Source organism: Bradyrhizobium sp. SEMIA (assembly GCF_014844175.1).
Lineage (GTDB): Bacteria > Pseudomonadota > Alphaproteobacteria > Rhizobiales > Xanthobacteraceae > Bradyrhizobium > Bradyrhizobium arachidis.
In genome coordinates this window covers 8,534,404-8,591,478 of sequence record NZ_CP046601.1, presented here as the reverse complement: position 1 = coordinate 8,591,478, position 57,075 = coordinate 8,534,404, and the positions used below count along the sequence as shown (strand labels likewise).

Annotated in this window: 50 protein-coding genes, 1 tRNA gene and 2 pseudogenes (2 of these 53 cut by a window edge); 15 read left to right on the top strand and 38 right to left on the bottom strand. The window is 64.2% G+C overall.

Annotated features, from left to right (window positions below; translation table 11 throughout):
- From FOM02_RS41130 to FOM02_RS41120, 3 genes are all read right to left on the bottom strand, one after another.
- Positions 1 to 93, bottom strand: partial view of a cupin domain-containing protein gene (locus FOM02_RS41130; RefSeq protein WP_199820261.1) — the 5' end (the start) only. 306 nt of this gene lie to the left of the window's left edge; only the first 93 of its 399 coding nucleotides appear in the window; it begins with the start codon at positions 91 to 93; the stop codon falls past the left edge of the window.
- Positions 94 to 214: 121 nt separating this feature from the next.
- Positions 215 to 1,000: a carboxymuconolactone decarboxylase family protein gene (locus FOM02_RS41125; protein WP_027563864.1), complete on the bottom strand. Its 786-nt coding sequence runs from the start codon at positions 998 to 1,000 to the stop codon at positions 215 to 217.
- Positions 997 to 2,202 carry an arabinose transporter gene (locus FOM02_RS41120; protein ID WP_027563865.1) on the bottom strand — a complete coding sequence of 402 codons (1,206 nt, stop codon included), beginning with the start codon at positions 2,200 to 2,202 and terminating at the stop codon, positions 997 to 999. The genes FOM02_RS41125 and FOM02_RS41120 overlap by 4 nt, the downstream gene beginning before the upstream one ends.
- Before the next feature lie 100 nt (positions 2,203 to 2,302).
- Between FOM02_RS41120 and FOM02_RS41115 the strand changes: the two genes are divergently transcribed.
- From FOM02_RS41115 to FOM02_RS41105, 3 genes are all read left to right on the top strand, one after another.
- On the top strand, positions 2,303 to 3,202 hold the full coding sequence (locus tag FOM02_RS41115) for a LysR family transcriptional regulator (RefSeq protein ID WP_027563866.1): 900 nt from the start codon (positions 2,303 to 2,305) through the stop codon (positions 3,200 to 3,202).
- 196 nt (positions 3,203 to 3,398) lie between these two features.
- A complete protein-coding gene (locus FOM02_RS41110) occupies positions 3,399 to 4,076 on the top strand; it encodes a hypothetical protein (RefSeq protein WP_027563867.1) in 678 nt (225 codons plus the stop codon).
- 217 nt (positions 4,077 to 4,293) lie between these two features.
- Positions 4,294 to 4,995 (top strand): hypothetical protein, encoded by a 702-nt coding sequence (locus tag FOM02_RS41105; protein WP_027563868.1) that lies wholly within the window; start codon positions 4,294 to 4,296, stop codon positions 4,993 to 4,995.
- Between the two features lie 287 nt (positions 4,996 to 5,282).
- Here FOM02_RS41105 and FOM02_RS41100 read toward each other — a convergent pair.
- The 3 genes and pseudogenes from FOM02_RS41100 to FOM02_RS41090 form a co-directional block, all read right to left on the bottom strand.
- Positions 5,283 to 5,357, bottom strand: a tRNA-Val gene (locus FOM02_RS41100).
- A 157-nt stretch (positions 5,358 to 5,514) separates the two neighbouring features.
- Positions 5,515 to 6,813 (bottom strand): annotated as a pseudogene (locus FOM02_RS41095) (hypothetical protein).
- A gap of 198 nt (positions 6,814 to 7,011) precedes the next feature.
- Positions 7,012 to 7,617, bottom strand: coding sequence for a DUF1134 domain-containing protein (locus tag FOM02_RS41090; RefSeq protein ID WP_027563870.1), 606 nt, complete (start codon positions 7,615 to 7,617; stop codon positions 7,012 to 7,014).
- 139 nt (positions 7,618 to 7,756) lie between these two features.
- Between FOM02_RS41090 and FOM02_RS41085 the strand changes: the two genes are divergently transcribed.
- Complete coding sequence (locus FOM02_RS41085; RefSeq protein WP_027563871.1) at positions 7,757 to 8,242, top strand: YHS domain-containing (seleno)protein; 486 nt, start codon at positions 7,757 to 7,759, stop codon at positions 8,240 to 8,242.
- Positions 8,243 to 8,251: 9 nt separating this feature from the next.
- Here the strand turns inward: FOM02_RS41085 and FOM02_RS41080 are convergent, their stop codons facing one another.
- A complete protein-coding gene (locus FOM02_RS41080) occupies positions 8,252 to 9,079 on the bottom strand; it encodes a 3'(2'),5'-bisphosphate nucleotidase CysQ family protein (protein WP_265441027.1) in 828 nt (275 codons plus the stop codon).
- 189 nt (positions 9,080 to 9,268) lie between these two features.
- On the opposite strand from FOM02_RS41080, the gene chpT reads away from it, so the two are divergent.
- Complete coding sequence (gene chpT, locus FOM02_RS41075; RefSeq protein WP_027563873.1) at positions 9,269 to 9,922, top strand: histidine phosphotransferase ChpT; 654 nt, start codon at positions 9,269 to 9,271, stop codon at positions 9,920 to 9,922.
- A gap of 320 nt (positions 9,923 to 10,242) precedes the next feature.
- Here chpT and FOM02_RS41070 read toward each other — a convergent pair whose 3' ends face one another.
- Positions 10,243 to 11,865: an MDR family MFS transporter gene (locus FOM02_RS41070; protein WP_199820244.1), complete on the bottom strand. Its 1,623-nt coding sequence runs from the start codon at positions 11,863 to 11,865 to the stop codon at positions 10,243 to 10,245.
- Positions 11,807 to 13,069, bottom strand: a complete 1,263-nt coding sequence (locus tag FOM02_RS41065) for an HlyD family secretion protein (protein ID WP_035730453.1) — start codon at positions 13,067 to 13,069, stop codon at positions 11,807 to 11,809. The genes FOM02_RS41070 and FOM02_RS41065 overlap by 59 nt, the downstream gene beginning before the upstream one ends.
- A gap of 142 nt (positions 13,070 to 13,211) precedes the next feature.
- Here FOM02_RS41065 and FOM02_RS41060 point away from each other — a divergent pair, with 142 nt between their 5' ends.
- The 5 genes from FOM02_RS41060 to FOM02_RS41040 all read left to right on the top strand — a co-directional run bounded on the left by FOM02_RS41060 (position 13,212) and on the right by FOM02_RS41040 (position 18,370).
- Complete coding sequence (locus FOM02_RS41060) at positions 13,212 to 13,823, top strand: TetR/AcrR family transcriptional regulator (RefSeq protein ID WP_322596935.1); 612 nt, start codon at positions 13,212 to 13,214, stop codon at positions 13,821 to 13,823.
- Positions 13,824 to 13,871: 48 nt separating this feature from the next.
- Positions 13,872 to 14,327, top strand: a complete 456-nt coding sequence (locus tag FOM02_RS41055; RefSeq protein WP_027561500.1) for a MarR family winged helix-turn-helix transcriptional regulator — start codon at positions 13,872 to 13,874, stop codon at positions 14,325 to 14,327.
- Between the two features lie 4 nt (positions 14,328 to 14,331).
- Entirely contained in the window at positions 14,332 to 15,102 is a 771-nt protein-coding gene (locus tag FOM02_RS41050; protein WP_027561499.1) for an enoyl-CoA hydratase, read from the top strand.
- Positions 15,103 to 15,226: 124 nt separating this feature from the next.
- Complete coding sequence (locus FOM02_RS41045) at positions 15,227 to 17,308, top strand: methyl-accepting chemotaxis protein (RefSeq protein ID WP_027561498.1); 2,082 nt, start codon at positions 15,227 to 15,229, stop codon at positions 17,306 to 17,308.
- Between the two features lie 123 nt (positions 17,309 to 17,431).
- Entirely contained in the window at positions 17,432 to 18,370 is a 939-nt protein-coding gene (locus tag FOM02_RS41040; protein WP_027561497.1) for a dihydrodipicolinate synthase family protein, read from the top strand.
- 568 nt (positions 18,371 to 18,938) lie between these two features.
- On the opposite strand, the gene FOM02_RS41035 is transcribed toward FOM02_RS41040, so the two are convergent.
- The 10 genes and pseudogenes from FOM02_RS41035 to FOM02_RS40990 form a co-directional block, all read right to left on the bottom strand.
- Entirely contained in the window at positions 18,939 to 19,700 is a 762-nt protein-coding gene (locus FOM02_RS41035) for an SDR family NAD(P)-dependent oxidoreductase (RefSeq protein WP_027557121.1), read from the bottom strand.
- A 21-nt stretch (positions 19,701 to 19,721) separates the two neighbouring features.
- The gene (locus FOM02_RS41030; RefSeq protein ID WP_027557120.1) at positions 19,722 to 21,461 is read right to left on the bottom strand and encodes a nitrilase-related carbon-nitrogen hydrolase; all 1,740 of its coding nucleotides are present in this window, start codon (positions 21,459 to 21,461) and stop codon (positions 19,722 to 19,724) included.
- An 11-nt stretch (positions 21,462 to 21,472) separates the two neighbouring features.
- Positions 21,473 to 22,462: an acetamidase/formamidase family protein gene (locus tag FOM02_RS41025; protein ID WP_027557119.1), complete on the bottom strand. Its 990-nt coding sequence runs from the start codon at positions 22,460 to 22,462 to the stop codon at positions 21,473 to 21,475.
- Between the two features lie 31 nt (positions 22,463 to 22,493).
- Positions 22,494 to 23,221: pseudogene (locus tag FOM02_RS41020) on the bottom strand (ABC transporter ATP-binding protein).
- Positions 23,214 to 23,930: an ABC transporter ATP-binding protein gene (locus FOM02_RS41015; RefSeq protein ID WP_027557117.1), complete on the bottom strand. Its 717-nt coding sequence runs from the start codon at positions 23,928 to 23,930 to the stop codon at positions 23,214 to 23,216. Before FOM02_RS41015 ends, FOM02_RS41020 begins: the two are co-directional and overlap by 8 nt.
- Positions 23,930 to 24,994, bottom strand: a complete 1,065-nt coding sequence (locus FOM02_RS41010; protein WP_027557116.1) for a branched-chain amino acid ABC transporter permease — start codon at positions 24,992 to 24,994, stop codon at positions 23,930 to 23,932. The genes FOM02_RS41015 and FOM02_RS41010 overlap by 1 nt, the downstream gene beginning before the upstream one ends.
- A gap of 15 nt (positions 24,995 to 25,009) precedes the next feature.
- A complete protein-coding gene (locus tag FOM02_RS41005; RefSeq protein WP_027557115.1) occupies positions 25,010 to 25,882 on the bottom strand; it encodes an ABC transporter permease subunit in 873 nt (290 codons plus the stop codon).
- An 85-nt stretch (positions 25,883 to 25,967) separates the two neighbouring features.
- Positions 25,968 to 27,215 carry an urea ABC transporter substrate-binding protein gene (locus FOM02_RS41000; RefSeq protein WP_027557114.1) on the bottom strand — a complete coding sequence of 416 codons (1,248 nt, stop codon included), beginning with the start codon at positions 27,213 to 27,215 and terminating at the stop codon, positions 25,968 to 25,970.
- Positions 27,216 to 27,225: 10 nt separating this feature from the next.
- Positions 27,226 to 27,891, bottom strand: coding sequence for an ANTAR domain-containing response regulator (locus FOM02_RS40995; protein WP_027557113.1), 666 nt, complete (start codon positions 27,889 to 27,891; stop codon positions 27,226 to 27,228).
- Positions 27,888 to 29,048, bottom strand: coding sequence for a transporter substrate-binding domain-containing protein (locus FOM02_RS40990; RefSeq protein ID WP_027557112.1), 1,161 nt, complete (start codon positions 29,046 to 29,048; stop codon positions 27,888 to 27,890). The genes FOM02_RS40995 and FOM02_RS40990 overlap by 4 nt, the downstream gene beginning before the upstream one ends.
- A 491-nt stretch (positions 29,049 to 29,539) precedes the next feature.
- Between FOM02_RS40990 and FOM02_RS40985 the strand changes: the two genes are divergently transcribed.
- Positions 29,540 to 30,439 (top strand): LysR substrate-binding domain-containing protein, encoded by a 900-nt coding sequence (locus FOM02_RS40985; protein WP_027557111.1) that lies wholly within the window; start codon positions 29,540 to 29,542, stop codon positions 30,437 to 30,439.
- Between the two features lie 165 nt (positions 30,440 to 30,604).
- Here the strand turns inward: FOM02_RS40985 and FOM02_RS40980 are convergent, their stop codons facing one another.
- The 11 genes from FOM02_RS40980 to FOM02_RS40930 form a co-directional block, all read right to left on the bottom strand.
- The gene (locus FOM02_RS40980; protein WP_027557110.1) at positions 30,605 to 32,095 is read right to left on the bottom strand and encodes an amidase; all 1,491 of its coding nucleotides are present in this window, start codon (positions 32,093 to 32,095) and stop codon (positions 30,605 to 30,607) included.
- 16 nt (positions 32,096 to 32,111) lie between these two features.
- The gene (locus FOM02_RS40975; protein ID WP_027557109.1) at positions 32,112 to 32,909 is read right to left on the bottom strand and encodes an FAD binding domain-containing protein; all 798 of its coding nucleotides are present in this window, start codon (positions 32,907 to 32,909) and stop codon (positions 32,112 to 32,114) included.
- A gap of 13 nt (positions 32,910 to 32,922) precedes the next feature.
- The gene (locus FOM02_RS40970) at positions 32,923 to 35,310 is read right to left on the bottom strand and encodes a xanthine dehydrogenase family protein molybdopterin-binding subunit (protein WP_265441026.1); all 2,388 of its coding nucleotides are present in this window, start codon (positions 35,308 to 35,310) and stop codon (positions 32,923 to 32,925) included.
- 2 nt (positions 35,311 to 35,312) lie between these two features.
- Positions 35,313 to 35,804, bottom strand: coding sequence for a (2Fe-2S)-binding protein (locus tag FOM02_RS40965; protein ID WP_027557107.1), 492 nt, complete (start codon positions 35,802 to 35,804; stop codon positions 35,313 to 35,315).
- 19 nt (positions 35,805 to 35,823) lie between these two features.
- Positions 35,824 to 36,930, bottom strand: coding sequence for an ABC transporter ATP-binding protein (locus tag FOM02_RS40960; RefSeq protein WP_027557106.1), 1,107 nt, complete (start codon positions 36,928 to 36,930; stop codon positions 35,824 to 35,826).
- A gap of 18 nt (positions 36,931 to 36,948) precedes the next feature.
- Positions 36,949 to 37,854, bottom strand: coding sequence for an ABC transporter permease (locus FOM02_RS40955; protein ID WP_027557105.1), 906 nt, complete (start codon positions 37,852 to 37,854; stop codon positions 36,949 to 36,951).
- On the bottom strand, positions 37,851 to 38,729 hold the full coding sequence (locus FOM02_RS40950) for an ABC transporter permease (RefSeq protein ID WP_027557104.1): 879 nt from the start codon (positions 38,727 to 38,729) through the stop codon (positions 37,851 to 37,853). Before FOM02_RS40950 ends, FOM02_RS40955 begins: the two co-directional genes overlap by 4 nt.
- A gap of 83 nt (positions 38,730 to 38,812) precedes the next feature.
- A complete protein-coding gene (locus FOM02_RS40945) occupies positions 38,813 to 40,162 on the bottom strand; it encodes an ABC transporter substrate-binding protein (RefSeq protein WP_027557103.1) in 1,350 nt (449 codons plus the stop codon).
- Between the two features lie 523 nt (positions 40,163 to 40,685).
- The gene (locus FOM02_RS40940) at positions 40,686 to 41,069 is read right to left on the bottom strand and encodes a cupin domain-containing protein (RefSeq protein ID WP_051378480.1); all 384 of its coding nucleotides are present in this window, start codon (positions 41,067 to 41,069) and stop codon (positions 40,686 to 40,688) included.
- An 11-nt stretch (positions 41,070 to 41,080) separates the two neighbouring features.
- Entirely contained in the window at positions 41,081 to 41,785 is a 705-nt protein-coding gene (locus tag FOM02_RS40935) for an SDR family oxidoreductase (protein WP_051378482.1), read from the bottom strand.
- A gap of 37 nt (positions 41,786 to 41,822) precedes the next feature.
- Complete coding sequence (locus FOM02_RS40930; protein WP_027557100.1) at positions 41,823 to 43,622, bottom strand: thiamine pyrophosphate-binding protein; 1,800 nt, start codon at positions 43,620 to 43,622, stop codon at positions 41,823 to 41,825.
- Between the two features lie 226 nt (positions 43,623 to 43,848).
- Here FOM02_RS40930 and FOM02_RS40925 point away from each other — a divergent pair, with 226 nt between their 5' ends.
- The 4 genes from FOM02_RS40925 to FOM02_RS40910 all read left to right on the top strand — a co-directional run bounded on the left by FOM02_RS40925 (position 43,849) and on the right by FOM02_RS40910 (position 49,641).
- A complete protein-coding gene (locus FOM02_RS40925; protein WP_245161729.1) occupies positions 43,849 to 44,760 on the top strand; it encodes an IclR family transcriptional regulator in 912 nt (303 codons plus the stop codon).
- Positions 44,761 to 44,899: 139 nt separating this feature from the next.
- Positions 44,900 to 46,144: an ABC transporter substrate-binding protein gene (locus FOM02_RS40920; RefSeq protein ID WP_027557098.1), complete on the top strand. Its 1,245-nt coding sequence runs from the start codon at positions 44,900 to 44,902 to the stop codon at positions 46,142 to 46,144.
- An 84-nt stretch (positions 46,145 to 46,228) separates the two neighbouring features.
- Positions 46,229 to 47,104, top strand: a complete 876-nt coding sequence (locus FOM02_RS40915; protein ID WP_027557097.1) for a branched-chain amino acid ABC transporter permease — start codon at positions 46,229 to 46,231, stop codon at positions 47,102 to 47,104.
- Positions 47,101 to 49,641 (top strand): branched-chain amino acid ABC transporter ATP-binding protein/permease, encoded by a 2,541-nt coding sequence (locus FOM02_RS40910; protein WP_027557096.1) that lies wholly within the window; start codon positions 47,101 to 47,103, stop codon positions 49,639 to 49,641. The genes FOM02_RS40915 and FOM02_RS40910 overlap by 4 nt, the downstream gene beginning before the upstream one ends.
- Before the next feature lie 89 nt (positions 49,642 to 49,730).
- Here the strand turns inward: FOM02_RS40910 and FOM02_RS40905 are convergent, their stop codons facing one another.
- The 8 genes from FOM02_RS40905 to urtA form a co-directional block, all read right to left on the bottom strand.
- Positions 49,731 to 50,771: an aliphatic amidase gene (locus FOM02_RS40905; protein ID WP_027557095.1), complete on the bottom strand. Its 1,041-nt coding sequence runs from the start codon at positions 50,769 to 50,771 to the stop codon at positions 49,731 to 49,733.
- A 45-nt stretch (positions 50,772 to 50,816) separates the two neighbouring features.
- On the bottom strand, positions 50,817 to 51,167 hold the full coding sequence (locus tag FOM02_RS40900; RefSeq protein WP_027557094.1) for an FmdB family zinc ribbon protein: 351 nt from the start codon (positions 51,165 to 51,167) through the stop codon (positions 50,817 to 50,819).
- A gap of 64 nt (positions 51,168 to 51,231) precedes the next feature.
- Complete coding sequence (fmdA, locus tag FOM02_RS40895) at positions 51,232 to 52,461, bottom strand: formamidase (protein WP_027557093.1); 1,230 nt, start codon at positions 52,459 to 52,461, stop codon at positions 51,232 to 51,234.
- 25 nt (positions 52,462 to 52,486) lie between these two features.
- A complete protein-coding gene (urtE, locus tag FOM02_RS40890; protein WP_027557092.1) occupies positions 52,487 to 53,176 on the bottom strand; it encodes an urea ABC transporter ATP-binding subunit UrtE in 690 nt (229 codons plus the stop codon).
- 11 nt (positions 53,177 to 53,187) lie between these two features.
- Positions 53,188 to 53,943: an urea ABC transporter ATP-binding protein UrtD gene (gene urtD, locus FOM02_RS40885; protein WP_027557091.1), complete on the bottom strand. Its 756-nt coding sequence runs from the start codon at positions 53,941 to 53,943 to the stop codon at positions 53,188 to 53,190.
- A 10-nt stretch (positions 53,944 to 53,953) separates the two neighbouring features.
- Positions 53,954 to 55,093, bottom strand: coding sequence for an urea ABC transporter permease subunit UrtC (urtC, locus tag FOM02_RS40880; protein ID WP_027557090.1), 1,140 nt, complete (start codon positions 55,091 to 55,093; stop codon positions 53,954 to 53,956).
- Between the two features lie 23 nt (positions 55,094 to 55,116).
- Positions 55,117 to 56,043 (bottom strand): urea ABC transporter permease subunit UrtB, encoded by a 927-nt coding sequence (gene urtB / locus FOM02_RS40875; RefSeq protein WP_027557089.1) that lies wholly within the window; start codon positions 56,041 to 56,043, stop codon positions 55,117 to 55,119.
- Between the two features lie 151 nt (positions 56,044 to 56,194).
- A protein-coding gene (gene urtA / locus FOM02_RS40870) for an urea ABC transporter substrate-binding protein (protein WP_027557088.1) crosses the window boundary here: on the bottom strand, positions 56,195 to 57,075 show its 3' portion. 379 nt of this gene lie beyond the right edge of the window; only the last 881 of its 1,260 coding nucleotides appear in the window; its start codon lies beyond the right edge, outside the window — the gene reads right to left on this strand; the stop codon is at positions 56,195 to 56,197.

Here is a 57,075-nt window from a genome sequence, read left to right as displayed (position 1 = left end):
CGCCTGGAACAGCGGGTCGATCCGCACCGTTCCGGTGAACCAGTCCTGTGGGCCCTTTTGCGAAGGGCGCGATCCGTTGCGCTTGATGTCGATGTCCATATGAGCCTCCTTGTGTGCCTCCGACGCCCGCGCCTGCGTCCGGCGAAATCCGATCGTGGCGGCGGCGCTCCCGACAATGAGCACGTTCCGTCGTGTGATCACCTCACGTCTCCGCTCATCGCGGCCGCTTTTCGATGACGTCCTTGATAACAGGCGCTGCAGAGAACGCATTGGGCCAGCCGGCATAGAAGGCGAGATGACCGAGCACCTCGCCGGCTTCATCCCGGGTCAACCCGTTATCCATCGCGCGGTTCAGATGGTAGGTGATCTGCGCGACCTGACCGGTCGCGATGAGCGCGCTCACGGTGACGAGGCTGCGGTCGCGTGGCGCCAGCGCCGGCCTCAGCCAGAGATCGCGGAACAGCACGTCGGTCGTATACTGCACGAGGCTCGGCGTGATTGGCCCGAACTGCTCGCCGACGCGGCTCGCCCGCTGCTTCTCCGCGGCTTCGTCGAGCGGCAGTTGCGGCCCCGCGGCCGGCGGAAGCTGATCGGCTCCGATGTTGCGGCTCTTGAAGACCTCCTTTGCCGCCGGGATCGCATCCATCGCATTGGCCCAGCCGGTGTAGAAGGCGAGGTGCGTGATGATCTCCGATATCTCCGATGGCCTCACGCCGCTGTCGAGCGCAAGCGCCAGATAGTGCGGCAGCTCCACGGTCTGGTCGCGCGCGATCAGCGCCGCGACCGTGACGATGCTGCGGTCTCGCGGCGAAAGGCTTGGTCGCTTCCAGAGATCGCCGATGACGAATTTCTGCGCATAGCCTTCGAGCGCCGGCGCGACTGCGCGGATGTCTTCGGGTGTTGACATGGGACTTGCTCCTTTGACGGCTGTTGGGTCCGCTGCGGCCGGGCCGCCGGCGACCAGCCAGATCGACAACAAGGTGGGTGCGAGTGCTCTCATTGCGGATGTCCTTCGACAGTGAACGGGTGCGCGAGCAGCCACCAGGCGACCAGCGCGGCGCAGAGCACGGTGAGGGCGCTCGCGAGAAACAGGAGGTTCAGCCGCGCTCCCGTTGCGATCAATCCAAGCGCGGGACTGGCGATCCCTTGCGCGAGGTCGAGAAAGGCGGTGTAGGCGCCCATGGCGAGGCCGCGATTCTGCGCCGGCACGCGGCGCACCGCCTCGACGCCAAAGCCGGGATAGATCAGCGAGAAGCCGAAGCCGGTCAGTGCGGCGCCGGCCAGCGCCATCTCGGGTCGGGTCGCCAGCCAGATCAGGGCCTGCCCGGCGGCTTCGATCAAGGCACAGACAAGCGCAACCCTGGCGCCGCCGACCGCATCGGCCAGATGACTGAAGAAGACGCGCGCGAGGATGAAGGCGACGGCATAGGCCGTGTAGGCAAGCCAGCCATTGGCCCATCCGCGGCTGGCAAACAGCAAGGCGACGAACGTCGTCACCGCGCCGAAGCCGACGCTGCCGAGCGCGGATCCCAAGCCCGGCACCCATACGGCGCCGAGCACTTTTGCGAACGACACGCGCACCTGCTGCACCGGCGCCACCGTTGGAAGCTGGGCAACGAACAGCAGCGCCAGCAGCGGCGCCGCTGCCGTCGCGATCGCGATCGCCGCAAAGCCGTAGGCGGCGTAGAGCGCGGCGCCTGCGGGCGCACCGATGGCAAAGGCCGCGAACATCGCCGAGCCGACCCAGGCGATGACCTTGCCGGTGTTGCCGCTGTCGACGAGTGCCAGCCCCCAGCTGACTGCGGCGGTGATGATGAAGCTCTCGGCGCCGCCGAGCAGGCCGCGGCCGAGCAGCAGAATGGTCACCGAGGCCAGCGGAGCCTCGGTGAAGCCAAGCGAGAGCAGGTACAACAGCCCGGACGCCGCGGCCGCGACGAGGCCGGCGACGACGCCGCGCTTCGCCCCGCGTCGATCCGAGAAGTGACCGGCCCACGGCCGCGAGACCAGGGATGCCGCGAACTGGCTGCCGGCGACGAGGCCGACCACGAACGTGCCGAACCCCAATCCGTCGTGGACGTGGAGCGGCAGCACCGGCATCGCCACGCCGATGACGAGGAAGGCGAGGAAGACCACCGCCATGATCGGCAGCAACGTCGCGGTGACGCGAAGCGGTGCAGCGGGCTGCATGGTCGTGACCGGCATGCTGGTTTCGGAGCTCCTGATGGCTGCTCCGAACCTAGGGCCTTCGCCGATCCCCGATTAGATGATAGATTTCGAATGCGCTTATTAGGAGTGCTAATCAATGCATCGGGACGACGCGAGCGACCTTGTTGCGTTCCTCGCCGTGGCGCGGGAGCGCAACTTCACGCGCGCCGCTGCGAAGCTCGGCATGACGCAGTCTGCGCTGAGCCAGATTATCCGCAATCTGGAAGAGCGGCTGGGTGTCCGGCTGCTCAATCGCACGACGCGAAGCGTCACGCCGACCCAGGCCGGCGAGCGGCTGTTCCAGAGCATCGGCCCCAAGTTCACCGAGATGGACAGCGACCTTGCTGCACTCAGCGAGTTTCGCGAAAAGCCTGCAGGAACTATCCGGCTGACGGCGACGGAATATGCCGCCAGCGAAATCCTGCTGCCGGCGCTGGGAAGGCTCCTGCCGAAATACCCCGACATCCATGTCGAGATCATCGTCGATTACGGCCTCACTAATATCGTCGCACAGCAGGTCGATGCCGGCATCCGTCCGGGCGAGCTCGTCGCCAAGGACATGATCGCCGTGCGTGTCAGCCCCGATCTCAGGATGGCGGTGGTCGGATCGCCTTCCTACTTCGCCGAGCGCAAGCGGCCGAAGACGCCGCAGGATCTGACCCAGCACAATTGCCTCAATCTGTGCCTGCCGACGCATGGCGGCAGCCTCTATGCGTGGGAGTTTGAAAAGAACGGGCGGGAGCTCAACGTGCGGGTCGAGGGCCAGCTGGTGTTCAACAGCGCAGGGCTTTTGTTGGAGGGGGCGCTGAAGGGATTGGGCCTCGCCTATCTCACCGAGGGACACGTGCAGCCTTATTTGTCCCAGGGTCGTCTCGCCCGCGTGCTCTCGGATTGGTGTCCGCCGTTCTCGGGATACCATCTCTACTATGCCAGCCGGCGCCAGCCTTCTCCGGCGTTCTCATTGCTGGTGGAGGCGCTGCGATACCGCGGCAAGTAGAACCGCGCGGCCGGCTCGTCCGCGTCTTGCGTCTCTCCGATGCTGCGTTCCACCGGTTGCTTTGAGGATTGCGCGGCAAAGCGCGCTATCGACAGGGGCGACCGCATTCGCCTAAAGCATGGGGCATGCGTTTCCGCTGTCTTGTCCTGATATCGATGGTTTCCACTATGTCCGCGCAACAAAGCCCGATGGTTGGATGAGACGGTTTCTGTCGGGAGCGTTGCCGTTCTATGCGCTGGCTGGATTGGCCATGTGCATGTACCTTGTCCTGTACAAGACTGAGCTCTTCGACTTGAACGCCGTCGTCCAGGGCGCGACCGGTTCATGGTGGTTTCCGGTCTTCATGTTCGGCTGCGTGCTGCTGGAGTCGGTCTTCCCGTATTTCGGCTATTTTCCCGGCACCGCCCTGATCCTGATGTCCGCGGCGCTCAATCCCAAGCCTGCCGATGTCTCCGTTTTCATCATGGCGTGGCTGGCCATCATCGTGGGCGCAGTCTTGAGTTACGGACAGGCGCGCTTTTTCAGACCGTTTCTGCAGCGGGTCGCCTCGAAAGCGGCCCTGAGCCGATGCGAGTCCCTGTTCGACGCCTACGGTCCCTACGCGCGCGTCGCCTTGTTCGTTCATCCCAACGCTTCTGCAATGTATTTCACCGCACTCGGCCTGCTCGGCCGCAACCTGACGCGAGAGCTCGCCTATCTCTGCGCGGGCGCAGCGGCCGCCGTGGGCATTCTGTTCGTCATCGTGACGAGGTTAGTGTCGTCCGTCGGCGCGACAGACGACGGGCAATTGCAGGTGCTGCTGGCGGCAGGCCTGGTCGCCATCGGTACGCTCGTCGGGCTGTACACGGCCTGGAGGCCGGAGCGGGTGGGTTGAGGCTTGGGGGCGTGCGTGCCAATCGGCGCGGTCTCTCCCCTCGCTCCGTCATTGCGAGCGTAGCGAAGCAATCCAGAGCCTTTCCGCAGAAGGATTCCCAGCGCCCGCATGACACGCTTTTCAACCTTCAGCCTATGCTTGCGTAATAGTCAATCTCAAGTGAGATTCGTCTTCTTCTCCGACGGTGCATTGCCCGAAATTAATCTGGAGAGAAGTCATGACTGTCACGTCGAGCATTGAGGAGCTGGTCGTCCCGCTCAGGAACGCGTTGCTCTATCCGATACTGTTCTTCGTCGTCCTTTTCGTCGTGTTTCACGTCTATGTCTATGTCGCCAGGCCGGGCGCGCGGTTTTTGAAAAAGGTCGATTACGCGTGGCTTGCGCTTGCTGCTCTCTCCATCGTTAGCGCAGCTTCGGACCAGCGTCGTATGCTCGCTCAAAGTGCCGCGCTGACGGGCGCGAACTGGTTCACCTCGGAAGCAGTCGTGCCGGTGCAGAACGTGCACTTCATGAGGAAACTGATCTGCGAGACGCCCTGGAACGTCGACGACAAAGGACGTGCCGAGATTGCGTCCGAATGCAGCTGGTACTCGAATTTGGAAAAGAGCTGGTCGGAGCTCGATCAGATATTGCAAGACAAGAATCTGCCGGCGGTCGAGCGTGCGACCAAGGCTGCGCACCAAATCCAAAAAATAAACGTGACTCCCGACGTGCAGGCAAGATGGGCCTCCGACGCTGCCGACCTGACCAGTCGCGTTGCGAACGCAAAGCAATCGGCTACTCAATATCTGACGATCGTGGGATCAATCGAAAGAAGCACGGGCGAACTGATCCTGATTTATTTCCTGCCGTATCTCGTCGGTGCTGCCGTTGCCTTGCGATTTGCCAAGACGACGGGCGAATTACGCTTGAACCCCTAGAGAACCTCTCGCATGTGAAGCGCGCGCTCGCGGAGCAATCCGATCGTCAGCCCATGGCATGGCGCTAGACCTTGCCTGCGATCGTCCGACGGACGTCTTCGGATCATGCCATCATGCCCCTGTTTTGCCCGACGGGTCAATCAGAATTCGGAAAATACGTAGCTAATTGATCCGGCTGACGCCGGCTACTGTGCATGGGGTTGTTTTCGAGATTTTTGACGAGGCGGCCCAAAAGACCACCATGCGCCGATGGTCGTCCGCAACAGATAGGGGTTCAGGAGGATGGATGGTGGGCGCACAAGGGATCGAACCTTGGACCTCTCCCGTGTGAAGGGAACGCTCTCCCGCTGAGCTATGCGCCCGGGACCATCATGCAGGCGGCCGGACTTTCGGCCGGCCGGTGCATTGGAGCCCGCGATTTAGAAGTGCGGGCCGAAGGTGTCAAGTTTCGAGGTGCCTTGCGGGGCGAAAACCTTGGCCGATCGCGTAATCCGGCCGCAAGGCCCGGTTTCGGCCCGCTTACGCGCCCTGCTGGCGGGCGCGGGAGGCGTGGGCCTGCAGCGCCCGGATGCGTTCAGCGAGTGTTCCACCGCCCTCGGGCAGGCTCGGCGTGCCGTTGGTCGCGGCGTCGTTGGTCGTTGGCCGGGCGCGGCGCCGGCTTCGGCGGCTGGCCGGCTTCGGCCGCGAGCAGGGCCTCGATCGGCGAGTTCGGGCCTTCGAGCTGCATCGCGAGCTTGGCCACCTCGGCGGCGATGTCGTTGATGCGCTCGCGCAAGAGCGCGTTCTCCATCCGCTCGGTCGCCCAGGAGCTTTCCGCCTGCTGCTGGATCGCGTTGATGTCGCGCTGGAGTTTGCCGCGCTCGTCGCGCGCGGTGCGGAGCTGCTCCTCCAGCGTGGTCTTTTCCGCGCGCAGCGATTCGAATGCGGCCGACGACTTGCCGCCGCTCAAGGCCGCGATCTCGACGCGCAGCTCCTTGACGGTGCGCTCGGAGGTCTCATTGGCCTGACGGAGCTGGTTGTTCTCGTAGTCGCGCTCGGCCAGCAGCTTGCCTTGCGTGGCGAGGCGTCCTTCGAGGTCGGCGACGCGGCCCGATAGCATCTCGGCTTCCTTGACCTGCACGAGGAGCTGGCGGTCGAGCTCGTTGACGCGCTGGCTCAGATTCTCGACCCGGCCGCGGGCATCGCCGAGCTCGCGCGAGGCGGTCTCGGACTCGTTGCGCTCCTGCGCGAGGCGCGCTTGCGTGGCGGCGAATTCCTTCTCGGCATCGCCGACGCGGTTCTTGAGCTCTTCGATCTGGGCGCGCACCGCGACCAGCTCGACCTGACGGCTCTCCGCCATCATGACCGGTCGGACAGCTCGGAATTGATTTTGGCGAGCTCGCCCTGCTTGTCGGTCAGCGCCTGCTCGGCGGAACGCAGGGATTCGGTCTTGGCGTTGAATTCCTCTTCGGTCGCCCGAAGCTGCTCCTTCACCGCCTTCTCGCGCGCCTCGAGCGCGAAGATCGTGGCGTTCTTTTCGCCGAGCTCGATCTTCATGCGGTTGATGGCGTCGCTCTTCTTGCCGAGCTCGGCGAGCTGGCTCGTGGTCTTGTTCTTGAGCTGCTCGACGCTCATCTCGAGCCTGCGCGCCGACATGGCGAACTCGGCGCGGAGCTGGTCCTTGTCGGCCTGGATCTCGGCCATCGACAGCGGGGTGGCCGCCTCGAGCCGGCGCGTGGTCAGGCGCACCGCGCGGTTATGCACCAGCGGCACGATGGCCAGCCCGCACAGCATCGAAAGCAGGAAACCGATCGCCAGGTACATGATCGGTTCGACCATGGGCCAGAACTCCGAGCGCTAAGGAAAAATTTACCAACGACAATGCATGGCGGGCCGGCAAAAAGCCAGCCCCGCCCTGTCGTTAACGTGAATCCGGAACTTGTCTGGGGAGGGGGACCGGGAGCATGATCCGGAAAAGTGCGTAGCGGTTTTCCGGAAAGATCATGCTCAAACAAGAATCTAAAGCGCGGTCGCGCTTTAGAACGGGTTCCAGGTCGCGCGCGGCGTGTACTTCAAATAGCCGATATTGGCGCCCAGCCGCAGGCCGAGGCCGGAGCGGATCGGCACCAGCACGATGTTGTTGGAAGTAAGCGCCGTCATGCCGAAGCCGCCGATGATATAGGCCGAGCCGTCGATGCCGGCGAAGCGCTGGTAGATCGCGTTGGTGGCGGGCAGGTTGTAGACCAGCGTCATGGTGCGCGCGCCGTCGCCGCCCCAGTCGAAGCCGAGCGAGGGACCCTGCCAGTAGACGCGGAGGTCGCCGGCGTTCTTGGTGTAGAGCGTGCCTTCGCCGTAGCGCAGGCCCGCGACGAAGGCGCCGGAGCCTTCCTCGCCCAGGATATAGCCGTTGGGCAGGCCCCATTGGCTGACCGCCTTCTCGATGATCGAGGCGAGCCCGCGCGAGACGTTGCCGAAGAAGCGATGGCCGGCGGTCACCAGCTCGTCCGGCCCATAGGTGTTGGGCGTCGGGCTCCGCTGCGGCGGCGGCAGGTTGGGCGGCGGCGCCTGCTGGGCGGAAGCCGGCACGATCCAGCCCACCATCGCGGCAAGCGCGAGTGCAGCAAGGCGTGATGCGAAAGTCATAAAAGAACCCCTGCTATCGAATCCGATCGCTTCCTTAACCTGACGCCAACAGGCACGGCTCTAGGTTGCGCCGGATGTCCCCTCGACTCGGATGTTATCCGCAGCAACTATGACGGCACAACGGCAGGAAGATAGCCCTTTGCGCCCCGGAATTGCCTTGATCGGGCTCGCGATCTGGCTTCTGGCGGGCATTTGGCTCGCCTGCCTGGAGTTGCCGGCCCAGGCGGCCACCACCGAGCGGATCGTGGTCAACCGCTTCTCGGGCGTCGCCATCGAGGGTTTCGACCCCGTCGGTTATTTCGTCGACGGCACCGCCCAGCAGGGGACGGCGGAGTTCGAGGCGAACCTGTGGGGGGCGGTCTGGCGTTTCCGCAACGAGGGCAACCGGGCCTCCTTCCTGGCTCATCCCGAGATCTATGGTCCGCAATTCGGCGGCTATGACCCCGCCGACATCGCCCGCGGCGTCACCGTCCCCGGCAATCCCCGCTTCTTCGTGATCGCGGCGCAGCGGCTCTATCTGTTCAGCCTGGAAGCCAATCGCGACGCCTTCGCCGCCGATCCGGAACGCTTCCTCTATGAGGTCGGCAAGCGCTGGCCGGCGCTCCAGGACAAACTTAGCCAGTAACAAGCTCAGTCAGTAGCAGCCTACCGCCTGCGGGTCGCCCCAGGCGATGAAGTCCGGGATGATGAAGCCGGTATCGCCGCGCTGGCCGAAAAGGAGCGCGCCGCCCTTGCCGTCGGTGACCTTGCCACCGGCGGCGGTCACGACCGCGCAGCCGGCCCCGACGTCCCATTCGCAGGTCGGCCCGAAGCGGGGATAGATGTCGGCGCTGCCCTCCGCGATCCGGCCGAACTTCACCGCCGAGCCACAGGTCTTTCTCACGGCGTTGGGCCGGCTAGCGATGAACGTCTCGCTCTGGGGATCGCCATGCGAGCGGCTCACCGCGGCAACCCACGGCTCGCCCGGCTTCGGCAGCTTACGGGTTCGGATCGGCTCGGCAGCCTTGATGGTCGCGCCGTCAAACCTCACGCGCTCGGCGCCACGGCCGACGATGCCGCGCCAGAGCAGCCCCAGCGCGGGCGCGCTGACGATGCCGAGCAGGGGCACGCCGTGAGTGACCAGGGCGAGGTTGACCGTGAATTCGTCGCGGCCGGCGACGAACTCCTTGGTGCCGTCGAGCGGATCGATCAGGAAGAAACTGCCCTGAAACGGCGGCGAGGCGAGCTGGGTCCGCTCCTCCGAGAGCGTGGGAACGTCGCGCGCGAGCTGCGCCAGTCCGTCGGCGATGATGTGGTCGGCGGCAAGGTCCGCTTCGGTCACCGGCGAGCCGTCCTGCTTGCCGTCGACCCGCATTGCCCCACGGTTGACGGCCAGGATCGCCTCGCCCGCCTTCACCACCAGCGCGGTGAGCGGCTCCATCAATCGGGCTGCGGCCTCGGCGTCGATGATGCTCACCTGCATGCCTCATTCATCGGCAAATCTCACCCCTCTTCACCTGATTCGCCCGCAGCCCTTTATGGCCGCTTCGAACCTATCGCAAGCTAGCTGCCACAGGCTGGCGAATGTTAGAACCCGCAGCATCCGTCAAGCATGCGTGATTCGCGGCGTCCAGCGCCGTGCAATTCCAGGAACCCGCCAGGACCCCTTTATATGTCTGACGCCTCGTCGCCCGCGACCGCTACTGCTCCCGATATGCTCGAACTCGCAGCTCTCCTGTGCTCGCGGGTCTGCCACGATCTCATCAGCCCCGTCGGCGCCATCGTCAACGGGCTCGAAGTGCTCGACGACGATCCCAGGCCGGAAGACCGCGAATTCGCGCTCGACCTGATTCGCAAAAGCGCCAAGACTGCCTCCGCCCGGCTCCAGTTCTGCCGCCTCGCCTTCGGCGCGGCCGGCTCGTCCGGCGCGCAGATCGACCTCGGCGACGCCCAGACCATGGCGCGCGGCCATATCGAGGACGGCAAGTGCGCGATCACGTGGAATCTGCCGCGGCTTTTGCTGCCGAAGAATCGCGTCAAGCTGCTGCTCAACATGCTGGTCGTCGCCCAGCACACGATCCCGCGCGGCGGCATGCTGACGGTCGATCCGATCGGCGAGGGCGAAACGATGAGCTTCCGCATCACCGCGACCGGACATAATGCGCGCCTGCCGCAGAACATCTCCGAGCTGCTCAGCGGCGAACGGGGACCTGCCGCGGATGCGCACGCGATCCAGCCTTATTATACACGCCTGCTCGCAGAGGCCTGTGGGCTCACCGTGAAGCTCGCGCCGGAAGGCGAAGCCATCATCGTTACCGCTTCGTAAACGCGCCCGCCGCGGCCCGAATCGTTAATCCAATCTTTACGAGGCGCTTCGGCTTGTCCGGAGCGCCTTATCTCTTTGTTGGTTCCGTTCTTTTGCACATACTCAACCATTATTAAACGCTTTGCGGTGAAGCTGGCCTCATTCCGAAATGGCGCATCACGCCTCGTGCGCGCCCTCCCTGTATGAAGGCCTGTTTTCATGGATGATCTGTTGCGGGAGTTTTTGACGGAGACCAGCGAGAGCCTGGACACCACGTGTAGAGAGAGCCCCTCACCCCGACCCTCTCCCCGTAAGAACGGGGAGAGGGAGAAGAAGCGCGCCTAGTGCGCGCCACCCCCGCCGGCCGCCTTCACGCGCCGTGTCAGCATCACCGCGATCGCGGCGAGCACCAGCACCACGCCGATCACGGCAAAGGTGTCGGAATAGCCCATCACCAGCGCCTGGCGCCTGACCGTCTTGCCGAGCGCGATGATGGCCTGCTCGCGCGCGGCGTTGGGGTCGGGCACACCGTGCGCGATGAAGTAATTGGTCATCTGTGCGATGCGATCACGGACTTCCTCGCGGCCAAGCGTGACCGAATGGCCGATGATGTTGGAGTGGAACTGCTCACGCTTGGTGACGATGGTCGCGAGCACCGCGGTGCCGATGGCGCCGCCGAGGTTACGCATCATGTTGGAGATGCCGGAGGCGGCCGGCGCATCCTGCGGCGCGACGCTGCCGAGGCTGAGCGCCGACAGTGGCGCCAGGGTGAGAGCCTGACCCACGGCGCGCACGACGTTGGGGATGAAGAACTGGTCGCCTGAGTAGTCGAGCGACATCATGATGTTCATGAACGAGCTCGCCGCGAACAGCAGCAAGCCGATCGTCGCGATATAGCGGGCATCGAACCGCTGCATCAGCTTCGGCACCAGCGGAATCAGCAGGAGCTGCGGCAGGCCGGTCCAGGCCAGCACGTTGCCGATCTGCTCGGCATTGTAGCCCTGCACCTGGCCGAGATAGGCCGGCAGCAGATAGACCGAGCCGAACAGCGCGAAGCCGAGGAACACCGCGGCGATGGTGCCGACGCCGAAATTCCATTGCGTCAGGAGGCGCAGGCGCAGCAGCGGCTTCTCGACCACGAGCTCGTTGTAGATGAACAGCGACAGGCTGACCGCGGAGATGACCGCAAGCCGCACGATGAAGGGCGAGCCGAACCAGTCGTCCTTGTTGCCTTCCTCCAGAACGGCCTGGAGCGAGGCGAGACCAACTGCCATGGTCGCAATGCCGAACCAGTCGCCTTCGCGCAGAAGCCCGAGATTCATGGGAGCGCGTTCCAGGGTGAAGAAGAGGATGGTCACCATGACCGCGGTAGGCAGCACGTTGACGAAGAAGATGGTCTGCCAGCCGTAATTCTCGGTGAGATAGCCACCGATGGTCGGGCCGATGGCCGGGGCAAACGTCACGGCGAGCGAGAACATGGCGAGACCGATCGGCTGCTGGCCCTTCGGCAGCTTGGTGAAGACCAGCGTGAACGCCATCGGGATCAGCACGCCGCCGAAGAAGCCCTGCAAGCCGCGCATCGTGATCATCGACGGCAGATCGTGCGTGAAGGCACAGGCGACCGAGAAGGCTGCGAACAGCGTTGCGAAGCTCAGGATGATGTTGCGGAACGAGAACACCCGCGACAGGTAGTCGGTCAGCGGAATCACGATGATCTCGCCGATCAGGTAGGACGTGGAGATCCAGGATCCGTTGTCGACACCGGTGCCGATGCCGCCCTCGATGTTGAGCAGCGAGGCGTTGGTGATCTGGATGTTCAGGATCGCCATGAAGGCGCCGATCATCGCCGCGAAGACGGCGATCCAGACCGTGGCGCTGGCGCGATTCGGATCGGCGGCAACGCGATTAAGCGTCGCGGTCCGAGGTGCGGGTGCTGGCGTCGAGATTGTGAGGCTGCTTGACATGGCACGACCCTCCGGAAACGAGCTTTGCTTTAGGTTTTGCTTGGGGCGTCGTTGCCGCTTGCGCGGTCGGCGCTGAACGGGTTGCGATCGTCGGGATCACGGACATGCCAGGCCGCAGCGCGATCGCGGGCGCGGTCTCGGCGTCCAGCGCGATCTTCACGGGGATGCGCTGCACGATCTTGGTGAAATTGCCGGTGGCGTTGTCGGGCGGCAGCAGCGCAAACTCCTGGCCGCTGGCCGGCGCGATGGAATCGACGTGACCGTGCACGACCTGGCCCGGGAAGGTGTCGACCTCGATCTCGACGGTCTGGCCCGCGCGCACGTGGGTGAGCTGGGTCTCCTTGAAATTGGCGACCACATAGGCGCCCTCGGTCGGCACGATCGACATCAGTTGCGTGCCGGCCTGCACGTACTGGCCTACGCGCAGCGTGCGGTTGCCGACGACGCCGTCGATCGGCGAGACGATCGTGGTGTAGCCGAGATTGAGCTCGGCCTGACGCTGAATGGCGGCGGCGCGGGCGGCTGCGGCTTTTGCCTGCACGATCTCGGCCTTGAGCAAATCGACCTGCTTCTGTGCGGAGATGAGGTTGGCATTATCGCGTGCGATCGCGGCGTCCGCGCCGGCATCGCGTGCCTGCGCCTGCTGCGCGTTCTGGACGCTGCCATAGCCGGTCTTGGCGAGGTCGCTGTAGCGCTTGTTCTCCTGCTGCGCGAAGGTCTTTGCCGCCGTGTCGACATCGATGGTCGCCTTCGCCGCGGCGATCACGGCCTCCTGAACGTCGAGCTGGGCCTGCTTGCTGGTCACCGTCGCGTTGGCGGCAGCGACATCGGCCTTGGCCTGATCGAGCGCGACGCGGAAATCGCGGTCGTCGATCCGGGCCAGCACCTGGCCGGCCTTCACATGCTCGTTATCGCCGACCAGGACGCCGTCGAGATAGCCGCTGACCTTCGGCGCGATGGTGGTGTTGTCGGCCTTCACATAGGCGTCATCGGTGGAGACGAGGAAGCGGCCGACGGTCCAGTAATCGTAGCCGTACCAGGTTGCGCCGGCGAGGGCGGCGGCCGCCACGCCTGCTAGCAACAGCTTGCGAAGGTTCAGCTTTTGGCGGCGCGCGGGTTGCGACGGGGCGGGCAGGACGCCCTCCAGCCCAGGGGGCGGGACCACGGTGGCTTCAGTCTTGGACGGGGTGGTGTGCACGGTCATGGCCGGCTCCCTTGAATTAGGAAACTTGACGATTTCCAAAATAGGACTAGCTTTGGGACTGTCAATGGAATGACAGTCATCATCTAAAAACATGGCTCAGGCAAAACCGTCATCAGAATGTCGCCCGCGCGGGCGGCCCCCGGTGCGCAGCGACGACGAGACGAAGCGAATCGTCATCGAGGCCGCACGGCACGCCTTCGCTGTCGACGGCTACGCAGCAACCAGCACCGAGGAGCTGGCACGCGGCGCCGGCATCTCCACCAAGACTCTCTATCGGCTGTTTCCGGGCAAGGCGGCTCTGTTCGAAGCGATGTGCGCGGACCGGCTCGAGCGATTGCTCTCCGACGTCAATCTTCAGGCCAACAATCAGGCCGACATCGAAACGAGCCTGGCGGCCGTGCTGGTCGCCTGTGCCGATCTCGCGCTCGATCCGGAGGTCGTGGCGCTCCAGCGTATGGTGCTGCAGCAATCGGCCACGTTTCCCGACCTTGCCGCGAATTTCTACAGGGACGGCATCGCCCGCACTGCGGCGGCGCTCGCGGGCTGGCTTCGCGACCAGGTCAAGAAGAAGCGCATCGCACTCGATAACGTCGATGAAGCCGCCGGGATGATGATTGGCATGATGGTGTCTGCGCCGCAGCGCGCGGCAATCTATGCCAGCCTGACGCTGCCCTCGCGCAAGGAGATCGAGACGCGGGCGAAGGTATGCGCCGCCATTCTGCTCGACGGGTGCCGCGGGACGTCGGGCGACTAGCGACGGCAGGTTTTGACAATCGGCTGGAGTTGCGATTATATGCTTCGCATGCGAAATAAATCGCCCGAGGCGAAGCATCACCGTCTGATCTATCTGCTGAACGTCGCGCAGCGCCGGCTGCAGCGCTGGATGGCGGCACAGCCCTCGAACGAGGTGACGCCGGCGCAGGCGGGGCTGCTGTTCATCCTCGGCAAGCAGGACGGCGTGCTGATGGGCGGGGCAGGCGCGGCGCTCGATATGGGGCCGGCTGGTATCTCGGGGCTGGTCGATCGCTCTGCCGCGGCGCGGCTGGTCGAGCGGCGGGCCGATCGCGAGGACGGCCGCGCCTTTCGTGTCTGGCTGACGCCGAAGGGACGCACCGTGCTGGCCCAGGCGAAGACTGAAGCTGCCGAGATCAACGCGGCGCTGATGGAAGGATTTACAGCTGCGGAGATCGACATCGTCGCGCGCTGGCTGACGAGCATCCAGGACAAGTTTCCAAGAAGTTCAGACGAGAAGGAGTAGAGCAATGACCGAGCATGTGCGAGTTGAGAACAACCGCGGAATTCTCACGCTCACTTTGGCGCGCCCCGACAAGAAGAACGCGCTGACCGATGCGATGTACGGCAAGCTCGCCGACAGCATCGAATCCGCCGAGTTCGATCCGTCCGCCCGCGTGATCCTGATCCGCGGCGAGGGCGACATGTTCACCGCCGGCAACGACGTCGGCGAGTTCGCGGCCGTCGCATCGGGCAAGTCGGAAGGCAGCCGCAACGTCGTGCGCTTCATCCAGTCGCTGGCGCGCTGCACCCGGCCGCTGGTCGCGGCGGTGCAGGGCCGCGCGGTCGGCGTCGGCACCACGATGCTGCTGCATTGCGACCTCGTCGTGCTCGCCGACAACACGCAATTGTCGACGCCCTTCGTCAGCCTCGCGCTGGTGCCGGAAGCCGCCTCCAGCCTGTTGATGCCGGCGCGGATCGGCCATGCCCGCGCCTATGAGATGTTCGCGCTCGGCGAGACCGTTCCGGCCAAATCGGCGCTGGAATGGGGCCTCGCCAACCGCGTGGTGCCGCTCGACAAGCTCGATGCGGAGGCGCTCGCGCTGGCGCAGCGTCTCGCCCGCCAGCCGGCCGGCGCGCTCACCGCAACCAAAAAGCTGATGCGCAATGGCGAGGCGCTGGTGGCGCAGATGCAGGCCGAGAGCGAGCAGTTCGCGCAGCGGCTGCGCACCGCCGAGGCGCGCGAGGCGTTCACCGCTTTTGCCGAGCGCCGCCCGCCCGATTTCACCAAGGTTGCCTGATTTCGCCAGCGTAAAGCGTCAGTAGGCCGGGGAACTCCCGGCAATTTGACTAAAACCTTAACCGATCCTTGGCATGTCGCGATGCAGGGTGGCCCGCAGTTACAAAGCAGGCCCCCTGACCCCCATGGCAATGTTTAAGAAATCGGTAAGCTCGCTTCTCCTGACCTTGATGGCCCTGCTGGCCGTGGGCGCGCTCGCCTCTACCGCGATCCAGATGGTCGGAGCCTTCGGCCGCTACAGCGACAGCCTCGAGACTGCGCGGCTTGCCGCTGCCGACAAGGCGATCTTCCATGGCGTGCTGTCCCTGCGCAACAATCGCGGCGATGCCCAGAGCGCCATCCTCGGCGAGGACGATCCCAAGGCAAAGCTTGCCGAAGCCGAGAAGGCCGAGCAGGCCGGCTATGACGGGATCATCGCCGCGCTTGCGACTGTCGATTTCGCGCGCCGCGACGAGCTCGCCGACACGCTGAAGCAGCGCTGGAGCGACGCCGCGCCGCAGTTCCAGCTGTTCTACGACGAAGCCAAGCGTCCGCGCGCCGAGCGCAAGATCGAGCGGACCAATTCCTGGTACGATGCCGTCACCAAGGTGATCGACACCGCGAACCTCGCCTCGACCGCGGTGTCGAACCGCGCCTGGATGAACGATCCCTATATCGCCCGCATGATCCAGGTCCGCCGTTTCGCCTGGCAGGTGCGCGACCGCTACGGCATCCATTGCTCGTCGCTGCGCTCGAACGTCAATAGCAGCAAGCCGCTCGACGACGCCCAGAAGCGATCCGTGGCGCAATGGGACGGCACGATCAACTCCGGCTGGGCCGGCATGGCGGAGCTATTGGCTGCGCCAGATGTGACGGCGGAGCTGGTGACGGCCGCGACGGAGGCCAAGGCCAAGACCGACGGCGTCCTCAAGCAGATCGGCGATCTCACCAAGAATTTTGATGGCAGCGGCAAGCCCGCGATGCCGGCGTCCGAATGGAACACGCTGTGCCAGTCACCGTTCCCGCTGATTGTCGGCGTGGCGACCAAGGCGCTGGACCAGTCGATCGCGCGCGCCGAGGCGGTTCAGACGACGGCGCTGACCAAGCTCATCGTGCAGTCGCTCGCCTTCCTGCTCGCGCTCGCCGTGACCATGGCCGGCGTGTACGTCGTGCGCAACCGCCTGATGCGCCCGGTGCGCGCCATCCTCGACGCGATCGCGCGCATCAGCGCCCGCGACTATGCGACGCCGGTGCCGCAATCGAAATATCCGGACGAGTTCGGCACCATGGCCGCCGCGCTGGAAAGCCTGCGCGAGAGCGCGGCAACCGCCGAGCGCCTCGGCCAGGAACGCGAATCGCAGCAGGCGCTGCAGCTCGCCCGCTCCGGCACCGTCGATGCGGCCTGCCACAGCTTCGACGATACCGTGCAGGCGGTCATCCAGAGCGTGGTGGCCTCGACCAAGGAGCTCGATGCCACCGCGACCGGCGTGCGCTCGCTGGTTTCGGAATCGAGCAGCCAGACCGCAGCGGTCTCCTCTGCAGCCGAGCAGGCCACCAACAATCTCGAGACCATCGCAGCTGCAACCGAAGAGCTCTCGGCGTCGGTCGGCGAGATCTCCGCACAGGTGCAGTCGAGCGCCCGCGAGGCGCGCGAGGCCGTGTCGCAGGCCGCGCAGACCAACGCCACGGTCGAGATCCTCGACCAGACCGCAAGCCGCATCGGCGAAGTCGTGAAGATGATCCACGCCATTGCCGGCCAGACCAATCTCCTCGCGCTGAACGCAACCATCGAAGCCGCACGCGCCGGTGAAGCCGGCCGCGGCTTCGCGGTGGTCGCCGGCGAGGTCAAGAGCCTTGCGGCGCAAACGGCGACCGCGACGGAAGAGATTTCGCGCCAGGTCGAGGAGATCCAGGGCGCGACCGGCCAGGCGGTGACCGCGATCCGCGCCATCGGCGGCGCCATCAGCGGCATCGACGAGAAGATGACGGCGATTGCGGCCGCGGTCGAGCAACAGCGCGCGGCCACCACCGAGATCTCGCGCAACTTCCAGCAGGCAGCCCAGGGCACCCGCGAGGTCACCGACACCATCGGCAGCGTCGCCAGGCTGAACCAGGAGACCGGCAACGCCGGCACGGTGCTATCCGAATCCGTGAAGAAGATGTCGGCGGATGCCGATCGTCTCCGCGTCGCGGTCGAGGGCTTCCTCGGCGCGGTGAAGACCGCCTAGCTTCACTCAGTTCTTCCATCCCGACGTCGCGCGGGCATTGCCGCCGGTTCGCGCGGCGAGTACATCTGTGCCGCCGCACGAGCGCGGCACCAGACGTAAGATACCTCAGGGATGGAGAGTTCGATGCCGGTTACCCCACACAAGGCCCAGCGCCCCTATCGCGGCGTGTTCCCGGTCGCGCCCACCATCTTCGACGAGCGCGGCGAGCTCGATCTCGAAGGCCAGCGCCGCTGCATCGATTTCATGATCGATGCCGGCTCGCACGGCCTCTGCATCCTCGCAAACTTCTCCGAGCAGTTCGTGCTCACCGACGCCGAGCGCGAGACCGTGATGCATGCCGTGCTGGAGCATGTCGCTGGCCGGGTTCCCGTCATCGTCACCACCACGCATTTCAGCTCCGCCGTCTGCGCGGCGCGCAGCAAGCAGGCTGAGGCCGCGGGTGCTGCCATGGTGATGGTGATGCCGCCTTATCACGGCGCGACCTTCCGCGTGCCCGAGAAGGGCATCGTCGAATTCTTCAAGGTGCTCTCCGGCGCGATCACCATTCCCATCATGATCCAGGATGCGCCGGTCGCGGGCACGCCGCTGTCGGTCGAGCTGCTCGCGCGCTTGTCGCGGGAGTTTTCCAACATCCGCTATTTCAAGATCGAGGTGCCCGGCGCTGCTTCAAAGCTCCGCAGCCTGATCGAGGCGGGCGGCAAGGACATCGAGGGTCCCTGGGACGGTGAGGAGGCGATCACGCTGCTCGCCGATCTCGACGCCGGCGCCACCGGCGCGATGACCGGCGGCGGCTATCCCGACGGCATCCGCCAGATCATCGATCCCTATTTCGCCGGCGATCGCGAAAAGGCGAAAGCCGCCTATGAGCGCTGGCTGCCGCTGATCAACTACGAGAACCGCCAATGCGGCCTGATCGCCTGCAAGGCGATGATGCAGGCCGGCGGCGTGATCAAGTCGGAAGCGGTACGCCATCCCTTGCAACCGCTGCATCCGGCAACGCGCGCGGGGCTGCTGGAGCTCGCCAAGGAACGCGATGCGCTGGCGCTGCGGTGGGGGAAGTAGCGGCGATACGCTCTGCTGTCGTAGGGTGGGCAAAGCGGAGCGTGCCCACCACCTTTACCGACGGCGACAACGCGAGAGGATGACGCGCCAGACTTTGGAGCTCGCCCGGATCCAGGAAATACCGGTCATTCAGCGCCGCCGTGGAAATGCCGGCGTTTTCGAATGTCGTCGTGAGCGACGCGGCACGTTTATAATCCTGGTGCACCCAGTCTCTTACTTTGCCCAAGGCAGCTCGCTTGCTCCGCTGATCAGGGCAACGAAACCGCGCATCCATTGCGTCGATCGTTACCACGTCTCTCGAGCGAATTAGTTCGCGCACTCCCAGCCACCAGCACTGCATGGTCCGCTTAGTGCAAGAGTCGAAATCCCCGTGTGAGATCCCTCACATCTCTCTTTCTCTTGATCATCGTTGCGCCGGCTGCCCTTCGCGCCAGTCAGGATCCGCTATAGCAGGATGCCCATACACTCTGCTCGATTGCGGCCGCCCCTAGTGGCGACGCAGATGGTCGGCGGCAACAAGCGTTCACTGCGTCCTGGCAAAGTTCCGCGTGCTCTGATTGCGCCCTCGCTAGAACTGGACGCCGCGCGTCAATGCACCATCGACAACGAGGTTCGTCCCGGTGATGAAGCTCGCCGCGCGGCTCGCGAGAAACACCACGGCGTTAGCCATTTCCTGCGGTGTCCCCATCCGTCCCGTCGGATTAAGCGCCAGCGCGGTCTTGTAGAGCTCTGGATTGTTGTCCTTGATCATGTTCCAAACCCCACCCTCGAAATAGGTGTTGCCCGGCGAGACCGAATTGGCGCGGATGCCCTTCCCCGCGAGCTGATTGGCGAGCCCTTGCGTGTAATGGATGATTGCCGCCTTGAAGGTGCCGTAGGGGCCGGCCGCGAAATCGACCTCGCGCCCGGAGACGCTTGATATCGTGACAATCGCGCCGGCCGCGCTCTTCTCCAGATACGGCATGGCCGCATTGACCAGCCGGACCGTGCCCATCATGTCGGTCGAAAATTCCTTCTGCCAGCTTTCGTCGTCCTGTCCGATCGCGAGCGCGCTGACATTGGCGACGACGACATCGATGCCGCCGAGCTTTGACGCCATATCGCCGACCCAGGTCTTTAGAACCGCCGCGTCGGCGACATCGACCGCACCGCCAAAGGCCGCCACGCCCTTGGCCTTGAGCGCGGCGACCGTGCTTTCGACCTCGGCCAGATTGCGCGAGCACACACCGACATCGGCGCCCTCGGCGGCAAATGTCTCGGCGATCGCGCGGCCGATTCCCTTGGTGCTTCCCGTGACGAGAACCTTGGCGCCCTTCAGTCCTAGATCCATGACCCGTCTCCTTTTCTTGATTCAGTAGTTGTGCGCAGCCACTTTGACCAATCCGCGATAGCTGTGCGGCATGCGCATCGACACCAGATCCTTTCGACGCACGACATTGGTTGGATAGACGCTGTCGAGGTTGGTGGTGTCGACCAGCGCAGTGGCAAGCCCCGTGCCGTCGGCCGCGATCGTTTCCTGCCGCGGGAACGCGAAAGTGTCGGGACCGAATACGCCGCTGAGCCCAGGATAGCCGCGTTCCGGATCGACGACATTAGCGAAGGCGAAGAACAAATTGTTTTCGCCGGCGCGAACGCGGAAATGGTGCCAATGGTGCGAATCCGGGCCGGTTGGAATCGGCTTTCGCTGTTCGACCCCCGTGCCCGCATGCGACGAACTGAAGCGCCCCTTGATCGCGGCAGGACACGCGACGATATCGCAGCCGCGAAGCGCCAGCACCCGGCCCGCCTCGGGAAACGAGGCGTCGTGACCGATCAATAGCCCGATGCGACCGATTGGCGTGTCGACAACCGTCCAACCGTCACCGGCCGTCGCCCAGCTTCGCTCGTCGGCGGTGAGATGCGTCTTGCGATAGACCGAGATGTCCCCATCCGGCGTAACGAGGCAAGCGCTGTTGTAGACTAGATCGCCGTCGCGCTCGGCGAGGCCATAGACAAGATAGAGGTCGAGCTCCTCTGCAAGCCTGCCAAGGCTGTCGGCCGCCGGTCCTGAAATCGGTTGCGCCCCTCGTGCGGGATCGGCAAGGCCCGTCAGGGCGAGCTCCGGGAAGACGACGAGCTCCGCGCCTTCTGCCCTGGCCTTGCGGGCGAGCACCGAGATTTTCTCGTGATTCTGGCTGATGTCGTCGCCTGGCGTAAATTGCGCGACGCTGACCCGCGACGTCTTGCCGGTCGGCCAGGGGTCGTGGCCATAGAGACCGAAGAAGTCGCGCGGATTCCAGCTGAACGTATCGGTTAGCAGCTCCGGATAGAGCTCGGGCCGCCGCTGCGCGAAGACGGCCTCCCCAAGCACGCGGCGCGCGCGTGCGGCGTCGAGATCGATCTCCGACAGCAGCACCCCATCGCCCTTGTCGAGCACCGCCGTCACCTGCCCGTCCGGTGCGATCACGCAGCTGCCGCCACTGAACTGCACCGTGCGTTCAAGCCCCCATCGATTGCTCTCGATGACGTAGCAGCCGTTCTCGAAGGCGCGGCTGATCCAGTAAGGCGCCGGCGTGCGCTCCGCCAGCCAATTCGAGATGTGGCAGATAACATCCGCGCCGCCGAGCGCCATCAGCCGCGCGGTCTCGACGAAATGAATGTCCATGCAGATCAGGAGCGCGATCCGCCCGATTGGCGTCTCGAACACCTGATTGTGCAGGTCGCCAGCCGCAGCCCATTTCGGCTCGGAGATATAGGGGTGCGTCTTGCGGTGGCGGCCGACGATTCCATCAGGCCCGATCAGGACGGCCGTGTTGAAGTAGATGTTGTCCTCGTCGACCTCGGGCATGCCGACCACGATGTAGCAGTCATGTTTGCGCGCCAGCGCCGCAAAGCGGCTCGTGGTCGGCCCCGGAATGGCCTCGACGAACGGCGCGACCTCGGCCCGGTCGAACCAGCAATAGCCGGTCGTTCCCATCTCCGGCGTGACGATCAGCTTTGCACCGGCGATCGCCGCCTGCTCACAGAGCTCGAGCAGGCGAGCGACATTGCGCGCCTTCTCGAACATGGTCGGCTCAAACTGGACCGCCGCGACCTTGTGAATGGTGGACATTCCGGCCAGCCTCAAGCGAGATAGGACTTCTTGATGGAGGCTCCCAATGTGTATTTGGGATCGACCATGTTGCCGAGCCTGATACGGCCGGCCTGGGTCAGCAGCATGTAGGCGTCGATCTCGTCGAAACCATAGTCAGCCGCCATCCAGCGGCAGAGCTCGCGATAGGCGATGCGGGCTGCATCTTCCATCGGGCGCGCCGAGCCGATCGTCATGATGAAGTCCCTGGTCTCGAGCCGCGGCCAGGCGATGGTCCAGCCCTTGATCAGATCGACCTGCACCGTCGTCACCGTCGGATGCTCGATGGCGACGCCGCAGAGCTCGCCGTCACCCTGCGCTGCATGGCAATCGCCGAGATAGAGCAAGGCACCCTTGGTGTTGACAGGAAGATAGATGATCGCGCCGACGCCGACGTCGGGCAGATCCATGTTGCCGCCGTAATAATCCGGGACCAGCGAGGATATCGCCTCGATCTCCGGCGAGGTGCCGATGGTGCCGATGAATGGCTCATATGGCAGCGTGATCTTGTCGTTCCATTTGGTTCCGGTCTTGGCGTCGATCTCGAGCTTCTTGACCCGTTCCGGCAGCGCCGGGTTGAGCAGCGCGGTCTGCCCGGTCGAGACCAGGCCGCCGAAATCAGGCATCACCACGGTCGTGCCGCAGGGCTGCGGCCCGCGCGGCACGATGCTCTCGATATAGACCGCGAGCGTGTCGCCCTTCTCGGCGCCGTTGACGTGGATCGGCCCGTTCTGCGGATTGAGGAACGGAAAGTTGAGAATCTTCGACGGGCTGTCGGTCTCCTTCTTGATGGCGCCCTCGAACGCGTCGTGGGTTTCGGCAGCCACCACCGCACCGGGATCGACGGTCAGCACTGGATTCACGTAAGGGCCATAGACATAGTGGTACTTGCCCTGCTCGTGCTCCGTGATGCTGTATCGGGTTCCTCGCTCACCCTTGGCGATGCCCTTGCGGGCCATGATGGAGTCTTTCTGCCAGGACATTTGCTTTTCTCCTTCTGTCGTTGGCTAGTCTTCAAACCGCAAGATGACGGCGCATCTCGCCGCATCGTCGAGCGCCGCGCGATCGAGGTTCGCGACGATGCGTCCCTTGTCCATGACATAGCAACGCTGCGCCATGGCGCGGATCATGTCGAGGTTCTGTTCGACCAGGATGATGGTCACCCCGGTCCTATGGTTGAGCTCGACCATGTTGCGCGCGATGTCCTGGACGATGTTGGGCTGGATGCCCTCCGAGGGCTCGTCGAGCAGGATCAGATTGGGATCCGCAATCAGGACGCGCCCGATCGCGAGTTGTTGCTGCTGGCCACCGGACATGGTGCCGGCACGCTGGTTCCAGCGCTCGGCCAGGATCGGAAAGGCGTCAACGATCTTGCGCCGCCCCGCTTCGGGAATACCGCCGCCCTTGATCGCTGCGCCGACAGCGACGTTCTCGCCGACGGTCAGCCGCGGAAACACGTCGCGCCCCTGTGGCACATACCCCATGCCGAGGCGCGCCCGTTTGTGCGCGGGGAGAGATTCCACCGCCTCACCTCGATAGACGATCGAGCCGCTCATCGCCGGCACGAGCCCGATCAGGCTCTTCATCAGCGTGGACTTGCCGACACCGTTGCGTCCGATGACGGCGACGATCTCCCCTTCCCGCACCTCGATTTCGAGGCCCTGGAGCACCGGCTTGCCACCATAGCCGGCACGCAGACCCAGCGTTGCGAGGATCACTTCCTTGCGCGGCACATCAAGCATGGGCCTGCCCCAGATAGATCGCCGCCACGCGTTCGTCAGCCACGATCTCGTCGATCGAGCCTTGCGCGAAGACCTGGCCGAGATGCAGCACGGTGACGCGGTGCGCGACCTGCCGGACGAAGGCCATGTCGTGCTCGATGGCCAGCACCGTCATGCCGTCGGCATTGAGCCGCTGCACCATCTCACCGGTCATGTGGGTTTCCTCGGGCGACATGCCGGCGGTCGGCTCGTCCAGCAGCAGAAGGCGCGGCTTCAAGCTGACGGCCATGCCGATCTCGAGCCATTGCTTCTGGCCGTGGCTGAGATTGCCGGCGATCTGCGCCTGCTCCGATTCCAGCCCGAGGAAGCTCAGCAGCCGGCCGATCTCGGATTCGAGCTCCGCCCCGCGATGCCGGCTCTGCAGGGCGATCTCGAGATTCTGGCGGACCGACAGGCCCTTGAACACGCCAGGCACCTGGAACTTGACCGAGAGGCCGCGGCGAATCCGGGCAAAGGATTTCAGCGCCGTGATGTTCTCTCCGGCGAAGAGAATGTCACCGCTGCCGGGATGATGCTCGCCCAGGATCAGGCGGAACAGCGTGCTCTTGCCGGCGCCGTTCGGGCCGATCAGGCAATGGATCTCGCCGGCTTGCAGCGTGAGATCGACGGAGTTGGTGACGTGCAGGCCACCGAAATGCTTGTTCAGCTTGCGCAGCTCGAGCAGCGACATCAGCCGGCCCTCTGCGTGAAACGGGCGGCGATGCGGCCGAGCAAGTTCATCACGCCGAGCACGAGACCGTTCGGGGCGATCAGGACCGTGAGCACCAGCAGCACGCCCATGAAGACCAGCGCGTACTGGCTGCCGTAGATCGTGAGCGCCTGGAACGCGGCGAGCACCACCAGCGTGCCGATCACGGTCGACGTCAGATCGCTGCGACCGCCGACTGCGACCCATATCAGCGGCAGCGCCGCAGCCGTCATGCCCATGCTCGACGGCGTGATGTACTGTCCCCACACCGTGTAGAGCACGCCGGACAGGCCCGCGAGCGCGGCACCGATGACGAAGGTGATGAGCTGGTACTTGCGGATGTCGTAGCCCAGCATCTCCGCCCTCTCAGGATTCTCGCGGATGGCCACGATGACATTGCCGAACGACGAGTTCATCAGGACGCGCAAGGCGAGATAGACGAAGACAAGAAGGCAGAGCACGAGGTAATAGAGCCCGATATCGGCGAACAGCACGATGGGCTCGCCGGGCCACGGGATGGTCAGCGGCGGCATCGCGCTCATGCCGTTGAAGCCGTTCAGCCTTGCGCTGCCGATGTGCCATTCGGGTCCTGCGGTCTGCGCCATGAAGCGTTCCAGCATCAGCGTCACGGCCAGCGTGACGATGCCGAGGAAGACGCCGGCGATGCGGCCGAAGAACATGAAATAGCCGAGCAGAACCGCGAACAGCGCGGCGATCGCCACCGCAATCACCAGCGCCAGCAACGTGAAGCCGTAGGCCGAGCCGAAATTGATGGTGAGGACGCCGTAGCCGTAGCCCGCGATGCCGAAGAACGCGGTCTGGCCGAACGACAGCGAGCCGCCATAGCCCCAGATCACGCAGAGGCTGAGCGCGATGAAGACCCATACGAAGAAGTAGACGGTGTTGCCGACCGTGTAGCCGTCGCTGAACAGCGGATAGGCCAGCGCGACCGCGAGCACGAGGGCAAACAGGCCCCAGAAGCCGGGACCGCGACCGACGGTCTGCGGGCCTTCGAGACGGCGGAACAACGAGAGGAAACCAGTCACGACGCCATCACTCCGTCAGGTGCGCTCACGCAGCACGAAGCCGGAGATGCCTTTCGGCAGGACCCGGACCACGATGATGACGGCAACCAGCAGGCCGATCTGGCCGAACAGCTGTCCCTGCCAGGACGTCATCACCGATTTCACCACCGCCAGAACGGTGCCCGCCGGCGCGGTGCCGAGAAAAACATCGGCGCCGCCGATCACCACTGTGACGAAGGCCTCCATGATGAAGGTCGCCCCCATCGTCGGTACCAACGTCATGGTCGGCGCGTAGAGCCCGCCGGCGAGGCCAGCGAGCCCCGCGCCACAGGCGAAGGTGAGGCTGTAGATCAGGCGCGTATCGACACCGAGCGCCGCCGCCATATGCGGCACCTGGATGGTGGCGCGCGCCAGCACGCCGAAGCGCGTCCAGTTGAACAGCGCGTAGAGCGCGGCGAGCACGCCGAGCGCCGCGCAGAACAGCACAATGCGGTAGATCGAATAGGAGTAGTCGCCGACCTGGAAGCTGCCGAACGGCGTGCCGACGCCGGCCATGGTCGAGCCCACCATGATCAGGGTGCCCTGCGTCGCGATCAGGCTGAGCCCCCAGGTCGCGACGATGGTGTCGAGCGGCCTGTCGTAGAGATGGCGGATCACAGCAAGCTCCACCAGGACGCCAACCAGCGCGGACACGATTGTGCCCGCCAGAATGCCCAGCGGCAATGGCAGGCCGGCATGAACCGTCGCGGCCGTCACATAGGCACCGCACATGATGAACTCGCCATGGGCGAGATTGATCACGCCCATCATGCCGAAGATCACGGCGAGCCCGCAGGCCGAGAGCACTAGGAACGCAAAGGCGTCGCCGAATTGGTAGAGCGCCGAGAAGACGTGGGTCGCGATGTCCATGAACCAACCGATATGTGGGAAGACGCAGCGAGATGTTCTTGACCGCCCCGGCCCGCCGCGAGGGCCGGGGCGATCAGCCGCCGGGTCAGGGCTTCGGCGGAGGATTCGACGGCGTGTACTGCGCCATCGGATCTTTCTTGGTGAGATCGCAGCCGGCTTCACCCAGCCAGTACGGCTTGATGTCCTCCCAGACCTTCGGGAAGGAGATCGAATGATCGGCACCGACCTTGGCGAGATAGATCGTGTGCGACATGTGCTGGCTCTTCGGGTCGATGCAGACCTTGCCTTCCGGCGCGTCCATGCAGACATCGCCCAGCGCGATCACCTTTCGGATGTCCTCGCGCTTGGTCGACTTCGCCCGCTCGACCATCTGCTTGTAGAGGTAGACGGCGAGATAGGAGTTCTCCGCCTCCTGGTTCACATAGGGCTCGCTCGGGAATTTCGCTTTGAACTTGGCGTAGAACTCCTTGCTCTTCGGCGAGTCGATTTCCTCGATGTAGTTGGTGGTGACGTACATGTCCTTCAGGCTCGGCGGCTTGAAGCGCTTGTGCTCGTAGCCCTGGCCGACATTGACCGAGGACGCCATCGGCAAGTTGACGTTGGCGGAGGCCGCCTGCTCGTAGTAGGAGGCCTGTGCGGTGCCGACCAGCAGCGTGACCACGAAGTCCGGCTTTGCCTTCTGGATGTTCTGGATGCTCTGGGAGAATTGCGATACGCCGAGCGGGATGAACTCTTCGCCGGCCATCTTGCCGCCGTTCTCCTTGACGATCTTGCGCACCCATTCCGCCGAGATCTGACCGAAATTGTAATCGGCCGCGAGCGTGTAGACGTTCTTGCCGTACTTCTCCATCATGTAGGGAATGAGCGTCGAGAACTGCTGCTCCGGCACGGCACCGGTGACGATCATGTGGCCGTCGCAGACGCCACCTTCGTACTGGTTGTTGTAGAAGGCGAAGCCGTTGAACTGGTCGACGATCGGGCGGTACGCCTCGCGCGAGGCCGAGGAGAAGCCCGCGAACACGACGTCGACCTTGTCGCGCTGAAGCACGCGCCGCATGAATTCCTGGTAGCGGGTGTTGTCGGACTGAGTGTCGTAAGCGACGAGCTCCAGCGGCCGGCCCATGATGCCGCCGGCTTTGTTGATCTCGTCGGCGGCGAGTTGGATGGCGTGAACCTTGCCGATCGTGGCCGCGGCGAAATCGCCGGACTGATCCTCCAGCACGCCAAGCTTGATCGGGTTTTCCGCCGCGAGCGCCGATTGTAGGGGTGATCCGAGGACAAGCGTCCCCGTGAGGGCTGCGGCGCGCAGCCCCCGCAATACAGACTTGCTCATTTTGCTTCTCCTAGATGGCCTGCTTCTTACCGCCTTGCAGCGTGATGCCGGTCGTGCGGCTGGACGTATCGGGCGGCTTCGCCCGCTTGCTCAGAAACTCCTCGCAATAGAGTTCCATGTTCTGCCGCGCGCGCATGCTGTCGCGACGGAGCTGGGAATAGGCACCTTCCTCGTCGAGGCCGCCCTGCTGCATCAGCAAGATGACCGCCCGGATCACCGCGCGGCGGCCGCGACGGCGCTCCTCGAGGACCTGCAGGCGCTCATACATTTCGGAGCGCAGCAGGAACTGGTTGATGCCCATGAACAGGGAGGTATAGACCGCACCGCCATGCACCGGCTTGCGCAGGAACGAGGTGGCGCCGAGATTGACCAGCGCCTTCAGCCGGCTCGGAGCCTCGACGCCGACGAGACCGATCACCGGCACCGGCGGCAACCGCGAGGCCGCGCTGACTTCGATTGCCACCGCGCCTTCAAGATCACCGTCGACGAACAGGATGTCGCGATCGGCCTGGAGGCCAACGACATCGATCTGGGCACGGCCGTCGATGATCTCCGGATATTCAGTGGAGACGCCGAGTTTGGCCAGCGTGGTTTCGAGCGTGCTCTCCCACCCCCCTCGCCGGGTGACTACGATGGCACGGCCGCCCTTGAAGTTCTGTAACAGTCGGGAGCTCATGATTGCACCACCTTCAACAGCGGAGAGCGCATGGCGCTTGCAAAGCGCGGCGACGACTGGACGAGATAGGGATCGGGCGCGATCGGCTCGCGCGATTCCAGCAGCACTTCGAACTGCCCGTTGGCCGCCGAGCGGCCGATCCGCGGCGTGAGCCACGCGTGAAAGGTCTGCCGGTCGATACGAACCTCTCCTTGCGGTGCGCGCAGTCGCTGGTCGGCGACCGCGGCCCGCACCGTGCGGGCGTCGTCGGTGCCGGCCTGCGACAAGGCCGCCGCGAGCAGCTTGACGGCGATATAGGAGGCTTCGGCGTCGGCCGACGACACCGGCCCCTCCGGAAACGATCGCGTATAGGCGGCGATGAAGGCGGCATTTTCGGGGGAGTTCAACGAGGAGAAATAGACGCTCGATGATAAATGCCCATCGACCGCATCGAGGCCGATCTCGGGCAGCTCCGGCTCCGACAACGTGCAGCTGGCAACGGGGATTTCCGCTGCCTGATCGATGCCACGCGCGCGGCAGGCGGCGCGGAACGCGCGGAAGAACGCGTAGGCGCTGGTGCCGATCAGGTTGTTGAAGACGAAGTCGGGCCGCTGGTCGATGATCGCCGCGATCACCTGGTCGACTTCAGTATCGCCGACCGAGAGATAGCGCTCGGCCAGCACGGTGCCACCACGCGCGGCAAGCGCCTCGCGGAAGATGCGATTGTTCTCCCACGCCCAGATGTAGTTGGAGCCGACGCAGAAGGCGCGCTTGCCGACGCGCGTAGCGAGATAGTCGACCAGCGGAAGGACGTGCTGATTTGGCGCGGCCCCCGTATAGACGACGTTGTCGGAGCTCTCGAAACCCTCGTAGTGCGAGGGATACCAGAGCATGCCGTCGAACTTCTCGAAGCAGGGAATGACCTCCTTCCGGCTTGAGGAGGTGTAGCAGCCGACGACGTGACGGATCCCGGAGTTGAGCAGGTCCCGGCTAAGCGAGCGGTACTGGGCGAGATCGCCGGTTGGATCGACCACGACCGGCTCCAGCGCGATCGTGTCGGAGCCCGCGTTCATCTCGCTGAACGCGAGCAGCGCTCCGTTGAGCATCGAACGCGCGACGACGCTGTACGATCCCGTGGTCGAGAACATCACACCGATACGATATCGCGTCCGCGCCATCACTCGATCCAAAACAAAAAAGCACCCGCCGGCCGTTAAGCCGAGGGCGCCCTCGCCGCCAACCGAACACGCGAGGTGCGCGTGGTGTTGGAAATGATTTGAACTCGTCGCGTTGACGGGCTGAGTTGCCCAACGCTTGGTTGATACGGTCGTTGAGATCGAAACCGAAGTCAAGCGCGTTATTGCAGCGCAGGCTGCTGGAATTCATATCGCCATGCAGCAAATCTGTGCAGTGCTGCTGAGCCCGATCCGATCAGGCTCGACTTGCCGCAAGCCGAGAATGTGGCTGTGTCCTCGTCCGGCAGGCCGACGACATCCGCGGTCAGCGCATCGCGTTCTCGCCGCGTCTTGGTTTCGATGTCGCGATTGATGATGTCATCGCGAATGGGCTAGCCTTCTTGATTGAAGCCGGTCCGGGTCCGCCACCACAACCGCGGCGCAGCGTGCGCTAGCATGGATTTTGCATAAATTCTGGGCGATATGGACGCCGCATGAACCTCATCAGTCTCGACATCCGCATGCTCCGGTCGCTGATCTCGGTGGTCGAGACCGGCAGCATCACCGAGACAGCGCGAAGGCTGGGCCGCACCCAGCCGGCGATTACCCTGCAATTGCAGCGGCTGGAGGAACTCACCGGCAAGCAATTGTTCGAGCATGGCGGCCGCAGGCTGACGCTGACCGAGGACGGCACCACCGTCCTCACCTACGCCAAATCGATCCTGAGGTTGCACGACGAGCTGATTTCGCAGCTTGCGTCACAGGAGATCGAGGGCCAGGTCGTGCTCGGCACGCCCGACCTCTATGCCGCCTTCATGCTCCCCTCGATCCTCAGCGTATTCCGAAAGTCCTTCCCCCGCGTACAGGTCGAGCTCAACTGCGCGCTGTCGACGCCGCTGGTCGGCCTCGTCAAGCGCGGCGATGTCGACATCGCGCTCGTCACGCGCATGAACGATTTCACCGGCGGCCAGGTGGTGCGGCGCGAACAACTGGTCTGGATGACCGGAGAGCAATCCGCCGCGCATCAGGAACGTCCGATCCCGCTTGCGCTATTGCCGCCGGGCAACATCTATCGCGACTACGCCATCGACACGCTCGAGCGCGCGAACCTGCGCTGGCGCATCGCCTGCGTCAGCGAAAGCGTCGGCGGACTGCAGGCTGCGGCCTTTGCCGGCATGGCCGTCACGGTGCTCGGCCGCAGCGCATTGGTGCCGGCGATGCGCGAGATCGGGCCGAACGAGGGTCTGCCGCCGCTGCCGAAGATCGAGCTGCTGCTGTACAAGTCCAGCGGCGCCACCTCGAAGGCAGCCACCGCGCTGCACGACTATCTCGCGCATTATCTTCGCCTCGATGAAGAGCTGAGCGGCCGCGGCGCGCCGATCGAGCTCGGCTAGGCGCGCAAGAACTCGAAAACAACCCCATGCACAGTAGAACTGCCTTGTTCGCAAAGGGCTTTCCGCGCCATGTCTCGGAAAGCCAGGAGGCGCCACTTTTTCGGATCGTGCTTTGGCGATTTGACACGTCGGGCAAAACACTGGCACACTTGCATTATGGCCGTTTCACCCCTTGGCGCGCCCTCCACCCACATCACGTAACGCGAGCTGCGGCCAGAACTTCGCCCAGGGCTGCGCCTGCTCGAACGCGGCGGCGATGCGGAAGATCGTGGGTTCGTCGAGCCAGGGCGCGATGATCTGAAGCCCGATCGGCATGCCATCGCGATCGAAGCCGCAGGGCAGCGTCGCGGCCGGCAGACCCGCGAGGTTGATCGGCCAGGTGAAGGGCGACCAGCCGAGATGCGGATCGACCTCGCGGCCGTCGATCTTATCGACACCGATCTGGCCAGCCTCGAATGCGGTCACCGCGACCGTCGGCGTCACCAGCGCATCGACGCGCTCGAACAGTTTGACGAAAGCACTGCGCGCCTGGCCGCGCCGGTAGCTCGCTTCGACATAATCCGTGCCGCTGTAATGCCGCCCGGCGCTGACGACATCGCGATAATCAGCCTCAGAACTGGCGAGATCGGCCGTCGTCTTGGTCGCGACGGCGGCAGCCTGTTCGGTGAAGGCGATCGGCTTCAGTGTGTGTTCCAAAATACCGGGATCGAGGCCTGGACCATCCATTGTGACCTGCGCGCCGCAGGAATCGAGAATGGCGAGCGCTTTGCCAAACGCCGCGCAGACGTCAGGGCTGACGGCGGCGTAGCCGAGATCGGCGCTGGCGCCGATACGAATGCCATCCAGGCGTCCTGCATTCGTATCGAAGCGGCGCGTGGACACCGGAAGGCTTGCGGCATCGCGCAGATCGTAGCCTGCGATGATTTCCAGCGTCAGCGCGGCGTCCGCCACCGTCCGCGTGATCGGCCCGGTATGCGCGAGCGAGGCCCAGGACGGCGGCGAGAAACCGGGCGAGCGCGGCACGAGGCCGAAAGTCGGCTTCAAGCCGAACACGCCGCAGAAGGAGGACGGCACGCGGATCGAGCCGACGCCATCGGTGCCGATCGCGATCGGACCGCAACCGGCGGCCACACCCGCCGCCGCACCGCCGCTCGACCCGCCGCTGGTGCGGCCGGGATTCCAGGGATTGCGCGTGATGCCGGTAACCGGGCTATCTGCCGTCAGCTTGTAGCCGGACTCGCAGGTCGTCGTCTTGCAGGTGATGATCGCACCAGCCGCTTTCAGCGCTGACACCACGGCAGCATCGGCTTCGGGCACAAAGCTCTTGTTCATCGGCGAGCCGGCATAGGCCGGCACTCCCGCAACGAAGACGAGATCCTTGATCGTGACGGGTACGCCAGCGAGCGACCCCTTGGCCTCGCCTGCCCGCATCTCTTTGGTGACACGGTCGGCATCCGCCCTCGCCTGCCCGTACATCGGCGTCACCACCGCATTGCAGGCTTCGTTCGTCGCCTGAAGTGCGGCGATGGTATCGTCGACGACGTCGCGCGGAGTGAACGCCCTGCGCCGGTAGCCAGCCATGATCTCGGTTGCAGAAAGAGCGCCAAGGCCAGTCGGCGCCGGCGGGAAGGCCGTTCGGCCGGAACCATCAGTCATCATCAACCCTAAGGAGCTAGCTGAGCGCCGTGTCGACGGCGCGCTTGGCCATGACCGTGACGAGATGCGCACGGTAGTCGGCTTCGGCATGGATATCGGAAGTGAGGCCGTCTGTGTCGATCCTGATCGCCGCGATCGCGGATGGATCGAAACTGCCGGACAGCGCCGCCTCCATCGGCGGCACGCGGAACACGCCCGGCCCCGCGCCGGTGACGGCGAGGCGGACCCCGTCGGCGAATTTGGCCACGAACACACCAACCAGCGCGTAGCGCGAGGCCGGCGCTTTGAACTTCGCATAGCCTGCCTTGAGCGGCACCGGAAAGCGGATCGCGGTGATGATCTCGCCCGGCTCAAGCGCGGTCTCGAACAGACCGAGGAAGTAGTTGTCGGCAGCGATCTCGCGCGTGCTGGTGATGATGGTGGCACCGAGGCCAAGCACGCCTGCGGGATAATCAGCGGCCGGATCGTTGTTTGCGACGGAGCCGCCAATCGTGCCGCGGCTGCGCACGGCGGGGTCGCCGATCATGGACGCAAGTGCCGCGAGCCCGGGAATTTTCGTTTGCACCAGTTTCGAGGCCGCCACCACCGCATGCGGCGTCATCGCGCCGATGGTGATCGTGGCACCGTCGTCGGTGATGCCCATGAGGCTTCCGAGCTTCGACAGATCGATTAGCGCGACCGGGCTCGCCAGCCGCTGCTTCAATGTCGGGATCAGCGTCATGCCACCGGCCACGAGCTTGCTGTCCTCGATCGAGGTCAACAACTTGGCCGCATCGGGGATCTGGCCGGGTTGGTGGTACCCAAATGGTTTCATTGTTGTGTCCTCCCTATTCCGCGGCCACCGGCAGCGATGCGTTTTGCAGCAACCGCCAGATCCGGTTCGGTGTCGCCGGCATGTCGACATGGGTGACGCCGAGATGCGACAGCGCATCCACCACGGCGTTGATGACGGCGGCGGGCGAGCCGATGGTGCCGACCTCGCCGCAGCCTTTCACGCCCATCGGTGTGTGTGTGCAGAGCGTGGAGTGGGTCGCCACCTTCATCATCGGCAGATGATCGGCGCGCGGCATGCAGTAATCCATGAGCGAGCCTGAAAGGAGCTGGCCCGAGCCTTCGTCATAGACCGCGTTCTCGAACAGCGCCTGGCCGACGCCCTGCACGATGCCGCCGTGCAGCTGGCCTTCGACGATCATCGGGTTGATGACCGTCCCGACGTCGTCCACCGCTGTGTAGTTGACGAGCGTCACCGTACCGGTCTCCGGATCGACCTCGACCTCGGCGATGTGGCTGCCGCCGGGATAAGTGAAGTTGACGGGATCGTAATAGGCCTGCTCCTCGAGCCCCGGCTCCAGCACCTCGAGCGGATAGTCGTGCGGCACATAGGCGGCGCCCGCGATCTCTTCGAACGTCTTGATGCGGTCCGTGCCGGCGACGGAAAATTTTCCGGCCTCGAACTGGATGTCGGCCTCGGACGCTTCGAGCAGATGCGCGGCGATCTTCTTGCCCTTGACGATCACCTTGTCGGTCGCCTTCGACAGCGCGGCGCCCCCAACGACCAGCGAGCGCGAGCCGTAGGTGCCCATGCCGAACTGCACACGGTCAGTGTCGCCGAACACGATGTCGACATTCTCAAACGCGACGCCGAGCTTGTCTGAGACGATTTGCGCGAAGGTCGTCTCGTGGCCTTGGCCATGATTGTGCGTGCCGATCATGACCGTCACCTGGCCGGTTGGATGCACCCGCACCGTGGCGCTCTCATAGAGACCACCGCGCGCGCCAAGCCGCCCTGCAAAGCGCGACGGCGCGAGGCCGCAGGCTTCGACATAAGTGGAGTAACCCAGCCCGCGGAATTTGCCCTTGCTGGCGGAGGCCGCCTTGCGTACGCCAAAATTCTTGACGTCGGCGGCGACCAATGCGCCGTCGAGGCAGCCCATGGGATCGCCGGAATCATACTGCACCAGCACCGGTGTCTGGTACGGATAGGCTTCCTTCGGGATCATGTTGCGGCGGCGGATCTCGACGCGATCGATCCCCATCTCGGCGGCTGCGACGTCGACCATACGCTCCAGCACGAAGGTCGCCTCGGGCCGGCCCGCGCCGCGATAAGCGTCGACAGGCACGGTGTTGGTGAAGACCACCTTCACATTGCAGTAAATCGCAGGCGTGGTGTAGACACCGCCCAGCAGCGGACCATAGAGGTTGGTCGGAATGTTGGGACCGAACGTCGATAGATAGCCGCCCATATTGGCCAGCGTCTTGACCCGGAACGCGAGGAATTTTCCAGTCTCGTCGAGCGCAAGCTCGGCCTCGGTGACGTGATCGCGGCCGTGGCGATCGGAGACGTAGCCTTCGGAACGGCTCGCGACCCATTTCACCGGCCGCATCACCCGTTTGGCCGCCCAGGTGATCACGGCTTCCTCGCCGTAGTGGAACTGCTTGACGCCGAAGCCGCCGCCGACATCGGGCGCGACCACGCGCAGCTTGTGCTGCGGGATGTTCAGCACCAGCGCGCCCATCAGGAAGCGCACGACGTGCGGGAACTGGCTGGTGGTCCACAGCGTGTAGCGGTCGGTACCGGGCTCGTATTCGGCGATCGCCGCGCGCGGCTCCATCGGATTGCCGATGAGGCGGTTGTTGACGAGGCTGAGCTTTGCGACATGCGCCGCCTTCCTGAAGGCGGATTCGACCGCAGCCTTGTCGCCGAGCTCCCAGTCGCAGCAGATGTTGTTCGGCACATCGTCAAACAACTGCGGCGCATCTGGTCGGATCGCCTCGAGCACACCGACCACCGAGGGCAGCACCTCGTAGTCGACCTTCAGGAGCTCGGCACCCGCATTGGCCTGCTCCGGCGTTTCTGCGATCACGAACGCCACCATGTCCCCGACGAAGCGCACCTTGTCCTGCGCCAGCATCGGGAACGGCGGCTCCTTCATCGGCACGCCCTTGGCGTCGGTGATGCCCCAGCCACAGGGCAGCGAGCCCAGTCCGTCGTCGGAAACATCGTCGCCGGTCAGCACCGCGATGACGCCGGGCGAGGCCAGCGCCGCGCTCTTGTCGATGCCGCGCAGCACCGCATGGCCATGGGGCGAGCGCACGAACACGCCTGATGTCATGCCCGGGCGCTTGATGTCGGAGACGTAGTTGCCGCGGCCGGTGAGGAAGCGCTGGTCCTCTTTGCGCTTCGGTGCGGCGCCGATGCCGATCACAGTGCCCATAGTCACTCTCCCTTGGCGGCATTCATGGCGGCGGCGCCGGCCATGACCGAGACGACGATGTTCTGATAGCCGGTACAGCGGCAGATGTTGCCTTCAAGGCCGTGACGGACGTCGGCTTCCGTCAGGTCCGGTTTCTCGGTGGCAAGTGCGACCGCGGTCATCAGCATGCCGGGCGTGCAGAAGCCGCATTGCAGGCCGTGATGCTCGCGAAACGCTTCCTGCATCGGATGCATCCTGTTCGAGCCCGGCGCGCCCTTGAGGCCCTCGATGGTCAGCAGCGTCGCGCCGTCAAGCGCGGGCGCCAGCAGCGTGCAGCTTTTCACGGGCAGTCCGTTGAGATGCACCACGCAGGCGCCGCACTGGCTGGTGTCGCAGCCGATATGGGTGCCGGTGAGATTGAGCTGCTCGCGCAGCAGCTCGGCGACGAGCGTCGCCGGTTCGACGTCCACGGTGGTTGGCCGGCCGTTGAGTGTAAAGGATATCTGCACGGTCATACTCCTGCGCGACGGGGCTCTAGGCGAGTGGCAACGCGCTGCCGGTGGCCCACGTGGCCATCACGACATCGCCGACGGTGAAGGGATCTGCGAAGAAGGTCTTTTCCGGCACATAGGCGACGAAATCGTCGTCCGGCACCGTGTCGAGCATGACCTTCACGAAGTAGCCCTGGTATTCAATCGCGAGCACCCGGCTCGGAAGCGACGTGGTGCAGCCCGGCGGGAGCTCCCTGCCCGGCCTGACCAGCGCGACGTCATCGCGACGCACAGCAATATCGACCTTGTCGCCGACGCTGACGGTCGGGCGAGCCAGAAGCGGCACCTCGATGCCGGAGGGAGCAGCCTGCGCCAGCGTGAAGCTCGCACCGTTGACCTTCTCGACCCGACCCGACAGCACGTTCTGCCCACCCATGAACTCGGCGACGTAGCGGTCGTGCGGATGGGCGTAGACCTCGCGCGCCGGTCCTGCCTGCTTGATCCTGCCCTGCTCCATCACCACGACGAGGTCGGCCAGCGCTATCGCCTCGAGCTGGGTGTGAGTGACGTGGATGAAGGTGATGCCGAGCTCCTGCTGCATCCGTCGCAACTCCTGGCGCATCTGGACCCGGAGCTGCTCGTCGAGCGCCGACAGCGGCTCGTCGAGCAGCAGCACGCGCGGCTCGGTAATCGCCGCACGCGCCAGCGCCACCCGCTGTTGCTGGCCGCCCGAGAGCTGGGCCGGCAGGCGGTCGGCGAATTGCGTCAGCCGCACCTTCTCGATCATGGCGTCTGCGGCGCGCAGGCGATCGGCCTTGGACTGGCCCCGCACCCGCAGGGCGAAGGCAATGTTCTCGCGGACCGTCAGATGCGGGAACAGCGCGTAGGACTGGAACATCATCGCAGTGCGCCGCTGCACCGGCGCAAGGCCCACCACGTTCTGGCCGCCGATCACGATCTCGCCTGCGGTCGGATCCTCGTGACCCGCGATCATGCGCAAGATCGTGGTCTTGCCGCAGCCGGAGGGGCCAATGAAGCAGCAATAAGCGCCATCGGCGATCTTGAGGTTGACGCCGTCGACGACGTTGGTCACGCCGTCAAAGCTCTTGCAGACGCCTGCCAGTTCGATATCGCCGCGATCGCTCTTCATTCCTGACTCAACCCCTGCTCAACCTTCGGCCCGGCCGCCGCGCTTCTTCTGAATCAGCACGATGGTGCCGAGGCTGGCGCCGATGACGATGAAGGAGACGATGGTGGTCACCGTGCCGAGCGCGTAGAGCGAGGGCGAGGTGACGTTCAGCGTCATGCTCCAGATTTCCAGCGGCAGCGTGTTCAGCGAGCCCGCGGTCTGCAGGCTGCGCGCGAACTCGTCGTAGGACAGCGTGAAGCCGAACAGCGCGACCGCGACGAGGCCCGGCGCCAGCACCGGGATCATTACGAGCCAGATCGACTGCCAGCGGCTGGCCCCGAGATCGTAGGCCGCCTCCTCCCAGACGTGATTGAAGCGCGACATCACTGCGAACATCACGAGCACGCCGAACGGCAGCGTCCAGGACAGCTGGGCGCCGAGCGCCGAGGTGTACCAGCTCGCATTCAGCCCGAGCGCCTGGAACAGGAGCCCGGTGCCGAGGCCGAGCACGAGACCGGGCGCAACCAGGCTGCCGATCATCATGTAGAAGACGAACGTGTCGCCGGGAAAACGCCTGCGGAAGCCCAGTCCGGCCAGGAATGATACCACCACCGTAATGACGGTGACGATGACCGCGAGCTTGATCGAGCGGTCGAACGAGCCCTTGACGTCGCCGGTCCGCACCTGGGTGAAGAGATCGACGAACCAGTGCAGCGAATGGCCCTTCATCGGGAAGACCAGGCCGCCGCGGATGTCCTGGAACGAGAGGATGTAGATGCAGAACATCGGGCCGTAGAGCGCGACGACGTAGAGCCCGAACAGCGTCGCCAGCAGGTAGAACGTCCAGGGCCGGCCGCCTTTGCTTGGCGCGATCGCCTTGGTCGTCGCAGGCGCGACCGACTTGGACAGGTCGGATTTAGGCATATCGGCGAGAACGGCGCTCATCGCGTGATCTCCTGCCGGATGTCCACGGTGCGCAGGATCAGCGAGACGATCGCGACCAGCACCAGCGTGAGCAATACCGCGCTCGCGGCCGCGGTCGGATATTGCAGCACGCCGACGTCCTCGTAGAAGGCGCTGACAACGGAGGCCGAGCCGCCGCCGGACATCACCTTGACCACGAAGAAGTCGCCCATCACGATCGAGACCACGAAGATGGTGCCGAGCGCGATGCCGCTCTTGGACATCGGCACCACGATCAGGCGCATGATGTCGAAGCGGCTGGCACCGGCATCGATCGCGGCCTCGATCAGCTTCTTGTCGATCCGCGCCATGGAGTTGAAGATCGGCACGATCATGAAGATCGTGAGCTGGTGGACATAGGCGATGACCACCGCAAGGTCGGAGAACAGCAGAACCTCCAGCGGCTGGCGGATCACGCCCATCGCCAGCAGCGCCTGGTTGATCAGACCTTCCTTGCCGAGCAGCGGGATCCAGGAAATCATCCGGATGATGTTCGAGGTCCAGAACGGCACGGTGCACAGCAGGAACAGGCCGATTGCCAAGAGCTGGTTGCGAACGTGGAACACCAGGAAGTAGGCGACGAAGAAGCCGATGATCAGCGTGAAGACCCAGGTCAGCACCGTGAACTTGATGGTCGCCAGATACAGTTTCAGCGTCAGCGCCGAATGCAGCACCTCGACATAGCTTGCGAGCGTGAAGCCCGGCGTCAGTCCGCCAAAGCCGTCGGTGGCGAAGAAGCTCGCGGCCAGCACGACCAGGATCGGCGCCACGAAGAACGGCACCAGCACCAGCACCAGCGGCGACACATAAAGCCAGCCGGCGAGATTGGAGCGCGATGGACTTGGACTAGGCTGCATGTCAGCGAACGCCTCGAAGCCGGTCTTGTCGCACCGGCGCGTGACGGCGCCGGCGCCCTTGTTTAGGTCAGGGAAAGCAGGTTTCAGGCCACCTTGAAGTCGTTCCAACGCTTGTTCATGTAGGCGGCTTCGTCCATCAGCGTGTTCCAGCACGAGATGTTCTTGACGCGATCCAGGAACGAGCCGCCGTCGCGCTTGGTGCCGGCCTTCTCCATCGCAACGCCATAGGGATCGTTGACCACTTCGGGCGCGGGCTGGCCCTCGTACCAGAATGCCCATTCGGCCGGCGTGAGGAATTTCTTCGCGGTCGACGGCACCGGGCTGTAGTAGCCGTAGCGCGCGACGAAGCCGCCCTGCCAGCCCGACAGATACCAGTTGAGATATTCGTAGGCCGCATCGAGCTTCTTGCCGGAGAGATGCTTCATCAGGCCCATGCCGTTGCACCAGCCGCGATAGCCTTCCTTGCCGTTCTTGACGTTCACAGGCGCGTAGACGCAGGGAATTTCCTTGACGCGGACGGCTGCGACCGCCGGCGACCACATCGACTGGATCACCACCTCGCCCGCCGCCATCAGCTGCACCGACTGGTCGAAGGTGGTCCAGGTCGCACGGAACTGGCCCTGCTTCTTCAGCTCGATCAGCTTGTTGCAGGTGAAATCGATCTCCTCCTTGGTCATATTGCCCTTGTTGCCGTACTTGATCAGCCCGGCGCTTTCAAAGCAGAGCGCGGCGTCCATGATGCCGATCGCGGGCACGTCGAGGATCGCGGCCTTGCCCTTGAACTTGGGATCGATCAGATCCTTCCACTCGGTCACTTCATGACCAACCAGATCGGGCCGATAGCCGATAGAGTCGGCGTTGTAGACCTGCGGCAGAAACGTCGCCCATTCGGTGACGCCGTCATGCAGGTCGGTGGAGTCGGGCTTGGAGATGTACATCGCCTCATAGGGCGAGATGCCCTGGCGCGGGATCTTGTGCCCGTCGATCTCGCCCTTGGTGAAGATCGGCAGGATGTTGTCGAACTCCTTGATCTTCTTGACCTCGATGCCCTGGATCACCGCCCGCTTGGCAGCGAGCTTCGCCTGCCATCCCTCGAGGTCGGCGATGTCGACCGTATTAGGCTGGCTTATGAAGCGATTGATGGCAGCGGAAGTGTCGAGGTTCTGCATCGTCACCTTGAAGCCGAGATCCTTGGCAGCCTGGTCGCCGATCGCCTTCACCACCGAATAGGACACGCCAACATGGCGCAGCTCGATATCCTTGATCTCCTGCGCCCAGATGGTCGGAAAGCCACGGATCGCATCCGATCCCGCAGCGGCGCCCGCGATTGCGGCCGCTCCCTTCAACAGCGTGCGCCGGCTCAGCTTTTTCGCACGCCTCGCGTCTGCTTCCGCCGGATCGGAAGTGAATGTCCCCTTACCCCTGTCAGACATGGCAACCCTCATTGGTTACGATGAACGCTCGCCGATCGGCATTGACCGGCTGCGGATGTAATCAGTTGCGCGTGAGGCTAGGGACAGGATTTTGCGAAGTAAAATTGGAAGTAAAAATTTGCGACATAAGCGCCACTAATGGCTCAGCTCTCTGCACTTCATCGCGGCACGCGGCTCAGGAAGGCGGCACGGCATATGGGCAGATCGCGATGAGCCGTCGGCGCTTGCCCTGCCCTCGCGCGGCTTCCTGACTTCCCGAGTTTGCGTCTTATCAATAGAGAGAACGACTTCCTCGCTGGCCCTTATTAATTTTCCTGATCCCCCGGTGCACACGTCGTGCGCGCTCCGCCTTCGAACTGGTTGAAAATCCTGAACCCTCGCTGCAGTCCCTCATCCGCCAATTTGGGCTAACTACAACCAGGGAAGATCGTCGAGGAGCACCAAAGGTGGTTCGCTTTGTGTCAACGGCAGCCTCGTTGGGCTGGAGCCTGTCCATGTTCCGGAAATGCGTTCACCACCTGTGTCAGATTGGCCCCTCACCGTCGGTAACGGGTGAGGTAACTACCAGAAAGACCAAGTCCGTCAGGCCCGAATTCGAGATCGCATGCTCAACGCCCGGCGGCAGAAAGATCACGTCGTGCTTGCGCACGACATATTTCTTGCCAGCGATCTCCATCAGCCCCTCGCCGTCGAGGACGTGATAGACCTGCTCCTGCACCTTGTGATGATGCCGCGCGACATAGGCCATCGGCTGGTACATCGAGATGCGGTAGTCGATGCGACGCGAGCCTGCGGTCTCCGGCATCACCAGCGGCTTTGACAGCGCGCCGCCGAAATGGTTGGGAAATTCGCGCCAGGGCACCTCGGCGATGTTGCGGATGAAGGCGCCGCCAGTTTCCTCAATCATCATCCTGCTCCCTAGTTCACGAGCGCGCCGCCGTCGATATAGACGATCGACCCCGTGGCAAACCCGTTGGACATGAAGCTCGCGATTTGCCGGGCGATGTCATCCGCCACGCCGACGCGGCCGACCGGCAATGCGGCCGCCGTCTTCGCCAGCATCTCCTTGCGCGCCGCTTCCGGCATCGCGGCGCGGATCGGCGTATCGACCACGCCCGGCGAGACCGCATTGACCCGCACCGGCGCAAGCTCGAGCGCGAGCGCACGGGCCAGCGACTCCAGCGCGCCATTGGCCGCACTGATGATCGCCGAGTTCGGCCGCGGGCGAACGCTGAGAAAGCCGGTGACCAATGTCAGCGAGCCGCCGGGCCGGATCTCCGCTTCGCGCGCCACGCGCCAGGCGCCCCAGAATTTGCCTTCCATCGTGCCGCGCACATCCTCCATCGAGACCGTCTTGAATGGTCCGGTGCGAAGCTGCGCGGCCGTCAGCACGACGTGATCGACCGGGCCGGTGCGGCGGAACAGGTCAGCGACGCTCTGATCGTTGGTCACGTCGGCCGGGATCGCCGTCACCTTGAGCCGCTCCGCGACGGGATCGAGCTTTGCCGCACTGCGCGAAGCGATGATGACGTCCGCGCCCTCTCCCTTCGCAAGCTCAGCCGTGGCAAGGCCGATGCCTGAGGAGCCGCCGATCACGACGACCTTCTTGCCTGCGAGCGTCATTTTCATCTCCCCGATACGTTTTGATTGACGATCTGGATCAGCCCGGCTGGAAGCGCGTGCCGATGCCGGCCTTGCTCTGGCCGAGGCCCGGCAATTCCCAGACGCCGGCGCCGGCCGGATTGACGTCGGCGGCGATGTCGACATCGATCAGATAAGGCCTGTTGGCGGCGATGCCCTTGCGGATCGCTTCGCCAAGATCCCCGGCGCGATCGACCCGCACGCCCTCGACACCGCAGGAGCGCGCCATCGCCGCGAAGTCAGGGTTGTAGCGCTCGCCCGTCTCCGGATGCTTGAAGTCGGTCGCAAGCTCGCGTCCACCGAGATAGCCGCGCTGAAGACCGCGGATCGAGGCATAGGCGTAATTGTTCCAGACCACCCAGACCACGGGCAGATTGTATTCCACCGCCGTGCCGAGCACGTTGGCATGCATGAAGAAAGCGCCGTCGCCGCATACTGACACGCAGGGACGATCGGGCGCGGCGAATTTCGCGCCCATCACGCCGGCGACGCCAAAACCCATCGGGCCGAACCCCATCGAGCCGATCAGCGAGTCGGGCCGCTTCGGCTTGCAGAAGCCGAGCAGCCAGTTGTGATGCACGCCGATGTCGGAGACGAGGATCGCGTCATCCGGCAGCGCCTTGTCGATCTCGGCCGCCGCGCGCTGCGGATTGATCGGCGTCGAGTCATCGGAGAAGCCGGGCGCGACGAACTTGTCCCACTCCTTGCGATAGCCGTCGATTTGCATCAGCCATTTCTTGCGTGCATCGGATTTCTTGAAGAGGTTGTCGCGGCGGTCGAGCTCGGCATGGACCTGGCGCAGGAAGGTGCGCACATCGGCCATCAGGCCGAGCGCGACGGGATAGTTGCGGCCGATCTCCTCGGGGTCGATGTCGACATGGATCAATCTCGTCGGCGGGATCGTGAAGGAATAGCCGGGGATCCACGAGCTCGACGTGCGGTCGTCGAAGCGAACGCCGAGCGCGAGCAGCACGTCGGCCTGACGTGTCGCGTGGTTGGCCTGGTAGTGGCCGGCCCGCGCGACGAGGCCGAGCGCGAGCGGATGGTTGACGTCGAGTGCGCCGAGCCCGCTGGCTGACGCCGCAACAGGAATCTGAAGCCGTTCGGCGAGCTTGCGCAACTCCTCCGCCGCGCCGCCATAGCGCACGCCCTGCCCGACCAGCATCACCGGCCGTTCGGCCGAAAGCAGCATGTCGACCGCCTTCTCGACGCCGTCCGGATCGGCGCCGCAACGGCTGGAGATGTTGACGTTCCATTCGATCGCCTTGGGCGCCTCTTCGGCCGCAGACTCCATGAAGACATCGAAGGGCACGTCAACCACCACGGGACCGGGACGTCCCGTGACCATCGTCTTCCAGGCCTGCCGCACGGCGAGCGGCACCATCTCGCCGCGCGTCGGCTGAAACACCTTTTTGCAGATCGTGCGCACGGTAGACGGAAAGTCGGCCTGGTGGTGCCGATACATTTCCTGGAACGCGCCGCGGTTGAACTGGCTGGTCGGCACGTTGCCGGTGATCGCCATGAACGGCACGGAATCGAGAAAGGCGTTGGCGAGCGAGATCGGCAAGTTCGCCGAGCCGGGACCGCATGAGGTGAAGGTTGCAGTCGGCTTTCCCGAGACGCGGTAATAGACGTCCGCCATGAAGCCGGCGACGCTCTCGTGGTGCACGGAGATCGTCTTGATGTCGGACGAGCGCTCGTACAGCGCATCGATGAACTGGATGTTGCCGTGGCCGCAGAGCCCGAACACCTGCGGCACCTTCTCCTGGATCAGATAGTCGACAATGACCTGGGCGCCATTGAGCATATTCTTCGACATCAACGTCTCCTGCCGGCCCACGACTTCTTATGGACCGATGCGGGGAACATGGCGGTCGTCGCTGGGCCGCGGCACAGTATTTCTCATAATGCTGTACGTCAATTTATATTGTGATAGGCTACTCACTTGAGGAAACGCGCAGCCTCAACTCCGACGGTTGCGCCGTTGCGTGCTACTGTCGCAGCAATGGAGTCATGACGGACTTAACCTGAAGGGGGCCTTGTCCTTGAGATCGCGTACCAAGCCCAGCACGAGCGAAAAGCCTGCAACCGCACGCAAGTCTGCGATTGCCAAACTGGTCCCTGCCCCCGGGGCCGAAGGCGAGGACGAGGCCGACGACAAGCAGCGCAGCGGCGGCGTTCAGTCGCTCGGCCGCGCCTTCTCGATCCTCGAGCAGGTCGCGCGCCATCGCGAGGGTATCGGGCTTGCCGAGCTGAGCAAGCTGGTCGGCCTGCACAACTCCACCACGTTTCATCTGGCAAAGACCTTGGTCTCGCTAGGCTATCTCCGCCAGGAGAAGGATAACAAGCGCTACCGCATCGGACGGCCGCTGTTCGCGCTCGCCGCATCGGCGCTCGACGAGATCGAGATGGTCAATGTCGCGACCCCGGTGCTTGAGGAGCTGTCGCGCCAGACCAGCGAAAGCAGCCATTTTGCCGTGCGGATGGGCGATGCGGTGATCGTCATCGCGCGCACCAGCGGTCCCGGCGCGTTCCAGCTCACTGACCGTGTCGGCGTGGTTCGGCCTGCGCATTGCACCGCGCTCGGCAAGATCATCCTGGCCTCGCTCCGTCCCGATCAGTTCAAGCGGTTCCTGGGGCGCGCAGAGCTCAAACCGTCGACACCGAAATCCATCACCGATGCCGGCGTGCTCGCGCGCGAGATCGCCGAGGTCCAGCGCACCGGCGTTGCGTTCGACGACGGCGAGTTCAATCCCGAGGTGCGATGCGTGGCCGTGCCCGTGACCGATTTCACCGGGCAGGTGATCGGTGCGCTCGGCATTTCCGGTCCGATCTGGCGGCTCTCCAACCAGGCGCTGCACGCCGGCGCGCAGATCGTGCAGGCCGCCGCCGACCGCCTATCGGCCGAATTCGGCGCCAAGGACCGGGCGCACAAGGCGTTCTCGCAAAAAGCCTGAGCTGCAAGCGAAGCGGCGATTTTGCCGGTTGACACCGGCGATGGCGTTCGGGATTATCCTCCAGCATTAAAAAAATGTCTCTCACAATATCGGATACTCGATTTGGAAGAGAGAACGATGCACCCGGGAGGAGACAGACATGATCCGCTACCCGCGACGGACGTTGTTACGGGCGGGCGCAGCCTTCGTTGGCGCGTCCACACTGGGGTTTCCGGCGATCGTCAGAGCACAGGCCGAGAAGATCCGGATCGGACACCTGACGCCGCTCACCGGCTTTCTCGGCGTGATCGGCAGCTACGCCCAGCTGGGCGTGAAGCTCGCGACTGAGGAGATCAACGCCTCCGGCGGCATCCTGGGCAAGCAGATCGACCTGCTCTCGGAAGACTCGATCAATCCGGCGACCGCCGCCACCAAGGCGCAGCGTATGCTGGAGCAGGATGGCGCGGTGGTGCTGCTCGGCGAGATCTCGTCGGCATCCTCGCTCACCATCATGCAGGTCGCCGAGCGCAACAAGAAGGTGTTCTTCTCCACCGGCGCGCGCTCGGACGCGCTGCGCGGCAAGAACTGCAACAAATACTCGTTCCACTGCGACATCCCGAACACCGTGATGGTCAACGCGGTCGGCACCGCGCTGTCGCAGAAGGGCATGGTGAAGGGCAAGAAGTTCTTCACGCTCACCGCCGACTACATCTTCGGTCATGACCTCTTGAAGGCGGCAAAGTCGTTCTTCGGCGCGCATGAGGCGAACCTGATCGGCGATGAGCTGATTGCGACCGACGTCACCGACTTCAGCCCTTACCTCCTCAAGGTGCGGCAAGCAAAGCCCGACGTGGTCTGCTGCAACCTCGCCGGCAACCAGGTCACCAACCTCGTCAAGCAATATGCCGAGTTCGGCCTGCCCTACCCACTGGTCGGCTTCAATCTCAACACCGGCGACGCCTGGGCGGCGGGCGCGGGCAACCTCAGCGGCACCTGGCCGACGGTCTGGTACCACACGCTGAACAATCCGGCCTCGCAGGCCTTCGTCGCGGCCTTCAGCAAGAAGTACGGCAAGCCGCCGGAGAACCACGCCTGGATCGAGTACATCACGCTCAAGCTGCTGGCGGAGGCGATCAACACGACGAAGTCGACCGACAGTAGCGAGCTGATCGCCTATTTCGAGAAGCAGAGCCAGTTCGACATCATGAAGGCGCGCAAGGCTTATTTCCGCAGCTGGGACCACCAGCTGGTGCAGGAGGCCTATCCCTTCTCGGTCAAGCCAAAGGACCAGATGAAGGACCAGTGGGACATGCTGGTGCTGGGCGATGCGGTGCCGGCGGCGAACGATCCGCTGGAGACGATCTATCCGACCAAAGAGCAGAACCCCTGCGAGATGAAAGCCTGACGCGCATCCGCGCGGCACGGCCGATGGGCGTCGACGGCGCCGGCCCTGCCGGCGCCGTTCTTCATCAAAAGCTAAGGGCGCAACATGCAGTTCGAGTTCTTGCTGGAACAGGTGGTGAATGGCCTCGTGCTCGGAGGCTATTACCTGCTCATCGCGCTCGGGCTGTCGCTGATCTTCTCCGTCGGCGGCATCGTCAATCTCGCCCACGGCGCCTTCTATGCGTTAGGTGCCTATGTGTGCGTCGAGCTGACCAAGCGCCTCGGCTTCGGCGCCTCCGTGGTGATCTCGCCGTTCGCGGTCGCCCTGCTCGGCATCCTGTTCGAGCGCTTCATCCTGCGCCGCTTCTACACGGCTGATCCGATCCTGAGCCTGCTCGTGACCTTCGGCCTCGCGATGGTCGCCGAGCAGGCGATCCGCATGATCTGGGGCGCCGCCCCTGTTACGACCGAGATCCCGCAAAACTTCCGCGGCTCGGTCATCATCGGCGACTTCCTGTTCTCGCGCTATCGCCTGCTGATCCTCGCTGTCGTTGCCGCCGTGCTGCTCGGAATCTGGCTGCTGCTGCAAAAGACCTCGTTCGGCCGCGTGGTGCGCGCCGGCATCCAGCGGCCGGACATGGTTGCAGCCCTCGGCATCCGACTGCAGCCCTACATGACCGCGATCGTGATGCTCGGCGTCGGCATGGCAGCGCTCGGCGGCGCCTTCTTCGCGCCGATCACCACGGTGCACCCGGCGATGGGCGCGGAGATCATGACGATCGCCTTCGTCGTCGTCGTGATCGGCGGCCTCGGCAGCTTCTGGGGCGTCGTCATCTCGGCGCTGCTCGTCGGCGTGGTGCGCGGTATCGCCATTCACTTCGAGCCCGCCGCCGGCGAGGCCTCGATCTACATCCTGATGTTCCTGGTGCTGCTGGTGCGCCCGCGCGGCCTGCTTGGCGAGCGTATCGAGAAATTCGAATGAGAACCGCCTCGCCCATCGACCGGTTGAAGCCGCTGCTGATCGCGATCGTCGCGGTGATCGCCCTGCCCTTTTTTCTGAGAGCCGTCGGCCTGTCCTTGAACACCGGAACCTGGATCGTCGGTCTCGCGATCGCGACCATGGGGCTCAATCTCTGCATCGGCTATACCGGTCTCGTCTCGTTCGGCCACAGCGCCTGGTTCGGCATCGGCGCCTATGCTGCCGGCCTGATCCAGCTCCGATACTTTCCCGGCGAGATCTGGCTGCCGCTGCTGGGATCGATGATCGTGGTCGCGATGGCGTCGACCGTAATCGGCATGCTGATCCTGCGCCGTCGCGGCGTCTATTTCTCGCTGCTGACCCTGGCGCTCGCCGCGCTGGTCTATACCACCGCCTTCCGCTGGACGAGCCTCACCGGCGGCGAGGACGGGCTCGGCGGGTTGAAGCGCGGTGGCATCGGCTCCGTCAGCTTCGACAGCGCGCTCAACTATTACATCGTGGTCGCGGCGATTGGGCTCGCCGCGCTCTATGTGCTGATGCGGCTCGTGCGCTCGCCGTTCGGGCATGTGCTGGTCGCGATCCGCGAGAACCAGCTGCGAGCGAGCTTCCAGGGCTATCCGGTCGAACGCTACAAGCTGGCCGTGTTCGTAATCTCGGCCGTCGTCACCGGCCTTGCCGGCGCGCTGATCGGCTTCCTCAACTATCTCGTCTCGGCCGAAGCCGTCTCGGTCCCGTTTGCCGGCGAGTTGCTGGCGATGGTCGTGATCGGCGGCATGCGCAGCCTGCTCGGGCCTGCGCTCGGCGCGCTGTTCTTCATTCTGTTCCGCGAGCTGTTCTCGATCTGGACGTCGGACTGGCTGTTCTGGTTCGGCCTCACCTTCGTGGCCTTCGTGATGTACTCGCCCGGCGGCCTCGTCGGCATTGGCGCGCTGATCATGCGGCGTCTTCGTCCTCCCGCGGAAGAGACGGCGGCGATGAGCCGGCGCAAGATCTATGACGGTCTGCCACTGCCCGATTTCCTGCGGCCGGAGGCGTTGAAGGGCACCGTGCTCGAGGTCAGCGGCGTCTCGCGAAAGTTCGGCGGCATCCGCGCGGTCGAGAATGCCAGCATCACGGTCGCGGCCGGCGAGATCCACGCGCTGATCGGACCGAACGGCGCCGGCAAGACCACGCTGTTCAACCTGGTCTCCGGCCTCTATGCGCCCGACCAGGGCACGATCCGCCTGCAGGGCCGCGACATCGCCGGTGTGCCGGCCAATCTGATCTGCCATCAGGGGCTGGCGCGCTCGTTTCAGATCACCAATCTATTCCGCGGCCTGACCATCTACGAGAACCTCCGCCTGTCGCTGCAGGCGCGGCGGCCGATGCGCTTCAACATCTGGAACGACATCGACGCTTACAAGGACATTCACGCCGAGACCGCCGCGCTGACGAAATTCCTCGGGCTCGAAGGCATCGAGGAGATCGAGGGCGGCGAGCTCTCCTATGGCGGGCAGCGGCTAGTCGATCTCGGCATCGCGCTCGGCTCCAAGCCGCAGGTGCTGCTGCTCGACGAGCCGCTCGCCGGCCTTGCCGCGGCCGAACGCGAGCGCGTCTCCAACCTGGTCAAGAACATCGCGGCCAACATTCCGGTGCTGATCGTCGAGCACGACATCGACCGCGTGCTCGGCTTCTCGCAGGTCGTGACAGTGATGAACCAGGGCGAAGTCCTGATGTCGGACTGCCCCAAGGCGGTGCGGGCCGACCTGCGGGTACAGGAGATCTATACCGGCAAGGGCATTCCCGCCGTCGAGCACCGCCGCAGCGACGCGGACGCCGGCGACCACGCGACCGTGCTGCGGCTCGACGGCGTCAATACCTTTTACGGCAAGAGCCATATCCTCAACGACGCCGCGCTCGATGTGCGCGAAGGCGAGATCGTCGCCCTGCTCGGCCGCAACGGCGCCGGCAAGTCGACGCTGCTCAAATCCATCGCCGGGCTTGTGCCGGCGGCCTCAGGCAGCATCGACTATCGCGGCACCGACATCGCGCGCCTTCCCGCCCCCGATATCGCGCGGCGCGGCGTCGGCTATGTGCCGCAGGGACGCGGCCTGTTCGCCGGTATGACGGTGCGGGAAAACCTCGCGCTCGGCCGCCTCGCCCGCAAGACCGACGGCAGCGACGGCGTGGTCTGGGACGAGGAGCAGATCCTGCACCACTTCCCACGCCTTAAGGAGCGCATGAACGTCGCGGCCGACTATCTCTCCGGCGGCGAGCAGCAGATGGTTGCGGTCGCGCGCGCGATGTCGGGCAATGTCCGCCTGCTGCTGCTCGACGAGCCCTTCGAAGGTCTCGCCCCGGCCGTGACGCTGGAGCTGTTCAAAGTGTTCGACGCACTCCGCCGACACATGTCGATCGTGATCGTCGAGCATAATCTCGACCTCGTGCTGGCGCTGGCCGACCGCGTCTTTGCGCTGGAACGCGGCGCCGTGTTCCATGAGGGCCCCGCCGCGCCGCTGCTCAACGATCTGACCTACCGCAAGCAAGTCCTGTGGCTGTGACGACCTACTCGAGTTGATGTTGTCACCAATTACCTCGGCGCAAACTTCCTCATTTCCCCGGCGCTCGCCGAAGCCCGCCGCTAGATGATCTAGTAATTCGTCGCGGACTTCTCGTTCGGAATCCCGTCGATCGGGCATTCCTCGGTGCCGACCATCGGGCGGGTCATCGCCTCGACCATGTCGCGTGTCCCTTCGGGGTCGGCGATCCACTTCGCGTAGAAATCGTAGGGACAGGCAGCGAGGCCTTTGGCGCTTTCGCCGGAATTGATCATGCCGGTGTAACCGCGATGCAAGAGCTTGAAGAGATGGTTCTGCGACTGGTTGTTGCGGCGGGCATCGCGGATCAGGCTCTTCGAAAGGCCGGCGTACTGGATGCCGTATTCCTCTTCGCCAGTCTCGCCCAGCGTACGGCCATCAAAGCCGACGATCGCGGAGTGGCCGAAATAAGAGTAGACGCCGTCAAAGCCCGCGGCGTTGGCCACCGCGACATAGACATTGTTCGCCCAGGCCATCGCCTTGGAGATCATCACCTGCTGCTCCTTGGCCGGATACATATAGCCCTGGCAGCGCACGATCAGCTCGGCGCCCTTCATCGCACAGTCGCGCCAGATCTCCGGATAGTTGCCGTCATCGCAGATGATCAGGCTGATCTTCAGGCCCTTGGGGCCTTCGGAGACATAGGTGCAATTGCCGGGATACCAGCCCTCGATCGGCACCCAAGGCATGATCTTGCGATACTTCTGCACGATCTCGCCCTTGTCGTTCATGAGGATCAGCGTGTTGTAGGGAGCCTTGTGCGGATGCTCCTCATGGCGCTCGCCGGTCAGCGAGAATACGCCCCACACCTTGGCCTTGCGGCAGGCTTCAGCAAAGATCGCGGTCTCCTCGCCCGGCACCTGCGAGGCGGTCTCGTACATCTCCTTGGAGTCGTACATGATGCCGTGGGTCGAATATTCCGGGAAGATGACGAGGTCCATGCCCGGCAGGCCGAGCTTCATGCCCACGACCATGTCGGCGATCTTGCGGGCGTTGTCGAGCACCTCGGCCTTGGTGTGCAGCCGCGGCATCTTGTAATTGACGACCGCGACACCGACCACGTCGTTGCTGGAGGAGATGTCACCGTGAAGCATTTGAAACGCCCTTCTGTTCTGGTTTGAGTTCTTCAGCTCGCAGCGTCAGTGGCTGATCATCCATGGCCGCGCGGTCGGGAAGCCGACGGCGCCGCTCTTGCTTTTGGTGACGAGCCGTCCCGGTTTCTTCTTGGTGCCCGTCCCGCAGCAGCCGCAGCCCGGACCGTGCGCGGCCTTGTACTGGTCGAGCGTCTTCGGCGCGTGCTTGCTGCGCTCGTTGGTGGCGTGCGCCTTGCGCTTGTCGGCCGGCATGCAGAAGAACGCCGGCGCGGTGAGGATCACACGCGGCGATTCCATCTCGCAGCGCGGACAGTCCTGCGGGTTGTCGCATTCGGCCATCGGCCGCATGTCGGTGAACGGACCGCAATCATCGCAGAGATAGTCATAGACGGGCATCGTCGCTCCCTTCGCTGTTGACGCCGGACGCGGGGCGCATCGCCCCGCATCCCTCGCGCTGGCATCACTTGTCCGGCGAGATCGGCATCTGGATGTCGCCCGTGATATGCTTCACAGGCCCTGCCGCCGACGGCATCACGTCGAAGTCAAAAATCTCGGTCGGCAGCCACAATGTGGCGCAGGCGTTGGGCACGTCGACCACGCCGGAGATGTGGCCCTGACATGGCGCGGTGCCGAGGATCGAATAGGCCTGGGCCCCGGAGTAGCCGAACTTCTTCAGGTACTCGATGGCGTTCAGGCATGCCTGGCGGTAGGCGATGTGAACGTCGAGGTAATGCTGCTTGCCGGCCTCATCGACCGAGATACCCTCGAAGATCAGATAGTCCTTGTAGTTCGGCGTGATCGGCGACGGCTTGAACACGGGGTTCTTGATGCCGTATTTCGCCACGCCGTCCTTGATGACGTCGACCTTGATGTGCAGCCAGCCGGCCATTTCGATCGCGCCGCAGAAGGTGATCTCGCCGTCGCCCTGGCTGAAATGCAGATCGCCCATCGAGAGGCCGCCGCCCGGTACATAGACCGGGAAGTAGATCTTCGAGCCACGCGACAGGTCCTTGATATCGCAATTGCCGCCATGCTCGCGCGGCGGCACGGTGCGGGCCCCCTCGAGACCGATCTTGGCCTTGACGTCACCCTTGGCCTGTCCGGCATGCGCGGTCGGTGCGAACGGCGGATTGGCAAGGCCGGGTACACGGGTCGGATTGGTCGCAATCAGCTCGGCTTCGCGCGCGTTCCAGGCCGCGAGCATCTTGGCATCGGGCAGACAGCCGATCAGACCGGGATGGATCAGGCCGGCGAAATTGACACCGGGTACGTGGCGCGACGATGTATAAAGGCCCTTGATGTCCCAGATCGACTTCTGCGCCAGCGGGAAGTGATCGGTCAGGAAGCCGCCGCCATTCTGCTTGGAAAAGAAGCCGTTGAAGCCCCACAGGCTCTCCTTGAGAGGACCGACGTCGAGCAGGTCGACCACGAGCAGATCGCCGGGCTCGGCACCCTTGACGCCGATCGGACCGGACAGGAAGTGCACGATCGACAGGTCGATATCGCGCACGTCGTCCGCCGAGTCGTTGTTCTTGATGAAGCCGCCGGTCCAGTCGACGGTCTCGATGATGAAGTCGTCGCCGGGGCTGACCCATTCGACGATCGGAACCTCCGGATGCCAGCGGTTGTGGATCTTGTCGTTTTCATAGGCCGACTTGGTGAGATCGACCTTGATCAGCGTATCTGGCATCGAGATGCTCCCCTTGGTTTACTGATTAGACGGACAGGAATTTCGAGATCTGCGCGGCATCGACGCTGTCGCGCGGATCGTCACGCACGATCTCGCCGTTCTCGATCACGAGCACGCGGTCAGCGATGTCGAGCGCGAAGCTCAGAACCTGCTCGGAGACGACGATCGACAGGCCGCGCTCGTCGCGGATGCGCTTCAAGGTGCGCGCCATCTCCTTGATGATCGACGGCTGGATGCCTTCGGTCGGCTCATCCAGCAGCAACACTTTCGGTTTGGTCGCGAGCGCCCGCGCGATCGCCAGCTGCTGCTGCTGCCCACCGGAGAGATTGCCGCCGCGACGTCCCTTCATCTCCAGCAGTACCGGAAACAGCTCGTAGATATCCTCCGGTACCTCGGAGCCGCCGGAGACGACGAGGCCGGTCTCGATGTTCTCCTTCACCGTCATGGTCGAGAAGATCATCCGCCCCTGCGGTACATAAGCGAGCCCCTTGGCGACGCGATCGTAGCTCGGCAGCGATCCGAGCTCGGTGCCGTCCATGGTCACCGAACCGCTCTTGGTCGGCACGATCCCCATCAGGGACTTCATCAGCGTGGTCTTGCCCATGCCGTTGCGGCCCATGATCGCGACGATCTCGTTTGGCGCGACCGACACGTTGAGGCCATGCAGCACCTCGCTCTGGCCGTAGGCGACGTGAAGATCATTGATTGCCAGCATCGACGCGCTCCTTAGTGTCCGAGGTAAACTTCGATCACTTTCGGATCGTTCTTCACCTTCGCCATGGTGCCCTCGGAGAGGATCTGGCCCTGGTGCAGCACCGTGACCTTGTGGGCGATGTCCTCGACGAATTTCATGTCGTGCTCGATCACCAGCACCGAGCGGTCCTTGATGATGCGGTTGAGCAGCTCGGCGGTTTTGGCGCGTTCCGACACGCTCATGCCGGCGACAGGCTCGTCGAGCATCAGCAGGTCCGGGTCCTGGATCAGCAGCATGCCGATCTCGAGCCACTGCTTCTGGCCGTGGCTCAGCAGCGCCGCGCTCATGTTGAGGCGATCCCTGAGGAAGATCATTTCAGCGACCTCATGGACCCGATCGCGCACGGCGGCGTCGCGGGTAAAGGTCAGCGCGCCGAACACGGTGCGGCCGCGCGGATAGGAGATCTCCAAATTCTCGAACACCGTGAGATCGTCGTAGATCGACGGGGTCTGGAATTTGCGGCCGACGCCGGCCTTGACGATCTGGTTCTCCTTCAGCTTGGTCAGGTCCTTGCCGCGGAATTCGATCGAGCCTGAGGTGGCCTTGGTCTTTCCGCAGATCAGGTCGAGCACGGTGGTCTTGCCGGCGCCATTGGGACCGATGATGACGCGGATCTCGTTCTCCTCGACATAGAACGAGAGATCGTTGACCGCCTTGAAGCCGTCGAAGGACACGGTGAGCCCTTCGACCGAGAGCAGAAAGGGTTTGGGCTGGTGACCTACGAGCATAAGATCCTCCTCACTCTGCCGGTGCGCCGTCGGCGACCGAGCTGTCGGTCCAGCCGGCCTTCGGCTTGCGCGTGCCGATCAGCTTGCTGATCCGCGGCTGGACGTGGTCTCCCCAGATGCCGGCGAGGCCGTTCGGGAATGCGAGCACCACGGCAATGAACAGGCCGCCGAGGCCGAACAGCCAGAGCTCGGGGAACGACTCGGAGAGGCTGGTCTTGGCGAAGTTGACGAGGATGGTGCCGTAGACTGCGCCGAGGATCGACAGCCGGCCGCCGACCGCGGTGTAGATCACCATCTCGATCGAGGGCACGATGCCGACAAAGGACGGGGACATGAAGCCGACGTTGAGCGCGAACATCGCGCCGCCGATCGCGGCGAAGATCGCGGCGATGCAGAAGGCGAAGATCTTGAAATTGGCGACGCTGTAGCCAGAGAAGCGGACCCGGTCCTCCTGGTCGCGCATCGCCACCAGGATGCGGCCGAGCTTCGAGTGGCGGACGAACTGTGCGATGAAGATGCAAGCGAACAGCAGGCCGACCTCGAAAAAGTAGAGCACGATCTTGGCGTGGTCGGGACGGATGTCCCAGCCCTTCAGCGTGCGGAGATCCGTCATACCGTTGATGCCGCCGGTATAGCCCTGCTGTCCCACGATCAGGATGGTGAGGATCGCAGCGACCGCTTGCGTGATGATCGCGAAGTAGGTGCCGCCGACGCGGCGCTTGAACATCGCAGCACCGATGATCAGGGCGAAGATGCCCGGTACCAGGATGACGGCGGCGATGGTGAAGGTCAGGCTGTGGAACGGCTTCCAGAAGAACGGCAGCGCGGTGATCTGATTCCAGTCCATGAAGTCGGGGATTCCCGGCGTCGACTGGATCTTGGTGTTCTCGACGCTCGACGCCTCGAGCTTGAGGAACATCGCCATGCAGTAGCCGCCGAGACCGAAGAATACGCCCTGCCCCAAGCTCAGGATGCCGCCATAGCCCCAGCAGATCACCAGTCCCAGCGCGACGAAGGCGTAGGTAAGATATTTGGCGACCAGGTTGAGGCGGAAGACGTCGAGGCAGAGCGGCAGGATCACGACCAGAAAGACCGCGAGCACCAGGATGCCGATCAACTCCGAACGCGTGGCAAAACGACTGTCGTTCATGGGTTCAGCCCCCTGCGCTTTCGTTATTTGCGGACCTTGAGGGCGAACAGTCCCTGCGGCCGCAGCATCAGAATTCCGACCACCGCAAGCAGCGTCAGCACCTTCGCCATCGAGCCCGACATGAAGAATTCGAGCGTCGACTGGGTCTGCGAGATCGAGAAGGCCGATGCGATGGTGCCGAGCAGGCTGGCGGCGCCGCCGAACACGACGACCAGGAAGGTGTCGACGATGTAGAGCTGGCCCGACGTCGGCCCGGTCGAGCCGATCATGGTGAAGGCGGAGCCGGCGACGCCGGCGATGCCGCAGCCGAGCGCGAAGGTGTAGCGGTCGACCTTCGCAGTATTGATACCGACGGCGCCCGCCATGATACGGTTCTGCACCACGGCGCGAACCTGGCGGCCCCAGCGCGAGCGGAACATGATGTAGGCGACGCCGATCGTGATCAGCACCGTCAGGCCCATCACGAAGACGCCGTTGATCGGAACTTCGATGGAGTCCGTGACATGGAGCGAGCCGAGCATCCACTGCGGCAGCTCGACGCCGACCTCGCGCGCGCCGAAGATCGAGCGATAGGCCTGCTGCAACATGAGGCTGAGCCCCCAGGTCGCAAGCAGCGTGTCGAGCGGCCGCTTGTAGAGGTGCCGGATCAGCACCCATTCGACCAGCATCCCGAGTGCGCCGGAAGCCAGGAAGGCCAATATCATCGCGAGGAAGAAGTAGCCGCTGAACAGGCTTGGAAGGTAGGACTGGAAGAAATTCGACGTCATCCAGGTGACGTAGGCGCCCAGGATCATGAACTCGCCATGGGCCATGTTGATGACGCCCATCTGGCCGAAGATGATCGCGAGCCCCAGCGCCATCAGCACGTAGACGGAAAACAGGATCAGGCCGGCAAAGCCCTGCATGACGAAGATCGAGCCGAGGTCGCCAATCGAATAGTCGCCGAACATCTGGTTTCTCCGTCGAGAACAGCGTCTCGCGTCCGAGGGCACAGGGTCCCGCGTCGCGATTGAAAATCGCGACGCGGGGTCGTGAGACGCGGATTGACGGCCCGCGTCAGGGAGCTCTTGCTTGGGGAACGTTCGCGGAAGGCTTGCGCGCTTACTGGTAGCCCTTCGGGAACGGATCCGGCTCGACCAGATCGGCGGTCTCGTAGATCAGCTCGAACTGACCATCGAGCTTGGCGCGACCGACGCGGGTTTTCGACCAGAGATGATGGTTCTCGTGGATGCGCACATAGCCCTCGGGTGCGCCCTTGAATTCCACGCCCGGCGAGGCGGCCGCGATCTTGTCGACGTCGAAGCTGCCGGCCTTTTCGACCGTCAATTTCCAGAGCCATGGGCCGAGATAGGCCGCCTGCGTCACGTCACCAATCACGGTCTTCTCGCCCCAGATCTTCTTGAAGGCGGCGACGAACGCCTTGTTGTTGGCATTGTCGAGCGACTGGAAGTACTTCATGCAGGCGTAGGCACCCGCGATGTTCTCGCCGCCGATGCCGTCAATCTCGTCCTCGGTCACCGAGATCGTCAGCAGCGCCTGCTTGGAGAGATCGATGCCGGCTGCCTTGAGCTGCTTGTAGAAGGCGACGTTCGAGCCGCCGACCACGTCGGTGAAGATCACGTCCGGCTTGGTCAGCTTGATCTTGTTGATGACCGAATTGAACTGGGTGTTGCCGAGCGGGTAATATTCCTCGCCGACCACCTTGCCCTTCAGCACGTTCTCGACGTGCTTGCGCGCGATCTTGTTCGAGGTACGGGGCCAGATGTAGTCGGAGCCGACGAAGAAGAACGATTTGGCGCCCTTCTCCTTGGCGATCCAGTTCAGGCCAGCGAGGATCTGCTGGGTGGCTTCCTGGCCGGTGTAGATCACGTTCTTGGACTGCTCGAGGCCTTCGTAGAAGGTCGGGTAGTAGAGCATGCCGTTGTACTGCTCGACGACCGGCAGCACCGCCTTGCGTGAGGCCGAGGTCCAGCAGCCCATGA

Coding starts and splice junctions, on each gene's coding strand:
- FOM02_RS40955 (WP_027557105.1), bottom strand. CDS start 37,854: ATGAGCGCCGTTCTCGCCGATATGCCTAAATCCGACCTGTCCAAGTCG.
- FOM02_RS40905 (WP_027557095.1), bottom strand. CDS start 50,771: ATGCTTCACGGTGACATCTCCTCCAGCAACGACGTGGTCGGTGTCGCG.
- FOM02_RS41000 (WP_027557114.1), bottom strand. CDS start 27,215: ATGAGCAAGTCTGTATTGCGGGGGCTGCGCGCCGCAGCCCTCACGGGG.
- FOM02_RS41070 (WP_199820244.1), bottom strand. CDS start 11,865: ATGTCAAGCAGCCTCACAATCTCGACGCCAGCACCCGCACCTCGGACC.
- FOM02_RS41105 (WP_027563868.1), top strand. CDS start 4,294: ATGACTGTCACGTCGAGCATTGAGGAGCTGGTCGTCCCGCTCAGGAAC.
- FOM02_RS40910 (WP_027557096.1), top strand. CDS start 47,101: ATGAGAACCGCCTCGCCCATCGACCGGTTGAAGCCGCTGCTGATCGCG.
- FOM02_RS40970 (WP_265441026.1), bottom strand. CDS start 35,310: ATGGGCACTGTGATCGGCATCGGCGCCGCACCGAAGCGCAAAGAGGAC.
- FOM02_RS40980 (WP_027557110.1), bottom strand. CDS start 32,095: ATGACTGATGGTTCCGGCCGAACGGCCTTCCCGCCGGCGCCGACTGGC.
- FOM02_RS41080 (WP_265441027.1), bottom strand. CDS start 9,079: ATGCAGGTGAGCATCATCGACGCCGAGGCCGCAGCCCGATTGATGGAG.
- FOM02_RS41030 (WP_027557120.1), bottom strand. CDS start 21,461: ATGTCCACCATTCACAAGGTCGCGGCGGTCCAGTTTGAGCCGACCATG.
- FOM02_RS41035 (WP_027557121.1), bottom strand. CDS start 19,700: ATGGATCTAGGACTGAAGGGCGCCAAGGTTCTCGTCACGGGAAGCACC.
- FOM02_RS41120 (WP_027563865.1), bottom strand. CDS start 2,202: ATGCCGGTCACGACCATGCAGCCCGCTGCACCGCTTCGCGTCACCGCG.
- urtB (WP_027557089.1), bottom strand. CDS start 56,043: ATGTTCGGCGACTATTCGATTGGCGACCTCGGCTCGATCTTCGTCATG.
- chpT (WP_027563873.1), top strand. CDS start 9,269: ATGTCTGACGCCTCGTCGCCCGCGACCGCTACTGCTCCCGATATGCTC.
- urtC (WP_027557090.1), bottom strand. CDS start 55,093: ATGAACGACAGTCGTTTTGCCACGCGTTCGGAGTTGATCGGCATCCTG.
- FOM02_RS41055 (WP_027561500.1), top strand. CDS start 13,872: ATGCGAAATAAATCGCCCGAGGCGAAGCATCACCGTCTGATCTATCTG.
- fmdA (WP_027557093.1), bottom strand. CDS start 52,461: ATGCCAGATACGCTGATCAAGGTCGATCTCACCAAGTCGGCCTATGAA.
- FOM02_RS40935 (WP_051378482.1), bottom strand. CDS start 41,785: ATGACGCTCGCAGGCAAGAAGGTCGTCGTGATCGGCGGCTCCTCAGGC.
- FOM02_RS40995 (WP_027557113.1), bottom strand. CDS start 27,891: ATGAGCTCCCGACTGTTACAGAACTTCAAGGGCGGCCGTGCCATCGTA.
- FOM02_RS40990 (WP_027557112.1), bottom strand. CDS start 29,048: ATGGCGCGGACGCGATATCGTATCGGTGTGATGTTCTCGACCACGGGA.
- FOM02_RS40975 (WP_027557109.1), bottom strand. CDS start 32,909: ATGAAACCATTTGGGTACCACCAACCCGGCCAGATCCCCGATGCGGCC.
- urtE (WP_027557092.1), bottom strand. CDS start 53,176: ATGCTGGCAATCAATGATCTTCACGTCGCCTACGGCCAGAGCGAGGTG.
- FOM02_RS40940 (WP_051378480.1), bottom strand. CDS start 41,069: ATGATTGAGGAAACTGGCGGCGCCTTCATCCGCAACATCGCCGAGGTG.
- FOM02_RS41050 (WP_027561499.1), top strand. CDS start 14,332: ATGACCGAGCATGTGCGAGTTGAGAACAACCGCGGAATTCTCACGCTC.
- FOM02_RS41115 (WP_027563866.1), top strand. CDS start 2,303: ATGCATCGGGACGACGCGAGCGACCTTGTTGCGTTCCTCGCCGTGGCG.
- FOM02_RS40920 (WP_027557098.1), top strand. CDS start 44,900: ATGATCCGCTACCCGCGACGGACGTTGTTACGGGCGGGCGCAGCCTTC.
- FOM02_RS41045 (WP_027561498.1), top strand. CDS start 15,227: ATGGCAATGTTTAAGAAATCGGTAAGCTCGCTTCTCCTGACCTTGATG.
- FOM02_RS41040 (WP_027561497.1), top strand. CDS start 17,432: ATGCCGGTTACCCCACACAAGGCCCAGCGCCCCTATCGCGGCGTGTTC.
- FOM02_RS41110 (WP_027563867.1), top strand. CDS start 3,399: ATGAGACGGTTTCTGTCGGGAGCGTTGCCGTTCTATGCGCTGGCTGGA.
- urtD (WP_027557091.1), bottom strand. CDS start 53,943: ATGCTCGTAGGTCACCAGCCCAAACCCTTTCTGCTCTCGGTCGAAGGG.
- FOM02_RS40915 (WP_027557097.1), top strand. CDS start 46,229: ATGCAGTTCGAGTTCTTGCTGGAACAGGTGGTGAATGGCCTCGTGCTC.
- FOM02_RS41015 (WP_027557117.1), bottom strand. CDS start 23,930: ATGTCGCTGCTCGAGCTGCGCAAGCTGAACAAGCATTTCGGTGGCCTG.
- FOM02_RS40960 (WP_027557106.1), bottom strand. CDS start 36,930: ATGAAGAGCGATCGCGGCGATATCGAACTGGCAGGCGTCTGCAAGAGC.
- FOM02_RS40985 (WP_027557111.1), top strand. CDS start 29,540: ATGAACCTCATCAGTCTCGACATCCGCATGCTCCGGTCGCTGATCTCG.
- FOM02_RS40900 (WP_027557094.1), bottom strand. CDS start 51,167: ATGCCCGTCTATGACTATCTCTGCGATGATTGCGGTCCGTTCACCGAC.
- FOM02_RS40950 (WP_027557104.1), bottom strand. CDS start 38,729: ATGCAGCCTAGTCCAAGTCCATCGCGCTCCAATCTCGCCGGCTGGCTT.
- FOM02_RS41090 (WP_027563870.1), bottom strand. CDS start 7,617: ATGACTTTCGCATCACGCCTTGCTGCACTCGCGCTTGCCGCGATGGTG.
- FOM02_RS41025 (WP_027557119.1), bottom strand. CDS start 22,462: ATGTCCTGGCAGAAAGACTCCATCATGGCCCGCAAGGGCATCGCCAAG.
- FOM02_RS40945 (WP_027557103.1), bottom strand. CDS start 40,162: ATGTCTGACAGGGGTAAGGGGACATTCACTTCCGATCCGGCGGAAGCA.
- FOM02_RS40965 (WP_027557107.1), bottom strand. CDS start 35,804: ATGACCGTGCAGATATCCTTTACACTCAACGGCCGGCCAACCACCGTG.
- FOM02_RS41125 (WP_027563864.1), bottom strand. CDS start 1,000: ATGAGAGCACTCGCACCCACCTTGTTGTCGATCTGGCTGGTCGCCGGC.
- FOM02_RS40930 (WP_027557100.1), bottom strand. CDS start 43,622: ATGTCGAAGAATATGCTCAATGGCGCCCAGGTCATTGTCGACTATCTG.
- FOM02_RS41065 (WP_035730453.1), bottom strand. CDS start 13,069: ATGACCGTGCACACCACCCCGTCCAAGACTGAAGCCACCGTGGTCCCG.
- FOM02_RS41005 (WP_027557115.1), bottom strand. CDS start 25,882: ATGGACATCGCGACCCACGTCTTCTCGGCGCTCTACCAATTCGGCGAC.